Source organism: Blastomonas sp. AAP25 (assembly GCF_001295965.1).
GTDB lineage: Bacteria > Pseudomonadota > Alphaproteobacteria > Sphingomonadales > Sphingomonadaceae > Blastomonas > Blastomonas fulva.
Window position 1 is genome coordinate 1 of sequence record NZ_LJHP01000028.1, and the last position, 52679, is coordinate 52679.

A 52679-nucleotide genomic window follows, 5' to 3' on the forward strand; every position below is an offset into this window, starting at 1 on the left:
CCGACCTACGGTCGGCGGTCCCCCTCCCCGAGACAAGCTCGGGGAGGATTTGCGATACTTTCAACCCCGCCCCAGCGGGTCGAGCGCGCTGCCGCGGCGTGGCTGCGTGGGGGCAGGCGCACCCCCCATGTCGCGCGCGATCGCTTCCAGCGCGGCGATGCGGTCGCCGGTGTCGGGGTGGGTCGAGAACAGTGCCCGCACGCCCGAGGGCACGATATACAATTGTGCCGCAGCCGGATTGCGCTCGACCACCGGGTTGGGGATGCGCTGTGCCTGGCTCGATATCCGCGCCAGCGCCGAGGCGAGCGCCATAGGCTTGCCGCTGATCTCCGCGCCACCGCGGTCCGCACCGAATTCGCGCGTCCGGCTGATCGCCATCTGCACGATCATCGCCGCGAACGGCGCCACGATCACCGCGAGGATCGACGCCCAGGGGTTGCGGTTGTCGTCGCGGAAGAACAGCCCGAAATTGGCGAGCATCGAGATCGCGCCCGCAATCGTCGCGACCATGGTCATGATCAAAGTGTCGCGGTTTTTCACATGCGCCAGCTCATGCGCCATGACGCCCTCGATCTCGTCGCGGCTGAGCATATTGAGCAGACCGGTGGTGGCGGCGACGGCGGCATTCTCGGGGTTGCGGCCCGTGGCGAACGCATTGGGTGCGGCCTGATCAATGACATAGACGCGCGGCATCGGCAGCCCGCCGCGCTCGGCGAGCCGGGCGACCAGATTGTAGAAATCCGGATGGCTCTGCGCGTCGATCTCGACCGCGTTGTGCATCTTGAGCACGATCTTGTCGGCGTTCCAGAAGGTGAACAGGTTCATGCCCGCCGCAAACAGCAGCGCAATCACCGCACCACCCGATCCGCCCAGCGTATAGCCCAGCGCCATGAACAGCGCGGTCAGCGCTGCCAGCAGCATGGTGGTCTTCATCCCGTTCATCGTTCTTCTCTTCAATCCTTTTGCACCGGCGCAGCCAACCGCTTCACATTCGGGTGGTCTGCCCCATATTGCCTTCATCAGATGTAATATCGCGCGCGCCGCTTTCAATCGGGCCTGCGCCCAGACGCTCAACCTCGAGGATCCGCTTCCATGCCCGAAACTCCCCGCGCAACCCGTCGTCCCGATCACGTCAAGCCGCCTGCGCATTGGGCCAAGTCCGTCCCCGTTCCCGCGCCACAGCCGATTTCCGACGACCAGGCCGAAGAGGCCGCGCGCGGCCCGACCCGGTTCGGCGACTGGGAGCTCAAGGGCATCGCGATCGATTTCTGACGCCCCCAATCCTGACCTTTCCGGGTGAGGAATTCGTTTGCGCACCCCGCTGTGATCGGTCCATATCCGATCACAGGGGCAACGGGGGCAAGTCCATCATGGCCAGTTTAGCAGGATCGCCCGTCGGGCCGCGCACGCTCGCGCCCGATCGGTTCGAACAGGTGATGGCGCTTGCGGCAATGTTGCTGCTGGGGTGCGTGATCGTCGCGGTGACCAAGGGCGTGGACGGTCTGGCGAAAGTGCCGCCGTTCATCCTGCTGCATCTGGCAACCATCACCATCGCGCTGGCGCTCACCCCGGTGATGCTGCTGCGCCCGCGCGGCGACCGCAGCCACCGCCGGCTCGGCACCATCTGGGTGCTGGCGATGTTCTCCACCGCTGCGCTGTCGTTCGGCATCCGCACCAACCAATGGGGCGGGTTCAGCGTGATTCATATCCTGTCCGTCTGGACCGTGATCCAGGTGCCGATCATCTGGTGGACCGCGCGCAATCACAAGATCGCCCGTCACCGCAGCGCAGTGCGCGGCATGGTGTTAGGGGCGCTGCTGATCGCCGGGTTCTTCACCTTCCCCTTCGACCGGATGCTGGGCCGCTGGCTGTTCAGCTGAGTGCGAGCAAGCGGCTCCGCAGCGCGATCGCGTCATCCAGCGGGATGGCGTGGATGGTGACCGGTGATGACCGTCCGGCAACCCCGATTTCGATCTCGGCCAGGCCGATGAAGCGGCTCACCGCGCTCTGCGTGATGTCGACGCTTTGCACCCGGCGCAGCGGCAGCAGCGTCAGGCGCTGCGCCCAGAAGCCGTCGCGGACATAAAGCTGCGTGCCTTCCAGCGCATACCGGTGCGCGCGCCAGTGCAGCCTGCTGCACAGGGGCACGGCCGGCAGCAGCGCATAGAGCAGAAACAGCCACGGATTGGCGAAGGTCGCCGATACGCCGATGCCGATCATCGGCACAGGCAGCGCGAACACCAGCGGCACCCACCACATCGCCGGGTCGACGGGCTGCATCTCGGGATAATCGGTGTCCCAGCGGATACCGGTCTCGTTCAGTATCGCGCGCACCTCATCGGCATGCGCCAGCGGAGCGATGGCGTGGTCGCTTTCCTTCTCGCTGTCGCTGGCCAGGCTCTGGACCTTGAGTTCGAACCAGCCCAGCCGTCGCCGCAGCGGGCCAGTGGCGATGACCGCAGCCTGGATGCGGTGCAGCGGCATCACCACATCGGTGAGCGTGATCAGCCCGCGCCGCCTGCGAAACCCGGTTTCGGTGCGGTCGAGCCGGAAGCCGTGCTCGCGCAAGACCGTGCGGATCACGCCGCCTAGCAGCCCGATCACCAGCAGGCTGAACAGCGCAGCGATGATCGACATCACTCGGGCGGCGATGTCGAGCGCGGCAAACAGGTCCTCCAGCCCCAGCATATCGAGCAGTCGGCGCGGATCCCAGATATCGCCGGGCAGTAGAAAATCGAGATTGTTGACCAGTGCACCAACGAGCGCGAAGAACACCAGCGAGAAATTGAACACGCCGGCGGTCAGCACCCGGCGGGTGTCCATCGCGAACATCGGCCTGGTCTCGGCCGCGGCATGCGTGAATTCCGGCGCGGCTTCAGCTGCAGGCTCGGTGGTCTCCTGCGCCGCCTTGCGCAGCCTGATGACATCGCGCAACCGGCTCGCTTCGGCCAGATCGACCGAATCGAGCACGCCTTCATCGCCGCTGCCGCTGCTCCCGGTTTCCAGCCGCACCTTGGCCATGCCCAGCATCCGGGCGAGCAGGCCCTGTTCCAGATTGACGTCCTGGATGCGTTCGTAGGGGATCGAGCGGACATTGCGGCTGATGATGCCGCTGGCGATGCGCAGTTCCTCCTCGCCCAGCCGATAGGAAAAGCGCCACCATTTCCAGAATTCGGTGCCGAACATCGCGACGATCGCAAAGAAGGCGATCAGCGCGACCCAGCCGCGGATTTCGTCCGGCCCGCTCAGTCGCAGTGCGATCAGCCCGATGATCGCCTGGGGCAGTTGGCGCGACAGGTTGAGCAGCAAGGTCAGCGGGTGCAGCCGCCGTTCGATCGCCGTGTCGGCGATCGGGACGGGCTGCGGGGCGATCAGCGTTCCGTTCATTCTGCCTCGCGGCGGATGTGCAGCCGCATCGCGTCGCGCATCGCTTCGGCATCGGGGCGGGTCAGGCCGGGCAGGGTGACGATCGAATTGTGGGTGCCTGCGGTGTGCACCGTGAGGCTGGCGAGGCCGAACAATCGTTCGACCGGGCCTTGTGCCACATCAATATGCTGGATGCGCTTGAACGGCACGATGGTATCGGTGCGGAACAGCCAGCCGCGCGCCACCCGAAGCTGTTCGTCGGCGCCGCTATAGCCCCAGCGGCGCCATTTGCGCTGGGGGAGGAAGACAATCACGAACGCACCGAACGCGAGCACCGGTGCCAGCACCGCGCCCTGTTGCATGCCGCCTTTGACATGCATCACCACCTCGACCACGCCGGCCCCCACCACCACAGCCAGCACCACTAAAGCCGTCATGATGCGGATGACGTTGCGATAGGCAGGCTCGACCGGTTGCAGACCGGCGTCGAGCGCCGACACCGACGGGACCGGCTGATCGAATATCTCGGCCAAGGATGACGACATGCTCCAACCCACTCCCGAATAACGCCTGAGGCAAAGGCCGATAGCCTTCGCCCGCACCTTATATGGGCGAGGTGTGTTAGTCGCGCAAGTCGGTAGATTGCTGGGCGCGGACGCGCTTATTCGGGCGAGGGGGTTTCCGGCTCGGGCTTGCGCTCGGGTTCGAGGCCATCGGCTTGCGCCCGCATCGCGGCGGCAGCCGCTTCGCGCTCGGCCTTGCGCGAATCCAGCTCGGCGGCGATTTCATCTTCACGCGCTTCGACCGCGGCGGCATCAGCATCGATGTTGGACAGGCGGCGCTGGCGCTCTTCCTCGATCAGGCGGCCTGCAACGACTTCCTCGCTGGTCTTCTTCTCGAGCCGTGCGGCCAGGCCAAGCTGCTGGCTGCAGCCGGTGAACCCGCCCGCGCCGACCGGCGAGCAGCTGTCGGTGCCGAAGTTGCCGACCGTTTCCATCGAGCGGACCCGCTCGGTCCACGAGGTGTTGGCGATCGAATTGGGGTCGCTGCGCAGCTTCTCGGGAATGCGATAGCGCTCCTGCTCGTCCATCCGCATGCACACGACGATCTCATTGGGGTTGGTCGAAGGCTCGCAGGCATCGCTGCCATAAACGATCCTCTGCACCACCTTGTCGCCAGCAGCATCCTGAGCAGAGGCCGGCGCGGCGAAGGCCGTTCCAATAAGCAGCAGGGCTGCCAGGGTTCCGGTCTTCATCGTCAGTCTCCTCAAGATCAGATCAGCAGTGTCGGCCTGTATCCGCCCGTGCATGAACGAGGCGTGACGCTTTGGCCAGATCAGATACGCTTGGAAAGCGCGATTGCCGCGCGGCAGCCCATGCGGATCACCGCGCTCATCACGGGATAGCCCACCGCCTGTTCGGCGCCCTCGGCCAGCGCGCGCTCCTTGTGCTCAAGCTCTTCTTCGCGGAATTTCGCGATCGCCGCGCTGAGCTCGGGATCGCTGTCACCCAGTTCGTCCAGCTGCTCGGAATAATGCCGGTCGATTTCGGTCTCCACCGCGACGGTGCAGGCCATCGCCGCCTTGGGACCGATCAGAGCGGTTACCGCGCCGAGGCCGAAGCCTGCGACATTCCAGAACGGCTGCAATGCGGTGGGGCGGACCCCGCGCTCGGCCATCATCCGGTCGAAGAACGCGCGGTGCACCTCTTCCTGCTCCGCCATCCCGGCGATCGCGCGCGCCTCGGGCCCGGTATCGCCCATCACCGCGCGCTGGCCTGCATAGATGCGGGTCGCGCCATATTCCCCGGCCTGGTTGACCCGGATCATCTCGGAAAGATCGATCTCGCGCCTGGCGGGGTTGAGCGGCTCGTTCTGGTGGGTCATGCGACTATGGTTCCCGGCTGTTTGCGGCGTAGCAGCAGATAGATGGCGGCGGCTCCGGCCAGCGACAAGAGGAAATTATAGCCTGCGAGCGAGATGCCGAACATCGACCAGGGCGCCGCGTCGCAGCGTACCAGAGGCGCTGCCATGATCGAGTTGAGCACGTCGTCGGTGGTGGCCCCTGCGGGCACCGAGGTGGCGCAGCTGGTAAGGCCTTCCCACCAGCCATATTCGACTCCGGCGTGAAATCCGCCGATCAGCCCGCTGGTGGCGATGGCGATCGCGGCAAGCGCCGCCATGCCAACGGCCAGGCCCTGTACGCGCCGCACCGAGAGCACCGCAATGCCGCCCAGCGCCAGCGCAGCCCAATGCGGCCAGCGCTGCCAGTAGCACATCTCGCACGGGTACAGCCCGAAGACATATTGGCTGACCAGCGCCCCCCCGAGCAGGAATGCAGGGATCAGCAGTGCCAGCCAGGCAGCGATACGCGGCGCGCGCGAAGTCATGTCAGATCAGGCCCCCGAAACAAGCAAGGAAAACTGCAGCATCCTGAACGCTGATGCTCAGTTGCGGCGAGTCACCGGACGGGCCGCACCAGTGGAACGCGCAGGAAGGCCGCGGGTTGCAGCCAGCCGCGGGCTCGCCAGCGTGGTCCTCTGCAGCGTTGCCAGCGCGTAATAGAGCTGGAAGTCCTCGATGCCCTTTTCCTTGAGCTGCTCTGTGGTCATCGTGAAACGCGGATCGGCGAGCTTGTCGACCTCCAGATCCTTGTCGTCGAGCCCGATCTCATTGATCAGATGCCCGCGCAGATCGGATTCGCGCAGCTTCATCCGGGTCTTGTAATCCGGGTCGGACAGCTGCGGAACCGCGATATCCGGTTCGATCCCGCCTTCCTGCACCGAATTGCCCGAGGGCGTGAAATAGCGTGCGGTGGTGAGCTTGAGCGCGGTAGTGCGCGACAGCGGCAGCAGCGTCTGCACCGATCCCTTGCCGAAGCTGCGCTCGCCCATCACCAATGCGCGGCGATGGTCCTGCAGCGCGCCTGCGACGATTTCGGAAGCTGAGGCGGAGCCCGAATCGACCAGAACAATCAGCGGCGCGCCATTGATGACGTCGCCGGGACGCGCATAATAGCGTTCGATATCTCCCTTGTGGCGGCCGCGCTGCGAGACGATCTCGCCCTTCTGCAGGAACGCATCCGACACCGCGACGGCTTCGTCGAGCAGCCCGCCGGGGTTGGAACGCATGTCGAGCACATAGCCGGTGGGCTTGCGACCCAGCTTTGCCTCGATGCCCTGCACCGCCTCTTCGACATCTGCACCGACGCTGGCGGTGAAGCTGGCGATGGTTATGATGCCGATATCGTCCTTCACCTCCCAGGTGACAGGCTTCAGGTCGATGATCGCGCGGGTGACGCTGACGTCGAACGGCTTGTCACGGCCTTCGCGCACGATGGTGAGCTTGATCGAGGTGCCCGGTTCGCCGCGCATCTGGTCAACCGCATCGTCGAGCGTACCGCCATAGATCAGCTTGCCGTCGAGATGGGTGATATAGTCGCCCGCCTTGATCCCGGCCTTGTCGGCAGGAGTCTCGCGGGTGGGGGCGATCACTTTGACCGCGCCGTCCTGCATCGTCACCGACAGACCCAGGCCACCGTACATGCCTTCGGTCTGGGTGCGCAGATTGGCGAAATCGCGGGCATCGAGATAGCTGCTGTGCGGATCGAGACTGGCGAGCATGCCGTCGATCGCGCCGCGCACCAATTTGTCGTCGTCCACCGGCTCGACATAATCGGTCTTCACCCGCTCGAAGATATCGACGAAGCGCGAAATCTCCGCCTGGGTATCGGATTCGACTTGCGAAATGGCCGATGTCGCAACAGTCACCAGCGCGACGGCCAGGGCAATTGCGGAAACTCGGGCGAGGCGGGACTTCATCATCAAACGCAACCTTGTTGTTGAACCGGTCTGGACTTCGGCCCGAGTCGCGATGGCCCGGCCATCGCGGATGGCCAGAGCACTCCCCAGGCAATGATCGTCACGCATTCCCCAAAACGCGGTGGATATAGTCTAGGCGTCTGCGCAGCAAAATGCCAGATGCTTTGCCATCAAGAACCGATCCGCTTCGACCAGCGGTCTACGCTAACGTCGGCACCTTTCTGGCAGGTGAATGGCAGCGTCTCAGCTGATCAGCGCGGCAATGTCGATCGGGCGACCATTGCGGCGCAGCTCGACCGTGATCCGGGGACGGTTGTCGCCCGCGCGGCCGATCGGATCGCCCTGCGCGACGCGTTCACCCACCTTGAGCGCGGTACTGTCCATTCCGGTGATCAGGCTGGTCCAGCCGCCGACATGCTCGATGATGACGATGCGCCCGAACCCTCGATAGCGGCCGGCAAACCCGATCCGGCCATCGGCGGGCGCGATCAGCTGCGCCCCGGGGCGCGCGGCGATGGTGAGCCCGCGCGAACGAACCCCGGTGGTCGCGACCTCGCCAAAGCCAGAGACGATCGCTCCCATCACCGGCAGGCGATAGGCGGGGCGGGCGCTGCGGGTCGCGACGGGCGCGTTTTCGACGACCTGCGACTGTTGCGGTCGGGGCGGGCGCAGCACCGGGCCGTCCAGCGCCGCCAGCTGCGCGCGCAACGACCCGCTCGCCTCGATATCGCCGACGAGCGCATCGAGATCCCGTGCGCGTTCGCCGAGCCCCAGCGCCCGCTCTTCCTCCAGCGCCGATGTGCTGGCGAGCTGGCGCGACTGCGCGCGCGACCGGGCCTCGAGCCGCGCCAGCGCGGCGCGCCGGTTGGCCAGCTCCCTGCGGCCATCGCGCTGAAGCCGGGTGGCGCGCCTGGCCTGTGCGGCCAGATCGGCGGAGCGCGCGATGTCCTTGCGCAGCAGCGCGGTCTGCGCCTCGACCCGGGGCAGGGTGGTGGCCAGCACCGCACGCACGCGGACCATGTCGTCGATCGATCCGGGCTGGACCAGCGCGAGCATGGTGGGGCGGCGGGCCAGCGATTGCAGCGCCGCAGTGAGCCTTACCAGCGGCTGCTGGCGGCTGGCCAGCCGCGCCCTTTGCGCGCGTTGCAGCGTGGCGATGATCTTCACCCGCGCCTCGGCCGCAGCGATCTCGGCCTCGGCCTCCTGCACCCGCGATGCCAGCGCGCGCGCATCGCGCCGCGCCTTGTCGGCTGCTTCGGTGGCGGCCTCGGCCTGCTGTTCGAGCTGGCGGCTGCGGCGCGCGGCGGCCCTGGCGTCGGCGAGCGAGCGGGCGAGTGCGGCGCGTTCCTGCTCGAGCAGATCGACCCCGCGCTGGACGGGGGCAGCGCTTCCCGGCAGCGCAGCGACGATCAGCGCGCCTGCCACCAGCAACAGGGCAAGGGGGCGCCGCACGACCGCTCAGCCCTCGCGATGATAGGGATGGCCGGCCAGGATGCTTGTGGCGCGGTAGAGCTGCTCGGCAAGCATCGCGCGCGCCATCAGGTGCGGCCAGGTCGCCTTGCCGAACGCGATCAGCAGGTCGGCGCCTTCGCGCTCGGCATCGTCAAAGCCATCCGTCGCGCCGATCAGGAAGCGGGTTTCGCGCACGCCGTCATCACGCCAGTGTCCGAGCGCCTGAGCGATGTCGATCGACGTCATCTGCTTGCCCAGTTCATCGAGCATCACGGTGCGGCTGCCCTGCACCGGCGGCGGTACCGTGCCGCCACGGTCGGGCAGTTCGGTGATCGCCAGCGGCCACTGGATGCGCCTGACATAGCGCTGCACCAGCTCGGCCTCGGGCGACCGGCCGATCTTGCCGCGCGCGATGATGTGCAGGCGCATAGACGATCATCCTGCCTGGACGGGTCAGTGCTGGATCCGCGTGTACGGATCAGGCGTTGGGCGTTTCCGGCGCGTCGCCAAAGGCCCACATGCGTTCCAGATTGTAGAAGGTGCGCACTTCCGGGCGGAACAGATGGACGATGACATCGCCGGCATCGATCAGAACCCAATCGGCATTGGTCAGACCTTCGATCCGCGCGGTGCCGCCGGACTGCTTGATCTTCTCGGCGAGCTTCTGCGCCATCGACGCGACCTGGCGGGTCGAGCGACCCGAGGCGATGACCATGAAATCGGCGATGTTGCTTTTGCCGGCGAGCGGGATCGAGACCACTTCCTGCGCCTGATCGTCGTCGAGCGACTGCATCACCAGCGCATGCAGTTCGGTGGCTTCGGCCAGCTGCGTTTCCGCGGTCCGGTGGGACGGGCGAACCGCGCCGGTCTGGGCGGTACCGGGCTGGGCGGTGCCGGTCGGGGTGGGAGAAAGATTGGTCAATGGAACTCCTTGCGAAAATACGCTTGATCATGGGTCCGGCGCCGGAACGGCGACCGCGAGAAAGGCACAGGGTGAGGGGTTGAAAACATATCCCGGCAAGGGATGGATGAAGGTCCGGCTGGGGCCGTCACGCAAGGACCTGCCGGGTCACTGCATCGCGCACGATTGCATCGGCGTAATCCAGGGACCAGTCGGGATCACCCCTGCGCAAGGCAGTGGCAGATCGCGGATCAGGACGAAAGCGCAGCTGCACGAGCGCCGGCATACTCCATCGTGTCCAGTCACTTGCCTGGTCCCGGGGCCGGACACGATGCCCGAACCAGGCCATTGCGGGGGCCGTAATGGCACCTCCATCATATCCGGGCCGGGCGATGACTGCAATCGGCATTTGCCGCGCTATGTCGCGCCACCGGTGCCATCGGTGGAAATTGGCCAGATTGTCCGCGCCCATGATCCAGATGAACTCGCGCCTGGGATGCCGTTTGCGCAGTTTTGAAAGCGTATCGACGGTGTAGCGCGTGCCCAGCTGCGACTCGATCGCGGTGGCGCGGATGCGGCTGCGGCGGCTCATCTTGCGCGCAGACGCGAGCCGCGCCTTGAGGCTGGCCATGTCGGATGCGCCGGCCTTCAGCGGGTTGCCGGGGCTGACCATCCACCAGATCTCGTCGAGCCCCAAGGCTTCCATCGCGAACAGGCTGATCGCGCGGTGTCCGCGATGCGCCGGGTTGAACGATCCGCCGAGCAGGCCGGTGCGAACGGGACGGTTGTTCATTCAGGCAGACCCCAGTCCTGGCGCTCGTGATAGACGCGCAGGATGTGCAATCCATCGTCCTCGACAGCATAGATCATCAAAAACGGGGCCTTCTTCATTCGCCATTTGCGATGACCCGACGCTCCGACAGGAGATCCCAGCCGCGGGAATTCAAGCAATCGGGAAATCGCTGCCTCAAGCGCCTCGACGATATTGAGAGCGTAGGTCGGGTCTTGCTCAAGAGCGCTCTCGTAAAATTTGAGAAAGTCAGCCTGCGCTGGCAGCGACCACTTTACTTGCATCAGGCTGCTTCATTTCGCTCATGCTTCTGGGCAGCGATCTTCGCTCTGGCGCCCACCTTCATCTCGGTGATCCACTCCTCCATCTGCTCCTGGGTCAGATAGTCGCCGCGCGCGATCGCATCCTCGCCTTCCTTGACGAAATCCAGGAACGCGGTTTCGGCGCGGGCCATCTTTTCGATCGCGCGGGCGGCGAGCCAGCTACGGCTGCGGCCTTGCGCGGCGGCGAGGCGATCGACAAGCGCCATGACTTCGGGATCGATGCGGGCGGTGATGACCTGGGACTTGCTCATGGGCGCATGTATACAATGTATACGCGGTGGCGGCAACCGGCGATCAGGCGCGAACCTGACCCGTTCCTTCGACCAGCCATTTGTAGGTGGTCAGCCCCTCCAGCGCGACCGGTCCGCGTGCGTGCAGCCGCCCGGTGGCGATGCCGATCTCCGCGCCCAGCCCGAATTCTCCGCCATCGGCGAACTGACTCGAGGAGTTGACCATCACGATGGCGCTGTCGACTTCGGCCTGGAACCGCGCGGCGGCGGAAGCATCACTGGTGATGATCGCATCGGTGTGGCCCGAGCTGTGCCGCGCGATATGGGCGAGCGCGCCATCGAGCCCGTCGACGAACGCCGCAGAGACGATCGCGTCGAGATATTCGGTGTCCCAGTCCTCGTCGCTCGCCGAGACTGTGCGTGGTTCGAGCTCAAGCACCATATCGTCGCCGCGCACCTCGCAACCGCCATCGGCCAGCGCGGCGAGCAAGGACGCAGCATCGGGATAGTCACGGTCGATCAGCAGCGTTTCCATCGCCCCGCAAATTCCGGTGCGGCGCAGCTTGGCATTCACGACGATCGCCGTGGCCATATCAGGGTCGGCGGCCGCATGGACGAAGCTGTGGCAGATGCCGTCGAGATGCGCGAGCACGGGAACGCGCGCATCGGCCTGAACGCGCGCGACCAGCGACTTGCCGCCGCGCGGGATGATCAGGTCGATTCCGCCGCTGGCCGCGAGCATAGCCCCGACGGCATCGCGATCCTGGGTCGGCACCAGTTGCACCGCCGATGCGCCGATCCCTGCGCCGTTGAGCCCGCGCACAAAGCTGGCGTGCAGCGCGCGGTTGCTGTGCATCGCCTCGCTGCCGCCGCGCAGGATCACCGCATTGCCCGACCGCACGCACAAGGCAGCGGCGTCGATGGTGACGTTGGGGCGGCTTTCATAGATGATCCCGATCACCCCGATCGGCACGCGCACCCGGCGCAATGTCATGCCCGCCGGCGCGGTGCGCCGGTCGATTTCCTCACCCACCGGATCGGGCAGTGCAGCGACGGCATCGACGCTGTCGGCGATCGCGGCAAGCCGTGCCGGGTCCAGCCGCAGCCGGTCCAGCAGGGCAGGGGTAAGCCCGCGTGCAGCTCCGGCCTCGCAGTCGCGGGCATTGGCTGCAAGGATCTCCGCCGTGTCGGCGCGCAAGGCCTTGGCTGCGGCGCGCAGGGCTTCGGCCTTGGCCGTGTTGCTCATCCGCTTGAGGCTGGTCGATGCCTGGCGCGCGTCCTCACAGCAGCGATCGATGATCTGGACAGCAGTCAGTTCGGGCGTGGAGGGGGCGGCGGTCAACATGCCCCGCCTGTAACAGTGCAAGGCAGTGGTTCCAAGCCGCGACTCGGCAACCCCGCTGGATAGGAAAAAAACGACTCGCAACCGATTGCACGGAGGTTTTGACAGCTTGAATGTCGCTTCAATTGCGAAAAATTCACTTCGAAATGCGGTTCATCGCACGACTCGTCCGACTCGTGGCAATCACGAGGGAGTCGATTCGCCAACCCCGATTCGCTTTGCTAGCCGCGCTTCGGGGTTAATTTTAGGGTCGAACGGGTCGTGCGCATTTCAATGGTGCGCAAGCGTGTTACCGATACGCTTGCGCAATGGTTCCCTGATCGCGAATTTTTCATGCGGTCGCAGGGGCAGATCAAATTCGTGAAGGTTTCGGCGCGGCTGCAGATGGCGGTTGCGGGCGCGATTGCTGCTGCGCTGCTGCTGTGGCTGTTGGTCACGCTCGCCATGCTGGTCAGCCAGTACAGCATCAGCGCGGAGCGGCTGGCGCTGGTGGCCAAGCAGGCGCAGGTCGAAAGCTCCGCCAGCCGCGTTGCCGCCTATCGCTCCTCGGTCAACGACGTCGCCGCCGACCTGGAAAAGCGCCAGGCATTTCTCGAAGACATCGTCACCAGCTATATCGGCGAGCAGGCCGCCAGCGAGGATGCCACCACCGTGGTGGGTGATGCCGCCAAGGGCAGCAGCGACGAGGCGGCCAAGACGGCCAAGAAGATCAGCGCCATGGTTCCCGAGGCAGCAGGGCTTGCCCGCATGGAAGCCCGCCAGATCGCCTTTGTCGAGCAACTGACCAAGGCCGCGGCAGTGCGCGCCAGCGCCGCCGAACAGGCCATTCGCAAATTCGGCCTCAACCCGGACAGCGTCGCACGCGCCAGCGCGTCCGCCCAGGGTGGTCCGTTCATTCCGCTGAAGAGCTCGGGCGCGCTTCGGCTCGACCGTCGCTTCACGACATTGGGCCAGACGCTGGCGCGCATGGACGCGCTCGAGCGGGGCCTTGTCGCCATCCCTTCGGGCGCGCCGGCTCTGGCTCCGGCCATCACCAGCGGCTTCGGCTATCGCCGCGATCCGTTCACCGGCGCGGCAGCGCTCCATAGCGGCATTGATTTCAAGGGCGCGCACGGCTCGTCCATCCTCGCAGCGGCCCAGGGCAAGATCGTTTTCGCAGGCGTGAAGAACGGCTATGGCAATTGCGTCGAAGTGTCGCACGGCAACGGCCTCGTGACCCGCTATGCCCACCTGTCCTCGATCGGCGTCCGCATCGGGCAGAAGGTCGACAAGGGTGAACGCCTGGGCGGCATGGGAAGCACCGGCCGGTCCACCGGCACGCATCTGCACTTTGAAGTGCGCCACAACGACCGTGCCATGAACCCCCGCCCGTTTCTGGAGGCCAACCGAGATGTTCTCAAGATCCAAGCCGTCGCCGAACAGCGGACCGACGACGCCACCCGCTAACGCCCGCTCAGCCAGGTCAGGATCCAGCATGGTCGGTAATTCCACTTTCTCCGTGATCGGCTCCGATGTGGTGATCACCGGCAACATCTCGGCGAAGGTCGATCTGCACATTGATGGCCGGGTGGAAGGCGATATCAGCTGCGCCTCGCTGGTGCAGGGCGAATCGAGCAGCATCCACGGCGCGATCACTGCGGAGACCGCGCGACTCGCAGGCAATGTGACCGGATCGGTCGATGCCCGCGATCTGGTGATCACCGCCAGCGCGCAGGTGACTGGTGACGTCAGCTACGAGACGATCACCATCGAGCAGGGTGGTCATGTCGATGGGCAGTTCCGTCACAAGAGCAAGGTCGCCCATTCCGCAGCGTCCACGCTCGCCAACCCCGCTTCGGGCGAGGACCGCCCGGCGCTTTTGCTGTCGAACTGACGCCGCCAAAGCATCGCCGCTGCAAAATGCCGCTTTGCGTGAGCGCTGAGCCCGCTTAATCATGCGGGCATGACACAAACCCGCCCGATCCTCGCCGCGCTGCCCCTGCTGGCCGCGACCCTGCTTGCCGCTTGCCAGGCCGAGCCGGAGAAACGGGCCGAGGCTGCGCAGGATCCGCATCAGGGCATCGGCCTGCCACCGGGACATCCGGCGATCGCGCTTCCGGGCGAGGGCGGGGCAGAGAGCAATCCGGCAGCATCGGGTCACCCGCCGGTGATCAGCCTGGATGGCGAGGGGCTGCGGTTGGTCGATCCCAAAAGCGGCGCGACACGGCCACTGGCGTTCGGAGTCGATCAGGCGCAGCTGAGGCTGGTTGCAGAGAAGCTCAAGGGCCCGGCCAAGGCGGGTCGCAACGAAGAATGTGGTGCAGGCCCGCTGAGTTATTTGAGTTGGGATGACGGGCTGACGCTGTATTCGCTCGATGGGCTGTTCGCCGGCTGGGCGCTCGATGAGGCTGGCGCTGCGGTTCCCGCCAAGCCTGCCAAGCCCGCAACGGGCCAGCCTGCGCCCAAGCTCACCACGATGAGCGGAATCGGCATCGGGTCCAGCCGCACGCAGCTGCTCGATGTCTATGATGCGACGATCGAACAGACGACGCTGGGCACCGAGTTCAACGCCGCCGGGCTTTCGGGCATATTGGATGGCCCCGGACCCAAGGCCAAGGTGACCAACCTGTGGTCGGGCGTGAACTGCGTCTTTCGCTGATCAGGCCGCGTCGGCGATCGCCTTGGCTGCCAGGTCGGGTTCCGCGGCAATGACCTTGAGATAGGCGCGCACCGCGGGCGGCGGCATGTGCCGTCCGATCTCGTACTGGCGGATATTGGCAAGCGGAATGCCATAGGCGCGAGCAAACTCGTCCTGGCTCATGCCCAGCCGATTGCGCAGCATGCGGATCCGGCGACCCATCAGCTCCCGTTCCAGCCCCGCGACCGACACGTCGAAATCCTCGAGATCATTCGGATCCTTCAGATTCACGATCGTAGTTTTTTTGTTCACTTGAATTGCTCCTTCGTACCGACATCAAACGACACACATCTCCCCGCCAGACGTGGATTACCGTCCAGAGCCGGCCGTCCACCCTTCCGATCGCCTTGAAGCTGTCCTCCCCCTCGATCGGGCGAGGGGAAGCGACGACGATGTATCCGACATCGTCGAAAACCCGTTTGCCGAACGCGATGGGTACACCGTGCTTGAACCGGTTGACCTCGTCCCTGGCGGGTTCGAATGCGATGTCCATCAGTCGGCGATGCTATGTGAATCACACAGGGATGGCGAGGCAGGGCGTCACTGGCTAGAGCAGGGGCATGACATCGCACTTCACCCCCGTCGCGCCCGGCAAGCTTGCCACTATCGTCACGCATCTGGATATGCGCGCCCGCCCGCGCCCGCGGCCGCTCAAGCCGGTGCCGCTGCGGCTCAAGCGTTGGCAGGCGCCATCAGCGGACAAGTACCGCATGCTCTATCGCAGGGTGGGCGAACCGTGGCTGTGGTTCTCGCGGCTGCTGCTTTCGGACGACGCGCTGACCGCGATCGTTCATCACCCGGCAGTCGAGATCTTCGCGGTGCTCGACCCGCAGGGAATCGAGGTGGGGCTGCTCGAACTCGATTTTCGCCAATCCGGGGCCTGTGAGATCGCCTTTTTCGGGCTGATCGCGCAGCTGACCGGCCAGGGTTTCGGCGGCTGGCTGATGGCGCAGGCGCTGACGCTGGCCTGGCGATCTGGGGTCGAGCGGGTGTGGGTGCACACTTGCACGCTGGATGATCCGCGCGCACCGGGTTTCTACATCGCCCAAGGGTTTGTGCCGATCGCGCGCGAGATCGAGGTCATGGACGACCCGCGCCTCACCGGGCTGATCCCGCGCGAGGCTGCGCCGCACGTCCCTCTGATTTAGCTGAAGGTTTCGGCGACGTCCTCGGCCGCGGGTCCGGCCAACTGCCGATAGAGCGCTGCATAGACGCACACCATCAGCACGCTCAGGAACATGCTGAGCACCGCATCGACCAGCGTGGTCAGCGTTTCGGCCATGTCGCCCCCGACGCCCAGCCGGATGACGAGGCCGATCACGGTCACGGAGGTCAGATAGACGAAGAAGGCGGTGACCGCGACGACCAGCACGAACACCAGCACGCGGCCGCTGTTGCCCTTGGTCAGTGCCCAGGATCGGCGCAGCGCCGCGGTGATCTTATAGTTGCGCTCGGCCACCATTGCCGGGCCTGCGACCAGCAGCTTGATGAAGATGTAGATGCCCGGCAGCACGAAGGCCAGCGAGCCGAAGAACACCATGACCCCGCTCAAAATCCCCATCGCATAATAGGGCAGCAGGATGGACAGCCCGCGGCGCATGGCCTCACCTACCGAAGGCTGCCCGCGGTCGAGGATCAGCACCAGCATCACCACGCTGGCAAAGCCGTTGGCAAGGCCGATCAGAATGATCCAGAAGATATTGTCGGTGTAGAACTGCTGCATCCCCTGGTAGATCGTCTCGAGCGTCGCGTCGGGGGCGCTGACCGGCGGGGGCGAGAACATCGCGAAGGCGAGCCCCGGCAACAGGATAAACACCCCGGCCACGCTCAGCAGCAGTTCGCGATTGGCGCGAAACAGGTGCATCACGTCGTTCCAGCAGGCGGAAAGATCGAGCTTGCGGGTCATGGCGGGATTGGCCTCACTGCCTAAAGCGATTAAAGGCCTGCGCTAAACGGCACGGGCACAGCGCGCAAGGCATTTGGCGCCGGGCTCCGGGCTGGAAGGCAAGGGCAGTATGGCATCGACCAAAGCATCGGCACAGACAGGCGAGGCGGCGATCCCCGAATGGCGGATCGAATCGGGCCTGCTCCCCTATCCTCAGGCGCTGGCCGCAATGGAGGAGCGCAACCGCGCCATAGAGGCGGGCGAGGCGGAAGAGCTGATCTGGCTGGTCGAGCATCCGCCGCTCTACACTGGTGGCACCAGCGCCGATCCCGCCGAGCTGCTCAGCCAGCAGTTCCCGGTCTATGATACCGGGCGCGGCGGGCGTTATACTTATCATGGCCCCGGCCAGCGTGTGGGCTATGTGCTGCTCGATCTGCGCCAGCGGGGCAGGGATGTGCGCTGCTTTGTCCACGCGCTCGAAGACTGGGTGATCGCCTCGCTGGGCGATCTGGGCGTGTCTGCGCGCCGCGCCGAGGGACGGATCGGTATCTGGACCGACACGCTCAATGGGCAGGAAGCCAAGATCGGCGCGATCGGCGTGCGGGTGCGGCGCTGGGTGACGATGCACGGCTTTGCGGTCAACGTGAACCCGGACCTGACGCATTTCGGCGGCATCGTGCCGTGCGGCATTGCCGAATATCCGGTGACCAGCCTCGCGGATCTCGGCATCGCTGCCACCATGGCCGATCTCGACGCCGCGCTCGCAGCGCAGGCCCCGCGCTTTCTTGCAGGCCTGGGCGGGACGTGCCAAGCAGCTGCGGTACAGGAGACATGATGATGGTGAAGCCGATCTTTCTGGGACTGTCGCTGGCAGCAGCGGGGCTCGCGCTCGGCGGATGCCAGGACAAGGCTGCAGACAGCACAGCGGTCGCGCAAGGCAGCGCGCCCGAAGGCACGATCAGCGACGAGCTGCCCGATCTGGAGCTGCTGCCCAATGATGCGCCGCTCGCCGACCCCGCCGATCTGCCGCCGGTGCCGGGCGTGACCGGCAAGGCTGCGCCCACCGCACCCGAGCGCGCGCTGGCGAGCGATGCGCCGCAGGCCGCCCCCGCGCCCGCTCCAGCAGAGCCCGCGCTCGAAGGGTCGATCGCGGAGTAATTTCCACTTGAGCCGTCACCCCCGCGAACGCGGGAGTCCCACTTTTGCGCCGGTGTTTCGACAAGAGCGGGATTCCCGCGTTCGCGGGAATGACGAAACTGGGACTGGTTTGATCTAGGCCGCGTACACTGTCGGATCGACCAGCCTGGCATCGGCGAAGCCCTGCTTGCGCAGGCGGCAGCTGTCGCACAGGCCGCATGCCTTGCCCTCGGGCGTCGGGTCATAACATGACCAGCTCATACCCGGATCGAGCCCCAGCCGCGCGGCCTCGGCGGCGATCTCGGCCTTGCCGAGGAACTGCAGCGGCGCGTGGATGGTGAACGGCTCGCCCTGGTCGCCCGCCTTGGTGGCGAGGTCGGCCAGCCGCTCGAAGCCCTGGATGAATTCGGGGCGGCAATCGGGATAGCCCGAATAATCGAGCGCGTTGACCCCGATGAAGATGTCGCGCGCGCCCAGCGCCTCGGCCCAGCCCAGCGTGAGCGACAGGAAGATGAGGTTGCGCGCGGGCACATAGGTCACCGGAATGTCATCGCCGACCCCGGTCTTGGGCACGTCGATATCGTCAGTCAGCGCCGATCCACCGAACTGGCGCAGGTCGAGCGGCAGCACGATGTGCCGCACCGCGCCGATATGCGCGGCGATCTTGCGCGCCGCCTCGATCTCGACCCGGTGGCGCTGGTTGTAATCGATGGTCAGCGCGGCAACGGCAAAGCCCTGCTCGATCGCGCGCGCGGCAGAGACCATGGAATCAAGCCCGCCCGATAGCAGGACAACGGCGGTTTTCTGAGGCTGGGTCATGGCTTTGCGCATATTGCGCCGCGCCATCTCGGGCAAACCAAAAAATCGGGCCGCGCGGACGTGTCCGGCGGCCCAGTGAGGTCGTTAAGACCTGAATGGAGGAAAGCGTACCGAGTCCGGCACCCGGCTGCTCTACACCCGATGTGGTTAAGAAAACGTGCAGGCCTCAGACCGCGCCGGGTTCAGCCGCCGCAGGCGCCCGCGTAGCGGCCTTCCATCGTCATCGCGAAGGGCGAGTTCTGTGCGATGCCTTGCGAATCGATCTGGATCAGCCCGCGGCCTTCATATTTGATCGTGGTGCGACCCGACCCGCCGCTGGCACAGCGATAGGTGACGGTCACTTCGTCGGGCTCGTCCGAAACAACGAAGCGACTGCACTGGACGTCCTTGTGGCGCAGCTGGAGCAGCTTGCGAGGGTCGCGTATGCAGATCTTGTCGGCGCTCTGGGCGCTGCCGCGTTCCTTCAAATTCCACAATCCCGGCTGGACCTTGTTGAGCATGGCGAGTTCGGGGCCCTGAGCGGGGGCAGGAACGCAGGCGAGCCCCGCCGCAGCAGCGGCAACGGCCATCCATTTCCAGCGAAGGTGAAGCATCGTCATCTGGTGTAACCCTATCGTTGGTCCCCGCACGCGTTGGCGGCAGGAACAGTCAAGTGAGTGCGACCCGATACAGGTTTCTTGCCCCAGGCAATCTGGAGGGCTTACAGGCGAATGATGGCCAAATCAGCCGGCAATTATGGCAGGTTTGCGGCCCCGTCTTGGATGAAAACGCGCTTTCAGCCCGGCCTGGCGGCCGGAGGATCGATATGGAACGCGCGCGAACAGAAGGCGCAGTCGACCACGATTGTGCCGGTATCGCCGACCATTTCGGCCTGTTCCTCGGGCGGAAAGCGGCCGATGACATCGCGGATATGGTCGAGATTGCAGCGGCAACCCTTGACCAGCGCGACGCCATCCTCGGCGCGGACCTCGTCCTCCTCGTGGAACAGCCGCCACAGCAGGTCGCGCCCATCGACGGCAGGATCGAGCAGTTCCGAATGCGTCAGCGTGCTCGACAGGATCGAGACATGCTCCCATTCGGGATGATCGAGCCGCACGTGCAGCCGTTCGCGGCCTTCCTCGCCCTCGGGCAGGTGCTGCACCAGATAGCCCGCGCTGCGGCAGCCGGTGGCGTCGCTCTCGATCGCGATGCGGATCATCGTCGGCACCTGTTCGGACTGGGTGAAATAGCTCTCGCACGCCTGCGACAGCGAATCCCCGTCCAAGGGCACGATGCCCTGATAGCGGCCCTTGCCAAAGCTCTGGTCGAAGGTCATCGCCAGATAGCCCTTGCCGAACAGCGCGAACAGCGAGGGGTTGGCCCCCAGCCGCGCCAACCGCTCGGCATCGAACCGCACATGCCCACGCAACTCGCCGCCGCGATAGTCGACCACCAGCAGCTCGACGATGCCGCCCTCGGTCTGCGCCTGGATGGTCACCTGGCCACCATCCTGCTTCATCAGCGACCCGATCAGCGCGGCCAGCGTGATCGCCTCGGCCAGCACCAATTTGATGCAGGTCGGGTAATCATGCGCCGCAAGGATCTCGCGCAGCACGCTGTCCAGCCGCACGAAACGGCCCCGCGCATCGCGGGCAGGGAGGGTGAAATGGACGGGCAGGGCTTCGAAGGGGGATGTCATGGGGGGCTATATGGTGTGGCGAGGGGCTGGCGTCAAACCTGCGTTCCGATTGCCCAATGCCGTCATTCCCGCGAACGCGGGAATCCCGCTTGGTGGCTGACGTTCGCGCAGAAGCGGGACCCCCGCCTTCGCGGGGGTGACGAAAGCGTTGTGGTGCTGCACAGTCCGAAGGAGGCCAGGTGTCTGTTCTCGCTGCGATTGCGCCCGGATGTCATATTCCCCTGACGGACGGCCGGTTGGCCATTACAGGATCAAGGCATGGATTTGCCGACTGAATTCCACTGGAGGACACTATGAAACGCCTATGGTCGACGGTCTTTTTGCTGGGTTTCGGTTTGGGCGCTATGCCGGTAGCCGCAGCACAGGATCCTGCGCAGGACCCGGTGGCGGCGAGTTTTGCGGAGCTGAAAAGCCTGGTCGGCATTTGGCGTCAGGTCGACAAGCCGCAATCGCCATTGCGCATCCGGTTCTCGCTGACTGCGGGTGGAAGCGTTCTGGTAGAGGAGTGGCTGCGGGGTGATCAGCCGCATTCGATGACGCTTTACCATCGCGACGGGCCTGATCTGCTCGCGACGCATTATTGTCCGCAGGGAAATCAGCCACGCCTGGTGGCTTCGGTGCCAGCGGGCGGAAAGAGCCTCGAATGGACCTTTCGCGATGCAACGGACCTCGATCCCTTGCACGAATCCCATCTGATCGCGCTGGGTTTCGACCTTTCCAATCCGGGCCGGATTGCGCGGACGGAAACCTATCGCCAAGGGGATGCGGACGAACACTCCGCGCTGCAACTGGTCCGCGATGTGCCCCCCGGAGTGGACCCGGGCTAACGCCAGCGTCTGACGATCTTTTTTCCGTTCGGGCCTAACCCGTATACCGCCCTGCCGTCTCGCGGATCAGCGCAATCATGTTGGGGATGCCCTGCGTGCGGTTCGACGAAAGCTGGTTCTTCAGATCGAACGGGGCGAGCGCGCCCTCGATATCGGCAGCGGCCACCTCTGCCGGCGCCCTGTCCTGCACGCTCAGCAGCACCAGGGCGATGATGCCCTTGGTGATCGCGGCGTTGCTGTCGGCGAGGAAATGCAAGGACCCATCGTCGGTGCGGGTGGGGTAGACCCAGACCGAGGCGGAACAGCCGCGGACCAATGTCGCGTCGGTCTTGAGCGCCTCGGGCATCGCGTCGAGCGTGCGGCCCAGATCGATGATCAGCCGATAGCGATCATCGGCGTCGAGGAATTCATATTCTTCGGCCAGATCGGCCAGTGTGGGCGAGGGAGTTGTCATGGGGGGGCAGATAGCTATGCGGCGGGGCAAAGTCACCCCGCAGCGACCGGCAATTCTTACAGTTCCACCCCGGCGGCGATCGCTTCCAGCTTGCGGATGCGTTCCTTCAGGTCGGCGATCTCGATCCGCGAATGGGTCGAGGGCGATCCGCCGTCACCCAGCGACGGGCTGTGCGCCTCCATTTCGTGGCGCTTGAACGCCAGCCAGTCGCGCCAGCCGCGCAGCGCGGTGGACGAGACCAGTGCAATGGCCAGCAAGGCCGATGTGGCTATCGTCAGATAGAGATAGGCGCTTTCCATGATATTACCCTTTACGGCCCCCGCCGCCCGGTTGGTGGTTCATGCGCCGCATCAGCGGTCGCGCAGTTTCTCGATTTCAAGGCTGAGGTCGCTGGTCTGGCGCTGATCGGTGATCACGCGTTCCAGCACCTGTACCCGCTCCTTCAGCGATCGCACTTCCTCGCGCAGCCGCGATGCTTCGCCGGTGTCGGCAGGCCTGGCGAGTTGCTCATTGCCGTGCTCGTCTTCCAGGATGCCGTGCTTGGCCTTGTACCGGGCCTTCATGACATTCGCGACCATCACGATCAGAACGATGCCGATCACCATTTCAAACGGATTCATGATGCCTTTTCCCTCAAACAGTCTTCAGTGGTTCAGCTCAGCTGCTTCTCGCGAAGATCCTCGATCTGCTGGGCGAGGTCGTCGCGGCCGCGGCCATCGGTGATGATGCGTTCCAGCGTGCGGACCCGCTGTTCGAGCTTGTCGCTCACCTGCGGCCGCTCCATCGCGCGCGCCTTGGTCAGCTCGACTTCCAGCTCCAGCGTCTTGCGCTTGTGGTGGGTCCAGATGGCGAGCCCGCCAATGGCAAATGGTGCAAGCGGGATGGCGGCCCATATAAAATCGAACATCGTTTCATGCCCCCTTATGGCAGTCCGGTTCAGTTCGCGCGCTTGTCGCGCAGTGCCTCGATCTCGTGGGTCAGGCGGTGCGCATCATCGGTGACGATCCGCTCGACGTTGCCCAGACGGTCCTTGATCGATCCCAGCTCGGCGCGCAGCTGTGCATTTTCCTGGCTCAGCAACTTGATCCGCTCGACCGATTCCTGGTCGGTCTTGGGATAGATCGCCTTGCCCCAGCTGTTTTCGAGCGGATAGCCGTTCTTGATGCGCAGCCAGGTTGTGGCAACCCAGCCGAAGGTGATCATCATGCAGCCAGCAACCAGAACCGGTGCAAGAGCTTCAATGAGTGCCAGCTTTTCCATTACGCGCTGTCCTTCTGTACTCTCAGCCGTTCGATTTCATCGGCAAGGCGGTTGCTCGAACTGTTGGCGTCGGTGGCGATGCGTTCCAGCACTGCGATCCGTTCTTCCAACCGTCCGATCTTTCCCGTCAGTTGCTCGTTTTCGTTTGTGAGCAGCGATATTTTTCGATCAGCGTCGGGATCGCTTCGTTCAATGACTTTGCCGGTCCACTGATCTTCGAGCGGATAACCATGCTTGGCGCGGATCCAGGTGGTGATCACCCAGGCCCCCATGGACAGCATGATGATCGCGAGGACAAAACCCGGTCCACCCCAGCTCATGATAGTCTCCTGAAACCTTGTTGTTGATGATGGCTGCCCGATCCTGCTGCTCAGCGCAGGCTTTCGATCTCGTCTGCCAGCCGCGTGTTCTTGGCGGTGTAGAACAGCTCGACATCGGCCAGGCGGCGGTCGATCTCGCGGAAGCGGGCCTTGACGTCGCGGGCGGTGCGGCCCGGTGACTGGCGCACACCCTGCCAGAACTTCTGGTCCTGATCATCGGTGTAAAGGTGCGCCGGCTTCTTCTCGGCGAGGAAGCCCATGGCCAGATATCCCATCAGCACCCAGCCGGTCATCAGCGTTAGCAGCACCGCGGCCACGCGGATCCACACGACATCGATCCCGGTGTAGTCGGCGATGCCTGCGCAGACGCCCATCAGCTTGCCGTTCTGCTTGTTGCGATAGAACTTCGTCTTGCGCGGTGCGGGGGCGTCGTAGCTGTATTTGTCCAACCGGCTCATTTCCTTACCCTTTCCTTCAGCAGGCGCTCAACTTGTTCCAGGCCGTAGTCGTCCTGGTCATCCGCGCTGGTCAGCCGCGCCGGGCGCCAGTCGGGGTTGTCGGCGGAAATGATCCGTTCGACGGTGTCCATGCGATCGTCGAGACGACGCGCCATGGCGTGGAGTTCTTCCAGCAGATTCTCGTCCGAGCTGGTAAGCGTCGCTGCGGTCTTCCACTTGGTGATGTAGTGGAAGATCAGCCACGGCAGTCCGATGAACAGCATGCCGACGACGAAGATGGGGACCAGGATGTCTTCCATCGGATCAGCCCTCCTTCTTCAGGGCGCGCTTCATCGCCTCGAGCTCTTCGTCGACCTTGTCCGATCCGGCGAGGGCGGCGAATTCGTCGTCCAGGCTGCGCTGGCCCAGTGCCTTGCGCTCGCCGCGCTCATCCTCGGCCATGCCCAGTGCATCGGCGCGGCCCTCGGCCATGTCGACGCGGCGCTCGAGCAGGTCGAAGCGGCTGAATGCTTCGCGGACCTTGTCGCCATTGTACATGGTGCGCAGCTTGACGCGGTTCTCGGCGCTTTCCAGGCGGCTCATGATGTTGTTCTGGCGCATCCGGGCTTCGCGCAGCTTTGCCTGCAGCTTGGCGATGTCCTGTTCCGAAGCGCGCAGCGCATCGTCGAGCACGTTGATTTCGACATTGAGCTGATCAGCCATATCGGCGGCCTTCTTCTTTTCCAGCAGCGCAGCGCGGGCAAGGTCTTCGCGGTCCTTGGACAGCGCCAGCTCGGCCTTGTCGGTCCAGTCGGCCTGCAGCTGTTCCAGCTTGCCGACATGGCGCTTCATTTCCTTCTGGTCGGCAATGGTGCGCGCGGCAGATGCGCGGACTTCGACCAGGGTTTCTTCCATCTCGAGGATGATCATCCGGATCATCTTCGCCGGGTCTTCGGCCTTGTCGAGCAGCTCGGTAACATTGGCGGCAATGATGTCGCGGGTTCGAGAGAAAATTCCCATGGCGAAAACTCCGTTCGTTAAGGTCGGGTGGACCGGATCCTGATCCACCTTACCCCCATTTGCATTTCAGTTGGAAGAGGCTGGCCGGGACGGGGCAAGGGGGGGTAAGCGTCCCGGCCAGATCCGTCAGGCAAGATACCGGACGGAAACCATTTTGCCGGCATCGACCGCCGGGCGGGCGGGTGAGGCGGCTGCCTCGATGCTGGCGAATGCGGTGACAAACAGCGTGGTGACCAGCATCAGCGCCGCGACCGTGGTAACCAGGGTGGACTTGAAGACGCTGTCTTCCTGTGCCGGCTGGTCGTTGGACTGGTTCGCGTAACGCACTTGCTTTCTCCCTTGTACCGCTGTGTGTCGGTGTTGCCTGCTACATTGCAGGGTGCGTGCCAGTTTGAAAAACACTGGAAAAACAAGAGTTTGGAAAATTCCAATGCGCCGCGTGTTGGTTGGGATTGCCATGTGTTGGGATTCTGCACTATTCCTTGGTTCATGGAACGGGGCAATCAGTTCATTGGCGAGTCAGGCGCCTTTCTGGATGCGGTCGAACGCGCAAGCCGGGCCGCCATGCTCAACCGCCCGGTGCTGGTCATCGGCGAGCGCGGCACCGGAAAGGAGCTGATCGCCGAGCGCCTCCACCGCCTGTCCTCGCGCTGGGATGGCCCGCTGATCACATTGAACTGCGCCGCGCTTCCCGAGACGCTGATCGAAGCCGAACTTTTCGGGCACGAGGCAGGCGCCTTCACCGGTGCCACCCGCGCGAGACAAGGGCGGTTCGAGGAGGCCGATGGCGGCACATTGTTCCTCGACGAACTCGCGACATTGAGCTCCGCTGCGCAGGAGCGGCTGCTGCGCGCGGTCGAATATGGCGAGATCACCCGCATCGGCTCTTCGCGCGCGATCAAGGTCGATGTCCGCATCGTCGCGGCTACCAACGAGCATCTGCCCGAACTGGTCGACCAGGGCCGCTTCCGCGCCGACCTTCTCGATCGCCTCTCGTTCGAGGTGGTGACCTTGCCGCCGCTTCGGGTGCGCGAGGGCGATGTCATGGTGCTCGCTGATTTCTTCGGGCGGCGGATGGCGGCAGAGCTCGACTGGCCCGACTGGCCGGGCTTTGGCGCGATGGCGACCGAGGCGATGAAGCGCCACAGCTGGCCGGGCAATGTCCGCGAGCTGCGCAACGTCGTCGAGCGTGCGGTGTATCGCTGGGACGATCCCGACCGCAAGGTGGACCATATCGTCTTCGATCCGTTCGAATCCCCTTGGAAGCCGCAGCCCTCAAGGCGCCCGGCTGCAGCGGATTCGCCCTGCGACGAGGTAATCGACGCCGCTCTGTCGGACTCGGGCGTCCGCGCAACGCTCGACCAGACGATGAACTTCGACGCGGTGGACGATCTGCGCGGTGCGGTCGACGCGCATGAAAAGCGCATCCTGCAGGCCGCGCTCGCCCGTCACCGCTACAACCAGCGCCAGACAGCCAAGGCGCTGGGGCTGAGCTACGACCAGTTGCGCCACTGCCTCAAGAAGCACGACCTGCTGGGGTGAAAACGCTGGACGCGGCTGCGGTCGGCTGAAAAGGGGGGTGGATGAAGCTTGCCCATTTTGATCCCGCCCAGTTCCTCGCCACCCATTGGCAGCGTGCGCCGTTGCTGATCCGCAATCCGTGGGATGAATGGCAGTGCCCGGTCGAGGCCGATGAGCTGGCAGGGCTGGCGTGCGAGCCGCAGGTGGAGGCTCGGCTGATCGAGCAGGCCGGCGCCGATTGGGCCGTCGAGCATGGGCCATTGGCAGAAGAGCGCTTTGCGTCGCTGGGATCGAACCCGTGGACCTTGCTGGTGCAGGCGGTCGACCATCATGTACCAGAGGTCGCCGCGCTGCTGGCTTCGTTTCGCTTTATCCCCAACTGGCGCGTCGATGACGTGATGGTGAGCTTTGCCAGCGACGGCGGTGGGGTGGGGCCGCATTTCGATCAATATGACGTGTTCCTGATCCAGGGGCAGGGGCGCAGGCGCTGGCAGATCGGCGCGATGTGCGACGAGAACAGCCCGTTGCTGCCGCATGGCGATCTCAAGCTGCTGCGCGACTTTGCAGCGACCGAGGAGTTTGTGCTCGATCCCGGCGACATGCTCTATGTCCCCCCCGGGGTGTCGCACAACGGCATCGCTTTGGGCGACGATTGCATGACGCTGTCGATCGGCTTTCGTGCGCCCTCGCGCGCCGAACTGATCGGCGACTGGAGCGATCATCTGCTCGAGGACCTGAGCGAGGACGACCGCTATACCGACCCCGGCCTCGCGCTTCAGGCCAACCCCGGCGAGATCGGCGCCGATGCGCTCGATCGGCTGCAGGCGATGGTGCTCGAGGCGCTGGGCGACAAGCAGCGGTTCGCACGCTGGTTCGGCGCCGCCAGCAGCACGCGCAAGTATCCCGATATCGATTGGCGCCCCGAAGAGCCGCTGAGCCTTGACGATATCCGAGAGGCTATCGAGCAGCAGATGGAGCTTCAGCGCAATCCCGCCAGCCGGTTTGCCTTCGTGCGCGAAGGTCGCGATGCGCTGATGCTGTTCGTTGACGGCGAAACGTTCGAATGCGGAGCGGAGACTTACGCGCTCGCCGAGGCGATCTGCGCCAACGACAGCCTCACGCTCGACACCGTGAGCGATGCTGCGTGCGAACTGCTGCTGACGCTGGGCAACATGGGTAGCGTCGCGTTTGTTGACGACGACGAAGATGGGGACGACGCGGACGGCTGATCAGCCCGCATCCACCTCGCGCCACTGGCCGAGCGGCAATGCATCGAGCGACCACGGCCCCACTGCCCAGCGCACCAGCCTGAGGGTGGGAAAGCCCACCGCCGCGGTCATCCGCCGCACCTGCCGGTTGCGGCCCTCGCGGATGGTGAGACTGATCCAGCCATCGGTGACAGTCTTGCGGAAGCGCACGGGCGGATCGCGCGGCCACAGATCGGGGTCGGCAATCGCGCTCGCCTCGGCGGGGCGGGTCATGCCGTCCTTCAATTGCACGCCATTGCGCAGGGCTGCGAGCGCGTCCTCGGTAATCGTACCTTCGACCTGCACCAGATAGGTCTTCGCCATCTTGAATTTGGGATCGGCGATTCTGGCCTGCAGGCGACCGTCGGCGGTGAGCAGCACCAGCCCTTCGCTGTCATGATCGAGCCGCCCGGCGGGGTAAACGCCCGGAACGTCGACGAAATCCGCCAGAGTCGGGCGGTCGCCATCCCGGCTGAACTGGCAGATCACGCCATGGGGTTTGTTGAACAGGATGAGCCGGGACAAGGAGATGCGACTTTCTGCGCTGCAAGGGTGGCGTAATCGCCCAAGGCTTGGCACATGGGTGCATCGCACAACAACCATAATCGAGAGAGGCACTTTCATGACCCTTCCCCAAAGTTACCTGCAAATGATCTCCACCGTCAGCGCCGAAGGCGAACTGACCATGGAATTGGTCGAAAAGCCCATGCCCGAGCTTGGCGACGACGAGGTCCTGATCCGCGTCGAGGCCACCCCGATCAATCCGTCGGATCAGGGCGTGATGTTCGGCTGGGCCAGCATGGCCAAGGCGGCCTCTTCGGGCACCGGAGCACACACCCGGCTCACCGCTCCCGTGTCGCCGCAGGGCATGGGCGTGATGAAGGCGCGCGTCGGACAGCAGCTGCCCGTGGGCAATGAGGGCGCAGGCACGGTCGTGGCTGCAGGCTCTGGCGACTATGCGCAGAGCCTGATGGGCAAGGTCGTCGCGGTGATGGGCGGCGGCATGTATGCGCAATATCGCAAGGCACCCGCGATGATGTGCCTGCCGCTCAAGGATGGCCACAGCGCGCGCGACGGAGCCTCGTGCTTCGTCAACCCGCTGACCGCGCTGTCGATGGTCGAGACGATGCGGATGGAAGGCCACACCGCCTTGGTCCATACCGCTGCCGCCTCGAACCTCGGCCAGATGCTCAACCGAATCTGCGCAGCCGATGGCGTCGAGCTGGTCAACATCGTGCGCAAGCCCGAACAGGCGCAGCTGCTGCGCGATATGGGCGCAAAGCATATCGTCGATTCGAGCAGCGAGAGCTTCAAGGCCGATCTGGTCGATGCCATCCACGCCACCGGCGCAACGCTGGCGTTCGATGCGACGGGCGGCGGCGAGCTCGCGTCCAACATCCTGGCTGCGATGGAAGCTGCCGCGGCACGCACCCCGGGCGCCTACAGCATCTATGGTTCGGTCAAGCACAAGCAGGTCTATCTCTATGGCGGGCTGGACACCTCGCCCACCGTGCTCAACCGAGCCTATGGCATGGCCTGGGGCGTGGGCGGCTGGCTGCTGCCCAACTTCCTTGCCAAGGCGGGCGGCGATGTCGCCATGCGTTTGCGCGCACGGGTGGCAGACGAGCTCAAGACCACCTTTGCCAGCCATTATACCGACGAACTTTCGCTCGAGCAGGCGCTGCAGGCGGATGTGGTCGCGCGCTATTATGCCAAGACCACGGGCGAAAAGTTCCTGATCTGCCCGCAGAAGTAATCCGTCCCGGCGCAGGCGGGCAGGGGACATCTCTTGCCCGCCTGCCGCCGGGTCAACATATACAGATGATCAGTACGTCGGGGCATTTTCTCCCCATCGTCATTCCCGCGTACGCGGGAATCCCGTTTTCTCGAAAACCTTGGCGCAGAAGCGGGACCCCCGCTTTCGCGTGGGTGACGAAATCTTTGGCGCAGAGCGCGCTGCATGCCGCTAGAGGCAGTGGCTCGTTCAAAAAACCCTGCTGCAACATGAACGGCCTTTCCACATTCCGTTCACCTTCGCTCCCTTAAACATGAACACAACGGATGGCGAATCGGCGCTGTCCCGGTCTCTAGGGAGACAGACTATGAAGAAGTTTCTTTTTGCTGCTGCCGCTGCCGGTGCAGTCACCCTTTCCGCAGCGCCCGCCATGGCGGCTCCGCTCACCCACTCGGCGCCCAGCGCCGCCTCGGCTCACGGCGTGACCCATCAGGCGCCCATCGCGCATCAGTGGCGCGGTTATGACAATGACTGGCAGCGCCGCGGTTACGACAACGACCGCTATTACGGTCGCGAAGGTCGCTGGGACGATCGCAACGATCGTCGCTTCGACCGCAGGTTCGACCGTCGGGCGGTGCGCGGCTGGAACGGGCAGTCCTGGCGCGGAAACGACGGCCGGTATTACTGCCGCCGTGACAACGGCACCACCGGTCTGCTGATCGGCGGCGCGGCAGGGGCCCTTGCCGGCAGCGAGATCGCAGGACGCGGTGACCGCACCGTCGGCGCGATAATCGGCGGCATCGGCGGCGCTTTGCTCGGCCGCACGATCGATCGCAACAGCGGCAACGGCTACAGCTGCCGCTAACCAGCTTTCGCCCATGCTCTTGTCATGAGAGCAAGGTGAACGGGGAGACCCCTCTCCGCCGCAAGGCGGGGAGGGGTTTCGCGTTTGTGGGCCACGGCTTGCCAACCGGCGTGGCGCTGCCTATCCCCGCAGCCTCAGACACAGCCGGGAGGATGCGCGATGATCAACGGACCGATACTGGTGACCCAGCGCCTGATCCTGCGCCCGCCGGGCCCCGAGGACTTTGAAGCCTGGGCCGAATTTTCCGCCGATGAAGAGACGATGCGCTATCTGGGCGGGGTGCAGCCGCGCGCGGTGGCATGGCGCGGGCTGTGCTCGATGGCGGGCGCCTGGCACATTCGCGGCTTTGCGATGTTCTCGCTGATCACCCGCGACACCGGCCAGTGGATCGGCCGCATCGGTCCGTGGCAGCCCGATGGCTGGCCGGGCACCGAAGTCGGCTGGGGGGTCATGCGCAGCCATGCAGGCAAGGGGTATGCGCTCGAAGCCGCGGTCGCGACGATCGATTATGCGTTCGATCTGCTGGGCTGGGACACCGTGATCCACACCATCGATCCCGACAACGCGGCCTCGATTGCGCTGGCAGAAAGGCTGGGTTCGACTAACCAGGGCCCGACCCGGCTGCCCGAGCCGTATCAGGAATTTCCGGTCGACAGCTATGGCCAGTCCAAGGCCCAGTGGCAGGAAAACCGCAAGAAATTTGTCCGATACTGAAACGGCTTGCGGCCGAATCCCGGTTTGGGACAGGCTGGGGCGTCAAAGCAGAGGGGTTAACCCTCTTTTGCCGGGACAGCCTTGCGCCAAGCCGGGCATGGCTAACAGAATGCTAAGAGCCTTGTCCTAAAGCGACGGGCTTCCGTTTGATGATGAGGACTTCTGCCATGGCACACCGTTCCTTCGCGATGTCGCGCAATCTGCTGGCTTTGGGCGCCGCCACCCTGGTGCTCGCCGCCTGCCAGAATGCCGACGACACCGCCGCGCAGAACGAGGATGCAGCATTGCTCGCCGATGCCGCCGATCCTGCGATGAAGGGTGCGCTCGAGGACCAGATCCTCGTCGATCCCGATCTGGTCGACAAATCCAACCGCAACGCCGTGCTCGCCGAGGGCAGCGATGGCTCGGTGCCGTCGGCCGGCATCCCCAAGGGCCAGCTTGCTGCGGTCGAGAAGGCCGCCGCCGCCGCGATCGGCCCGCGCGGCCTGATGAAGGCGCCGGAGCCCAAGAAGGTCGCGGACGAAGAGTGCAAGGATTGCAACCAGGGCAGCACGCTGGGCGCCAAGGCCGCGCAGCAGAGCGGCGCATGCACCGGCAAACTCGATTACGCGATGACCTGGGCCAACCGCATGCCGTCCGACTTCGCGATCTATCCGCGCGCCAACGTCAAAGAGGCCGCCGGCATCGACAAGGGCCAGTGCAACATCCGCGTGGTCAACTTCACCACGCCCGCCGCGCTCAAGAACGTGGTCGATTTCTATTACACCAAGGCACGGCGCGGCGGCTATTCGGCCGAGTACCAGCTGCGCGGCGCCGACCATGTGCTGGGCGGCACCAAGGGCGAGGCGGCCTATGTGCTGTTCCTCAAGCCGATGGCCAATGGCGGCACCGAAGTGGATATCGTCGCGAATGGCGGGCGGTGATTTCAAACGTCAGGAATAGCATTTAAGTCGTCATTCCCGCGAACGCGGGAATCCCGCTTCTGACTGATCGTTGGCAAAAGCGGGACCCCCGCGTGCGCGGGGGTCCCGCTAGAGCAGAGTTGTTTCAACCGGCCTCGCCAGGATGCGGAACGGCGGTTGGCGTCCCACCCATTCCCGGCATTTCCTTGATATACAGATCCCGCTGCGGGAACGGGATCTCGATGGCGTGTTCCTGGAACAGGTTCCACACCCGCATCAGCACGTCGCCGCGGATGTTGCCCATGCCGCCTTCGGGGTCGGAAATCCACGCGCGGATTTCCCAGTTGACCGAATTGTCGCCGAAATCGGTCATCCAGATACGGGGCACGGGGTCCTTGAGCACGCGCGGCGATTCATCGACCGCGCGGTAGAGCAGTTCCTGCACCAGCTGCATGTCGCTGGTATAGGCGACCCCCACGGGGATGCGCATGCGCACGTTGCGGTCCGAATAGGACCAGTTCTCGACCGCAGTGGTCATCAGGTCCTCGTTCGGGATAAGGTGCTCCTTGCCGTCCCGGGTGATCACCGAGACCGCGCGCACGCCGATCTTGTTCACCCAGCCGAAGCTGTCGCCCACCGCGATGACATCGCCCGGCTTGATCGACCGGTCGAGCAGCAGGATGATGCCTGCAAACAGGTTGCCGATGGTCTTCTGCAGCCCGAAACCGATCGCGAGGCCAAACGCCCCGGAGAAGAAGCTGAGCGCGGTCAGATCGATCCCCAGCGCATCGATGCCGATGAAGAAGGCGATGACGATGACCACGACGCCCGCGATCTTCTGCCCGAGCAGCTTCTGCGTCGGGTCGAGCCCGTCGCTGCTGCCGATGATGTGCCCGGCGATGCGGTTGACGACGCGGGCGGCGGTATAGAGTACCAGCACCGTGACCGCGATGGTGACTACCCAGAGCAGCGAGAACCGCTTCTGCCCGAGGTTGAAGCCCACCCGGTCCATCGCGATGGTGATCGGATCGAGCCCGCCGAACATGCTGGCGAGGATCGAGACCAAGGTCGCCAGCCCCAGGAACGTGCCCAGCCAGTCGGGCATCCGCACGCCGCGCACGAGGTCGTTGACGAACAGCGCCAGCGAGATCGCCAGCGTCAGCCCGAAGACGACCGAGGCGATCAGGCTCCAGTCGTTGAGATTGAGCGCCATGCCGATCAGCATCGCGGTGGTGAAGCGGCGCACCATGTCGCGGATGCGGCGCCGTGCGAGCGGGCTTTCGTAGCCTGCGCGCCGTTCCCAGATCGCGGCAAGCCGCAGATAGACGAGGCGGCTGAGCCCCCAGCCGACGATCAGCGCGGTGGTCGCGATCAGCGCGGCAAGCACGCCTTCGACATATTGCAGGTCATCGGGGCGGCGGATCCATCCCCAACGCAGAAAAGCTGTCGTGATCGCCTCGTTCATGCCGTCATGGTAAACGCTGCCAGCCCCTTGGCAAGGTCGGCGATCAGGTCGTCGGGGTCTTCCAGACCGATGTGCAGGCGCACGACCAGTGCGTTGGGCTCGCCTGCGGGCGGCCAGGATGTCGCGCTGCGGCAGCGCGCCGGATCGACCGGGATCGCCAGGCTTTCGAACCCGCCCCAGCTGTAGCCGATGCCGAACAATGTCAGCGTGTCGATCAGCGCTGCACGCGCCGCATCGCTGCCGCCATTCAGGACGAACGAGAACAGCCCGGACGAGCCGGTAAAATCGCGCTGCCATACTTCGTGGCCGGGGCAGGAGGGGAGTGCGGGGTGGAGCACACGCGCGATCTGGGGCTGCGCGTACAGCCAGCGCGCGATCTTGAGCGCCGAGGCCTGATGCTGGCGCAGCCGCACGTCGAGCGTCCGCAATCCGCGCAGCGCCAGCCAGGCATCGTCGGGCGAGACGACCGTGCCCAGCGCCTGCGCAGTCTGGCGCAGCCGGGGATAGAACCGCTCGGTGGTGGTGACCGATCCCAGCATCACGTCCGAATGGCCGACGATGTACTTGGTGCAGGCCAGAATGCTCATGTCTGCGCCCAGCGCCAGCGCGGGCATGAAATGCCCGGTCGCCCAGGTGTTGTCGATCAGCAGCGCGATATCGGGGTTGGCTGCGCGCGCTGCCTGGCAGATCGCGGGGACATCCTGCACCTCGAAGGTCAGGCTGCCCGGGCTTTCCATCAGGATTGCGCGGGTCCGCTCGCAGATCAGCGCTGAAACCCCCGCACCGATGGTGGGGTCGTAATAGCGGGTTTCGATCCCGAAGCGCCTGAGAAATCCGTCGGCAAAATTGCGCGACGGATCATAGGCGCTGTCGGTCATCAGCAGCACGTCGCCGGGCGACAGCACGCTGAGCAGCGCGCCGGTGATCGCCGCAACGCCCGAAGGGTAGAGCATCGTGCCATGCCCGCCGGGCTCGAGCGCGGTCAGCGCTTCGGCCAGCGCCCATTGGGTGGGAGAGCCGCGGCGGCCGTAGAAAAATCGGCCGTCTTCGTTGGTCTTGGGGCCGGACTTGAGCGCGGCAGTATCGGGATAGAGATGCGTGCTGGCGCGCCACACCGGCGGACTGACGACCGCGCCCGGCTGGTCCGCCGTGCCCGTCCACTCCGCGCGCCGGCCGCCGGTAACGAGGCGCGTGGCGGGCGATTGCGGATCGGTGGGCTTGGGCATGTGCTACCTCCGCCCTCTCCCCTTGCGGGAGAGGGCAACGAGACTTGGTCCGCCTGGGCGGGCCTAATCGCAGTGGGAGAGGGGGCGGGCCCTCTCCAACGTCGCCCAGGCAGCAATCTGCCAAGGCGTTGGTATCCTCTCCCGTAAAGGGAGAGGATAAATCCGTGTCACCCCAGCGCCTTGGGGGTATCGTTATCGGCACCCCATTCGCTCCAGCTGCCGTCGTACAGCGCAACATCGGTCTTGCCGAGCAGGTGCGCGCCGAAGGCGACCACGCTGGCGGTCATGCCCGAGCCGCAGGTGGTGACCACCGGCTTGTCGAGATCGACACCGGCAGCCTCGAACGCAGCCTTGAGGTCGTCGCCCGTCTTCCAAGTGCCATTGGGGTTGAACAGGGAGCTGTGCGGCAAATTGACCGCACCGGGAATGTGGCCTGCGGCGATCCCGGGCCGCGGATCGGGCTCGGCACCGGTGAAGCGGGCGGCAGGGCGTGCATCGACGACCTGTTCGCCCTTGCTGTGCAGATTGCCCAGCATGTCGGCCTTGGTGCGGACGTTCTTCTTGTCTTCCCACACGGTGAAGTGGCGGTGACGCAGCGTTTCCTTGCCGGTCTTGATCGGGCGGCTTTCGGCCTTCCACTTGGCGATGCCGCCATCGAGGATCGCGACCGCGTGCGCGCCGAACATGGTGAGCATGAACCAGGCGCGGGCAGAGGACTTCAGCGGACTGTCGTCATAGAGCACGATGCGGCTGCCATCGCCCAGGCCGAGCGACTGCATGCGGCTGGCGAATTTCTCGGCAGGTGGCAGGGTGTTGTCGATGGGCGAGTTGCTGTCGACCAGCTCCTCGAGGTCCATGAACACCGCGCCCGGAATGTGACCGGCTTCATATTCGGCAAGCGCGCTGCGACCGGTGTCGGGCAGGAACTTGGACGCATCGACGATGCGAAGATCAGAGGCGCCCATTTCGTTGGCGAGCCATTCGGTTGAAACCAGCGAATCCATGTTTGTGTCTCCCTCTGCGAGTCTGCGCCCTTATTGGCTTTTTCCCGCCTTTTTAGACGGGAAACCCGGCTGGTTGCTCAGCCGGGATGCCGTGTTTTTGTTGCGCTGCACCATCAACATTATCGTGTCGGGCAGGGCGCGTCGAGTCGCAACGGGAACGAGGCGCCAGTTTTTTTGCATATGTTGCAATCATGTGCATCGATGGTGGCGGTGCCGCGCGCAGGGCGATAGGGGTGGCATCGCATTCATCAGGAGCCAGGTGCCACCATGCGTATTTTGTTGACCAACGATGATGGCGTGAACGCGCCGGGGCTTGAGGTGCTGATCCGGATCGCCGCAGCGCTATCCGACGATGTCTGGATCGTGGCGCCGGCAGAGGAACAATCGGGTGCGGGCCATTCGCTTACGCTGACCCGCCCGCTGCGCGTGCACACTCATGGCCCGAAGCACTTTTCTGTCACCGGAACGCCGACCGATGCGGTGATGATGGCGGTCGCCCGGCTGATGCAGGACACCCCGCCCGATCTCATTCTGTCCGGGGTCAACCGCGGCGCCAATCTGGGCGAGGACGTGACCTATTCGGGGACCGTCTCTGCCGCGATGGAAGGCGCGCTGGCAGGCATCCCGTCGATCGCGCTCAGCCAGGTCTATGCCCGCGAAGGCGCCGGGCTCGACGTCTCGTTCGACGCTGCCGCCGCCTGGGGCGAGAAGGTGTTGCGTCCGATCATTGCCCAGCCGATGCCTGCGCGCACGCTGATCAACATCAACTTCCCCGCGATCCCGGCCGATCAGGTGCGCGGCGTGCGCGTGGTCGCCCAGGGTTTTCGTGATTACGGACGGCTCAAGATCGTCACCAACACTGATCCGCGCGGGTTCGAATATCACTGGTTCGCGCTGGGTGCGGTCGAGCAGACCCCCGCGCACAGCACCGATCTGGAGGCGGTGCGCGACGGCTATGTCGCGGTGACGCCGCTGCACCTGGACCTGACGCATTATGAATCCATGGGCGCGCTGGGTTCGGCGCTGTCCGCAACATTTGACATGAATTGAAGCCGCAACCGGCGGTTTGCGCCGCGTAAGCAGTGGTAAAGCGTAAAGTTCATGCTAGAAGTTGACGTCATGGCGAGGGGTGAAACGCGCAGTCTTGTCAGGTCCGCAGCGGCCTGGTCCGCAGCTCTGGGCGCAATCGCGCTTTCCGGCTGCATCCCCGGCGGGGTCAGCCAACAGGGCATGCAGCCCGAGATCACCGAGGCCGGGACCCAGGCGAGGCCGCCGTCCGAGCCAGAGGTCGTCGGCAGCGACGCCCCGGTGTGGACAAGCCGCAGCGTCAGCCCCAGCGCATCGGATGTCATCGGCACGGTCTATGTCGTGCAGCCGGGAGATACGCTGCGCGGCATCGGCAACCGCACCGGCGCTGGATCGGAAGCGATCGCCGCCGCCAACGGCCTCAGCGCGCCTTATATGCTGCGTCCCGGGCAGCAACTGACCATACCCGGCGGACGCTATCATGCGGTCGCGCAGGGCGAGACCGGCATCGCCATCGCGCACGCTTATGGTGTCGCGTGGAGCGATATCGTCGCGCTTAATGGCCTCACCGAACCGTATATCCTGCGCATCGGCCAGCGGCTCAAGCTGCCCGCAGGTGCCACCGCGATCGCGGCTGCGCCCGCCGGCTCCGGCCCGAGCGCCGCGGCCTCCTCGAAGCCGAGCCGGATCGGAGCGCTGGTGGTGAACATCGACGACGTGGTCACCGGCAGCCAGCCCGCGATTGCCGAAGGAACGCCCGTGCCTGCAGCGAAGGCAGCGCGCGCGCCTGTCTCTGCCGCGGTCCCGGTCTCGGTGCCAAAAGCCTTTGCGGGCAAGTTCAACTGGCCGATCACCGGCCCGCTGCTCACCCGCTACGGCCCGGTCGGCAAGGGTCAGATCAGCAACGGCATCGACATCACCACCACGCGCGGCGCTCCATTCCGTGCAGCCGCCGATGGTGTGGTCAGCTATGCCGGAAGCGAGGTCGCGATCTATGGCGGACTGATCCTGATCAGCCATGGCGATGGCTGGGTCAGCGCCTATGGCCATGCCGAGCGGATCGATGTCACGCGCGGACAGGCGGTCAAGGCCGGGCAGGTGCTGGGCGCTGCGGGGCAGAGCGGCTTTGCCGACACTCCCAAGCTGCATTTCGAGCTGCGCAAGGACCGCAAGCCTGTCGATCCGCTGCTGTACCTGCCCAGGAGCTGATTGCAGGCATGGCCGACAGCGACATCAAGCCAAGGGCGCTGCTGAAACGCGCCGCGCGTCTGCCGGTGCTGGCGGATGTCGCCCTGCGGCTGGGCTTTGCGTTCTTCCTGATCGCGCTGGTCATCATGATCCATTGGCTCGACCGCGCGGGGCTCAAGGACAATTTCGACAACGAGATCAGCTTTCTCGATGTCGTCTATTTCACGATGATCTCGGTCACCACCACCGGCTTTGGCGATATCGCGCCGGTGTCCGACCGCTCGCGCCTGATCGAATCGGTGGTGGTGACGCCGGTGCGGGTCGCGGTGATCTTCATCTTCGTGGGCACCGCCTATAGTTTCGTCCTCAAGCGCACATGGGAAAAATGGCAGATGAGCAGGATCCAGCAGCGCCTGACCGGGCATATTGTCGTGCTGGGCTTTGGCACCAGCGGCTCGGAAGCAGTGCGCGAACTGATCGCGCGCGGCACCGAACCCGGCTGCATCGTGGTGATCGACCAGCACGAGCCCTCGCTCGCCCGGGCCGAAGCCATGGGGTGCAACGTGCTCAACGCCGATGCGGCGCGCGACGAAACCTTGCGGGATGTGCACATCGACCGGGCCTGCTCGGCGATCGTCTCGGCCGGGCGTGACGATACCTCGATCCTGATCGTGCTGACCATCCGCCATCTGGCCCCCGACGTGCCGATCAGCGTGGTGGTGCGCGCGGCCGACAACGAGCTGCTGGCGCGGCAGGCCGGGGCCAACACCGTGATCAATCCGGTCAGCTTCGCCGGATTGCTGCTCGCGGGCTCGTGCCAGGGCCCGCATATCAGCAGCTACCTGGCGGACCTTGCCTCGTCGAGCGGACGGGTGGTGCTGATCGAGCGGATGGTGCGCCCCGAGGAGGTCGGCCTGCCGCTCAAGGACATCAAGGATGGCGTGGGCGTGCGCATCTATCGCGATGGCAAGCCCTACGGCTTCTGGGACGATGAAAGCGCCAGCCTGTCCGCCGGAGACCTGGTGGTCGTGATCACCCAGGGCGATGGCCGCCCGCCGGTGACGATGGCGAACGATTGAGGGGCCGAATTCGGTGCTGAATTTCAGCCTTACCGCTTGCTGGCGGGGAGAGGAGTAACGCGGCACGCCTGCGTTTCGGGTGTCAGTCGCCGCCGCAGCCTCCGCCGCAGCCGCTGCACCCGCTGTCTCCGCCCGAGTCGCTCCCGCTGTCGCTGTCTGCGCCGCTGTCCCAGTCGCCATCCGCGCCGCTGCCGCCGAAATCGCCTCCGCCAGCCATGAACGCCGCGCCGCCTGCTGCGGCTGCGCCAGGGCCCGCGCCTCCGCCCGACCAGCTGTCGAAGATCGCGCCCGATCCGTCCGAGCTGTCAGTCGAGCCGCGCCGGGCATTGCGTCTGCGCAAGGCATCCTGTTGCGGCGCGCCGCGTCGTGCGCGCAACCGGCGGATGATGCTGGCCATGACGGCGATCCCGATGAAAATCAGCAGCACCAGCCCGAAAAAGCCGAGATCGGAGCGTTGAACGCCGTTGAAGAACGACCGGAACACCGGCGATCCTTGCACGACGGCGGTGTCTGCTGCCAGCGCAGTGCAGGCCGCAAGCAGCGCCGCGCCTCCTGCCAGCGCCGCAACCGAGACCGATCGCCGCGGCAGCACGAAGTTTCGTGACCGGTCGACCCATTGATACCGCGTCCCGAAGCGCAGTTCGGCAGCTGGCCAGATCTCTGCCGGGGGCTCGGCACCGAAGGTGTCGCGATAGCGCGCCAGGGTCTGCGCATAATGGCTGCGATACTTGCGCCCCTCGGCGCCCCCGCCTGCGGTGGGGCCATGGTGCAGCGGGCGCCCGATGATCCGCGCGCACAGCTCGCCCCAGTAATGGCGGGTATAGGCCAGATGCAGGTGCCAGGCCTGATCGACTTGGTCCGACGGGGTGACCGGCGATGTGCCTGTCGCGGCGAGATACAGGAAGCGCTTGTATTCCTCGACCACAGCGGCGGCATGCCGGCGCGACCAGCCGTTTTCCCGCGCGAGCCTTTTGGTAAAGGTCAGCGAGGCACCCGCAGGCTCGATGCGCATTGCATCCAGCGCCCGCCAGATCGAATCGTCGATGGTGCCCATAACCGCCCTCCCGCTGTCGTGGAGGAAGCAGGCTATACCGGAAGCGGGCGACCGGCAATCCAGGATGTAAAATGGAGCGGAACGCAAAACGGGGCCACCCGCGCATGTGCGGATGGCCCCGTTCTTACGGATTCAGCTCCGGGCCGGGATCAGCGGCGGACGCGGGCGCGGTTTTCCAGATCGGTCAGACGACGCTCGACATAGGCGCGCTCGTCCGCGGTGGCGTTCATGCGGGCATAGGCCGCTTCCAGCCGCGAGATATCCTCATGCTCGACCCTAAGCTGTGCTTGTGCGCTGGCCGACAGGCCGCTCGAGGGCAGGGCGCGGGCGATCGCATCGAGGCGTGCACGCGGGGTCTGCGTGGTGTTGCCGCCGCCGCTGTTGACCATGTCGCCAACCCGCGCATCGAGCGCTTCGAGCCTGGTGTACAGGTCGTCGCGCTCCTGCTCGGTCACCCGGCCATCGCGCAGATAGTTCGCTTCGGTGCGGACAAGCGATGCATAATCGGTCTTGAGCCGGGCACCTGCCACGCGCGTGATGCGGCGCGAGGACACCTGCGCATCGACGCGCTGGTAGAATTCGTTCTGGCCTTCGGCGATCGAGATGCCGATGTCGTTGCCCGGGTCATTGGCATAGCCGCCATCGGTGATCACCTGGGTCAGCTCGGTATAGCGTTCCGCAAGCTCGGCCTGCTCCTGCCGCGTGAAGCGGCGATCGGCGCCGTAGCGCGCTTCGAGCTGCACCAGATCGTAGTAGTCGGACTTGAGCTGCGCGCCGGTGCGCTGGTCGATGGTGCGCGCGCGCACCTCGGAATCGATCCGGCTTTCGAACTGTCCGCGCTGCGTCGCCAGCGGGGTGCGGCCCAGCGACCATTGTGCCTCGATCGAGCCTGTCGATCCGGTGCGATCACCGAACAGCGCGCCGAAGATCGAGTTCAGACGCTCCTGCTGGCGCGAAGGCTGCTGATCGTTGGTGGTGTTGGTCTGCGCATAGGCCGCGCTGCTGCTCAGCATCAGGGCAGCGGCGGCGGTAGCGGTATAGAATGACTTCATTGGGGCGATCCTTATCGGTTGGTCCACCCTGTACGTGCGACCAATGGAAGGGTTGCCTTGATGTTAACTCCGCCAGGCGGCGCTGATTCAGCTGGCGAGGCCGGACTTCAACATGGTGATCACGCTGTCCTGCGAGTCGACGAGGGCCAGCACATGGCTGCGGGTCTGTTCGACCTGCGCGGCACCGCCCGCTTTGATCTCGCCCGCCGCTTCCTTTTCTAGCCGCGCAACATACAGGACTTCCAGATCCCCCAGCAGCTGGGTGAGCTCGCGCCGCGGGGCATCCAGCGCGCTGATCCGGGTCTGTGCCACCGACCAAGCTTCGCTGCCGACGCTGGCGTTCTTGGCGGCTGCTACCGCCTGCTGCGCGGCGGAGCGCGCCATAGCGAAATCCGCTTCGGCCTTGTCGGCGCGGGCCAGCAGCGCGGTCAGATCGCGCGCCAGTGCGGGGTCGGTGACGGATTCGATCGGCGGGGGCGGGGCCTTGGCCTCGGCCTGCCGGTCGCGCAGCTCGACATCGCGCCGCGCCAGCGAGGGGCGATCGGCCATCGGTTCGAGGCAGCCGCCCAGCAGGGCAGTGAGGCTGAGCGAGAGCGACAGCAGCGAGGAGGAGGCAACATGTTTCATGGCCAATCCATCTACGGGAGGCGAGGGCGTGTCGCAATGCTTATGGGCTTGTCATCCTGGCGGACTCAGGGCTAAGAGAGCGTCGATTGTCAGGTGGGCAACGGCCAAAAAAGCCGCTGCCATGGTTGACAGCCCCGGCAGTTTCACCTAACGGGCATGGCTTTCCGGCGCGGGACATCCCGTCGCAGGGCAGCGGTTTTCACTCTGCTGATTCGGTTCTGGCAACAGTCGGGTCAAAGGTTTGGATATCGCAAATTGCGTGCCCGGAACCGATTTGAAGCAAACAGAAACGAGACAACCCATGTTCGCTATCGTGCGCACAGGCGGCAAGCAGTATCGCGTTGCAGCCGGAGATAAAATCGCAGTGGAAAAGCTGGCCGGAGAGGCTGGCGACGTCATCGCATTGAGTGACATTCTGCTCGCCGGTGACGGTGGCGAATCCAAGGATCTGGCCGGTGTGGTCGTCTCTGCCGAGATCATCGCGCAGGCGAAGGCCGACAAGGTCGTGATCTTCAAGAAGAAGCGTCGCCACAACTATCGTCGCAAGCTTGGCCATCGCCAGCAGCACACGATCCTGCGCATTCTGGGCGTTGGCGAAGCAGTGAAGGCAGCGCCTAAGAAGGCCGCCGCCAAGACCGAAGCACCGGTGGAAGCCGCTGCAGACGCACCCGCCGCTGAGGCTGCTCCCAAAAAGGCTCCGGCCAAGAAGGCAGCACCGAAGAAGGCCGCCGCCAAGCCCGAAGCCGATTCGTCGGCCGACAACGCCTGATAGCGCGCGCACAAGGAGTTTTGAAAAATGGCACATAAGAAAGCTGGCGGTTCGTCGCGCAACGGTCGTGATTCCGCAGGTCGTCGTCTTGGCGTGAAGAAGTTCGGCGGCGAGCCGGTGATTGGTGGCAACATCATTATCCGCCAGCGCGGAACCAAGGTCTATGCCGGCGCCAATGTCGGCATGGGCAAGGACCATACCCTGTTTGCGCTCACCGAAGGCCGCGTGAAGTTTCACGAAGGCCGCCTTGGCCGCAAATATGTATCGGTCGTGGCCGAAGCCATGGCGATGGCCGCCGAATAACGGACGATCGATGACGGGTCGTCCTTCACAGGGATGACCCCGGCCGGTGCCGAGCACCGGACCAGATGACAGGGAGATGGGGTCCGTCCCATCTCCCTTTCTTTTTGTCTCCCTGTCACGGCTTTGACTCGAGCCTGTCACCTTCGGGTGGCATGGGCGCGGGTGACACAGGAGAGACATAATGTTTGCAAGAACGCAAAGATTGTTGCTGCGGCCAGTCTGGCCCGAAGATGCCGAAGGCCTGTTCGCGGCGCTGAACGATCAGGGAATCGTGTGCAATCTCGCCCGCGCGCCCTGGCCCTATTCGCGCGAAGACGCGCAGGCCTTCGCCGCGCGCACCCAGGATCCCCGCTATCCGCATTTTCTGCTCACTTTGCCGGGCGATGCCGGGCAGACGCTGGTCGGCAGCTGCGGCCTTGGCGAACGCGATGGCGAGGCAGAGCTCGGCTACTGGATCGCGCGGGAGCATTGGGGGCAGGGTTATGCCACCGAGGCGGCGCGCGCGGTGATCGCCAACGCCTGGATGCTGGGCCACCGGCGTCTGGCCGCCAGCCATTATATCGACAATCCGGCCTCTGGCGCGGTGCTGCGGCGGCTTGGCTTCCGTCCCACCGGCATCACCCGCCCGCGCTTCAGCGCAGGCCGGGGCTATGACGCGATGGCGAGCGAATATGCGCTGGAAAGCGACATGGCGGAGGTGGAACGACCGCTGGCGGCGTGAAGGTTAATTCTCCCCTCCCGCAAGAGGGAGGGGAGAGGGATTGGGGTAACCCCCTATTTCTTCACTGCAAAGCAGGCCTGGCCGGATTTCGCTACGCTGTCGCAAGCCTTTTTCGCGGCGGCCTGGGTGGCGAAGGGGCCTGCCTGCAGCCGGGTGACTGCGCCGGCCTTGACCAGATAGGGCTGCAATCCGCTGAGCGCGGCGTTCTGGCGTTCGAGGCCAGACCAAAGGCCACGTGCGCGGCCTTCGTCGCTGAACGCGCCAAGCTGGATGCGCCAGTCACCGCTCGCGGCGACGGCAGGCGCGGCGCTTGCGGCAGCAACCGGAGCGGCAACCGGTGCGCTGGCGGGCGCCTGGGCTGGCATCGAGGCCGGTGCGGTGGCCCGCGGCGCCGGCGCCGAGGTCGAGCCCGAAGGCGCGCCCATGGTTGCGAAGTCCACGCCCGCGCTGGCAGCCGTGCCGGTCGGGCTGGAGGGGATGGCAGGGATCACCGAGCCGTTGACATTGGAGGGCGGCAGGCTGGTGGTCTGGATGGTCGAGCTCGATCCGGGCTTGCGCCGGTTTGGCGCGGCGGTCGGGCCCGCTGCTGCCATCACCGGTTTTGCGCTCGAGGTGGCTCCAGTGGCGGGATCGATGCCGAGCCCGGCAGCGGCGCCCGCGAGCTTCTGACGCTCGGCTGTGGCTTCGCGCTCAAGCTGGGCTGCAAGCTGCGTGCCCTTGGTGCGATCGGCAAGCGGGATGTACTTGTCCATCGTTGCCAGGCTGCGCGAGGCCTGGGGCAGGCCCTGCGCCGAAGCGCGGGTCATCAGCGCATAGGCGCGCACCCAGTCCTTCTCGGCGATATCGCCATTGAACATCGCGGTACCCAGAACATATTGCGCTCGAGGCTCACCCCTGGCGGATGAGGCGCGGATATAGGGCATCGCCTCGTCGCGGCGGTTATCCTGAAACAGCACCAGGCCGTAATTGTCCGCTGCCTGGATATGACCGCGATCGGCGGCCTTCTTGTACCAGCTTTCGGCGAGCTTCAGGTCCATCGGCACGCCGCGGCCCAATTTGTACGCCTGGCCCAGGTTGAACTGGGCATCGGGGTCGCCCTTGGCTGCGGGATCGCGCCATTCGGTGACGGCCTTGTCGAATTCGCCGCGCTCCCACGCATCGACCCCGGCCTTGACGTCGGCGAGCGCGGGAGTCGCCGTCCCCATCGCCAGCAGGGCGGTCGCCAGCATCAGGCGGGTGCGCGAAAATTTTGTGGAATGTGCCATGCGGGTCTTGCTCCATCGCATATGGTAAAGCCTCGGTTCGACCATATCAGGCCGGTTTTGCGCGGCAAGCGGGGCTTACCGGTCGTTACATGCGTAAATCGCTATACCTAACGACATATTAGCAAAGCGTTGATGACGCGATCAACCCGCACAAATGCGGCAGTATCCGGCAACTGCCCTATTCCGGCACAGCGCAGCGTTAACCCAAAATTAGGTGCCCCAGGCGCATTTTCACCCCTGACCGATTGGACCGAATAGGGGGTTTGAGTGCGCGTACTCGCTTTGGCATCTCAAAAAGGAGGATCCGGCAAGACGACCCTGTCGGGTCATCTCGCCGTGCAGGCGCAGCTGGCAGGCGATGGCCCGGTGGTGCTGATCGATATCGATCCGCAAGGTTCGCTGGCCGACTGGTGGAACGAGCGCGAGCCCGAATATCCGGCATTCGCGCAGACCACCGTGGCGCGGCTTCCCGCTGACCTCTCGATCCTGCGCCAGCAGGGGTTCAAGCTCGCGGTCATCGATACTCCGCCTGCGATCACCATGGCGATCCAGTCGGTGATCTCGGTCGCCGAGCTGATCGTGGTGCCGACCCGGCCCAGCCCGCACGATTTGCGCGCCGTGGGCGCCACGGTCGATCTTTGCGAGCGCGCGGGCAAGCCGCTGATCTTCGTCGTCAACGCCGCCACCCCCAAGGCCCGGATCACCTCAGAGGCCGCCGTCGCGCTGTCGCAGCACGGCACCGTCGCGCCGACGACGCTGCACCACCGCACCGATTTTGCCGCCTCGATGATCGACGGCCGCACCGTGATGGAGGTCGATCCCAACGGCAAGTCCGCCGCCGAGGTGCGCGCGCTGTGGACCTATATCTCCGACCGGCTCGAGAAGAACTTCCGCCGCACGGTTTTTGCCGTGCCCAATGCACCCGTGATCCCCGGTGCCATCCGCCCGATGGGTGGCTTCGGTCGCCGCGTGGCGGGATCGTAAGCGAGCACGGGGGCAAGGATGAGCTTTATGGCCGAACCCAAACCGATCGCGTCGCTTTCGTCCGGTCTGCTGGCGCGCAAGGGCGCCGCGCGCCCTGCCATGCGCCGCCAGGGGCTGGAAGGACTGGGCCAGATGGGCGGCATGCTGTCGCAGTCGCGCCCGGATGACGACTATACCGGACAGGACGATCTGGGCTGGAACGACATGGGCTATGATGTCGATCCGGCGCATGACGAGCATGCTCCCGATTATGGCAATCTGCTGGCAGGCGCGATCCCTGATGCGCCGGCTGCGAATGCCGCCGATCATGCCGCGGCAGTTGCGGCTGCCGATGCGATGGCCCAGCCTTTGGTGCCCATCGTGCCTGATGTGGTGCGCCAACAGGCAGAGATTGCCGAGCGCATGACAGAGCCGGTCGCCGCAATGCCGGTCGAGCCCGAAGCCCAGGCTGAAGCCCAGACTGAAGCCGTGATCGAACAGCCCGAAGCTCCGGCCCAGGTGCTGTCGGTGCGCAAGCGCAAGGTGGCGGTCCCGGTGGATGCGGTCATCGCTGCGGTTCCGGCGGGTCGCCGCGCGGCCTTCACCCTGCGGCTCGACACCGACCGCCATCTCAAGCTTCGGCTTGCCAGCGCGGTGACCGGCCAGTCGGCGCAGCAGCTGCTGACCGCGGCACTTGACGAATTGTTAACCAAAATACCCGAGATAGAGGACCTGGCTGGTCGCGTTCCGCGATCGGCAGGGCGTTGAAACTGATGAGCGGGTCGGGCCTGGCAAAGAGGGAAATGGCTATGACGAGCGGAACGAAGATGAACAGGGCACTGATGCTGAAACTGGCCGCATCGACCATTCTGGTCGGCAGCGTGCTGGTAAGCTGCTCGGCAAGCTCTGGCGGCGGCCGTCCGCAAAGCCTGTCCAGCAACGCCCAGAAGGCGCTCGACGCCGGCAAGCCCGAAAAGGCGCTGGCCAAGGCGGAAGCTGCCGTCGCGCTCGATCCCCGCAACGCCGATCTGCGCACGACACTGGCGCAGGCCTATCTTGCCAATGGCCGGTTCTCCTCGGCGCGCCAGAGCCTTGACGATGCACTCGCGCTGGGCGACCAGAGCGCGCGCACGGTGATCAGCCTGGCGCTGATGCATGTAGCCGAAGGTCGCGGCCAGGCGGCGCAGGCGTTGCTGCGCGAACATCGTGATAGCATTCCCGCCAGCAATTATGGCCTGGCGATGGCGCTGGCCGGAGATACCGCGCTCGGCGTCGACGTGCTCTCCGACCAGATCCGCAGCGGCGATAGCTCTTCCAAGGTCCGCCAGAACCTCGCTTTTGCCTATGCCCTTAATGGCCGCTGGCGCGAGGCGCAGCTGATGGTCGGACAGGATCTCGACCCCAAGGTCGCGCAGGAGCGCATCACCGAATGGGCGCGCATGGCGCACCCGCAGGCGCATGTTCAGCGCGTCGCATCGGTGCTGGGCGTTAGCCCGGTCGAATTTGACCCCGGTCAGCCGGTGCAGCTGGCGCTCTCCGCCACGCCGTCGATGGCGCAGGCCGCAACCGAGATCGGCCAGCAGGCCATGGCGCAGGCTGCGCCCGCTGCCGGTCCGATCGAACTTCCCCCGGTTCAGGACAGCACAATGGGGCTGGCTGGCGTCGAGGCCGCACCCGCGTCCGTCTATGCCGATGCCGCGCCTGTCGTTGTGGCCGCTGCCGAACCTGCAGAACAGCCGCGCGCCATGCTGGCACCGCTGATGGTGGTGCGCGAGATCGTGCAGCCGCTCCCGGGCAATTACCGCACCAAAGCGATCCGCAAGACGCGCGACGGAAGGGTCGTTCAAGTCGCCGCGCGCACACCGATCGTCGAGCAGGAGAGCCCCGTTCGCGCGGCTGCGCCAACGGTAGTCGCTGCCAAGGTTGTGGCTCCCAAAGCCGCCCAATCGCCTGCAGTCTTCCAGAAGGCCAGCTTCGCTCCGGTGAGCGACGGCGCGTTTGCGGTGCAGCTCGGCGTGTTCTCGAATCCGGCCAACGCCAATCGTGCCTGGGCTGGCTACAGCGCCAAGCACAAGGATCTGGCCTCGTTCTCCAAGGCTGCCGTGCCCGCCAATATCGGCGGTCGCACCCTGCACCGTCTGACGGCAAACGGCTTTGCCGACGAAAAGAGTGCGCGTGCCATGTGCGCGCAGGTCCGCTCTGCAGGGGGCGAGTGCATCATCGCCCGCGCGGTTCCGGCCAAGCCCGGCGGCACGCAGATTGCTGCACGCCGCTGAGAGGCGGTACGTCCATTCTTGCTGCTATTCCCGCGCAGGCGGGAATTTCGCCTGTTTTCTGACCTCGCGCCACAAGCGGGACCCCCGCTTTGGCGGGAGTAACGAATCTGTGGTCTATTGGCGTTAAGCCCTCAGGCCTTCACCAGCCCGATTTCCACCAGCCGCTGGTGCAGATAGTCGTCCGCCAGGATCGGCTCGGGATAACGGTTGGGCGTTTCTGCGCTGATGCAGCCTTCGAGCGTGCGGATCGGAAAGTCCGAGCGCAGGTGGAGGAAGAACGGCATCGAATAGCGGCTGTACTTCGCCCGGTCGCCCGCAGGGTTGCGCACGCGGTGCGTGGTCGAGGGCAGGGCGTGGTTGGTCAGCCGCTGCAGCATGTCGCCGACATTGACCACCAGCGCGCCTTCGGGCGGACGCATGTCGATCCATGATCCATCGCGTGCCAGCACTTCCAGGCCGCCTTCTTCAGCCCCCAGCAGCAGCGTGATCAGGTTGATGTCTTCGTGCGCGCCCGCGCGAATCGCGCCTTCTTCGCCCTGCGCAGCGTCCATCGGTGGATAATGCAGCAGCCGCAGGATCGAATTGCCCTCGTGCACCGCGGGCAGGAACCAGTCCTTGTCGAGCCCCAGATACACCGCGATTCGCGACAGGATGATGTTACCCACCCGGTCGAACTCGGCAAACAGCGGTTCGAAGGTCTCGCGAAAACCCTCGGGACGCTCTGGCCAGACATTGCTGGGCATGGTGTGCGCGATCGGGCTGGCGGGGTCGATCTCGCGCCCGACATGCCAGAATTCCTTGAGATCGTGCGCCTTGGCGTCCTTTGCGATTTCGGTACCGAACGGTGTATAGCCGCGCTGGCCGCCGGCCTCGGCGTCATAATAGCGGCGCTTTTCCTCGGTCGGCAGCGCAAAGAACTGCTCGGTCTTCTCCCAGCCCTGCTTGACCAGCGCCGGATCCAGCCCGTGATCCTTGATCATCGCAAAGCCATAGGTCGAAAAGCTGTCGCCCAGCTTGCGCGCCAGTTCGGCGGGTTCATCGGTGAGCGAGAGAATGGGCAGTTGTATCATGATGCGGTCCGCAATAGCTGAGGGGATGACGATATTTGCCCCATGTAGGCGTGCTGACGGGAAAAATCATGACCCAATATTGGCTGATGAAATCGGAACCCGACGAATATGGCTGGGCCGATCTGGTAAAGGCGGGCGAGGGCACCTGGGACGGGGTGCGCAACGCACAGGCCTCCAACAATCTCAAGGCCATGCGGGCAGGAGACCTGGTGCTGTTCTATCACTCGCGCACCGGGCTCGAGGCGGTCGGGGTGATGGAGGTGAGCGCCGAGGCGTTTCCCGATCCCAAGGACGACACCGGACGCTGGGTGGCAGTGAAGGTAAAGCCGGTGCACCCGCGCAAAAGACCAGTGTCGCTCAAGGTGATGAAAGCGCGGCCCGCGCTCGCCGACATGGCGATGCTGCGCCAGTCGCGGCTGTCGGTGGCAGCGATCACGCCGGACGAGTGGGCGGAAATCATGCGCATGGCAGGGAACGCCCCTTCCACCACCGCGTAAATGTTCCTGAAGCGAGGCACGCGGCCTCGCGCTTTGACGAAGGAGCATTTTATGGGTGAATTCAAAGACAAAGCCGCAGGCGTTGGCAATGATCTGGCCGGCAAGGCCAAGGAAGGCGTTGGCCGCGCAACCGACAACCCCGAACTGGTCGCCGAAGGCGAGGCTCAGCAGCTCAAGGGCGATGCCCAGAAGCTCAAGGGCGACGTCAAGGGCGCGTTCGGCGACAAGATCTGATCCTTCCGATCTGATCTAGCGTAACAAAAAACCGGCCCCCTAAGCTAGCGGGGGGCCGGTTTTTTTGTGTGCGTCGCGAGCGGCCCGCTCTTGGTCAGGGGGGAGCCGGTAGTGCGCTCAGCCTTATCGGTTCCGCAACCCGCTCACCGTCGCACCGCTCGCGGCGATTGCCTCGATGTCGGTCTTCAGGTGCAGCAACTTCAACCCCGGTTGCGCCAGCGCCTCGGCCAGCGCAGGCGCGAACTCTTCTGTGCGCTCCACCGTCGCCGCCCAGCCGCCATAAGCGCGGGCGAGCGCAGCGAAGTCAGGGTTTTTGAGCGTCGTTGCCGACAGCCGCGCGGGATATTCGCGCTCCTGATGCATGCGGATGGTGCCATAGGCGCCATTGTCGACCACGATCACCAGCAGATCGGCGTCGTATTGGACCGCGGTTGCCAGCTCCTGCCCGTTCATGAGGAAATCGCCATCGCCGGCGATCGCGACGACCTTGCGGTCACGGAGGCGCAGCGCGGCGGCGACGGCGGCGGGCACGCCATAGCCCATCGCCCCCGCGGTCGGTGCCAATTGCGAGGGCTTTTCGCCATAATGCCAATAGCGGTGCCACCAGCCCGAAAAATTTCCCGCGCCGTTGCAGATCACCGTGTCGGCGGGCATCGCATCGCGCATCGCGCGCACGCACTGGCCAAGGTCCAGCCGCACGCCGGTCGGTTGCGGATCCGACCAGGCGAGCCACTCGGCATGCGCCTGCTCGCCGGTATCGAAGCGCACCGCGTCCCCATCCCACGCTTCTGAATCCCACAAAGCCGCCGCCTCGGCGAACTCGTCCATGTCGGCGCACAGCGGCAAATCGGTACGGTAGACTCGGCCCAGCTCGTTGGGGTCGGGATGGACGTGGACCAGCAGCTGGCCGGGATGTTCAGGAGTGATCAGCGTATAGCCATCGGTGGTCGCCTCGCCCAGCCGCGCACCGACCGCGAGGATCAGGTCGGCGGCCTTAACCCGCGCCACCAGCTTCGGGTTAGGCCCATAGCCCAGATTGCCCGCCCAGACGGGCGAGGCGTTGTCGAACGCGTCCTGCTGGCGGAAGGCGCAGGCCACCGGCAGACCGATCCGCTCGGCGAACTCCTGGAAGTTCGCGCGCGCCGAGGGGCTCCAGTCCGCGCCGCCGATGATCGCGATCGGCGCCTTTGCGCCGCCAAGCATCTCCATCAGCACCGCAAAGCCGTTGGGGCATACCGGCTGCGCGGGGCGGGTGACGTGCGGACGGTCGGCGACTTCGGCCACGTCCTTGAGCATGTCCTCGGGCAGCGCGAGCACCACAGGGCCCGGGCGTCCCGAAATCGCGACCGAAAAGGCGCGGGCGACGTATTCGGGGATGCGCGCCGCATCGTCGATTCGCGCTGCCCATTTGCAAAGCGGCGCGAACATCGCCTGGAAATCGACCTCCTGAAAGCCCTCGCGGTCGCGCATTCCCCGATCGACATCGCCGATGAATAGCACCATCGGCTTGCTGTCCTGCATGGCCACATGCACGCCGATGCTGGCATTGGTCGCGCCGGGCCCGCGCGTGACAAAGGCGACTCCGGGCCGCCCGGTCATCGCGCCATCCGCGCACGCCATGAAGGTGACGCCGCCCTCCTGGCGGCACACGATCGTTTCGATCGCGGGCACATCGTGGAGCGCATCGAGCACCGCGAGAAAGCTCTCGCCGGGCACGGTGAAGATGCGGTCGCACCCTTGCGCGACCAGTTGATCGACGAGAATCCGGCCACCGGTGCGGGAGATGCTGGTCATGGGGTGCGGGTCCTCTGCCTGTGCGGTCGGAGCGGGTGGCATCCCGCCTTGATTGGCCATGGGGCTAAAGCGGGCGGGCACGGCGTGTCAACATGGTGCGCCGTCCGAGCGGGGATGGATGCGGATCGGGGCTAGAAACCGTAGACCAGCGTCAACCGGCTGGTGGTGTCGGTCGGGGCACGGCCCAGCGCGGGGGTCGATTCATACTGCACGGTATAGGACAGGCGCGCCTTCAGCTTGCCGATCAGCTGGCTGTCGAGCGCGGCGACCGAAAACAGCGTGCTGCGCTGCTCGTCGACATAGGCGCTGGCGGCTTCCGAAAGACTGATCGTCGGGGTCAGCTTGAGCTTGATATCGACCGACGCGAGACCCGCGACGACCGATTCGTCCATCCCCGTGGTAAGCTGCGTAAACCGCCAGGCGGGCCCCGCCTTGACGCTGAGCTTGGCATTGTCGCCGGTGAGGAAGCTGTAACCCACTCCGCCCGAAATCGAGTAGCGCGCGTGAAAGCCCTGGAAACGGTCCTGCTCGTATTGGCCGAGGCCATAGACATAGCCGCGCTCGTTGAACTTGTAGTTGGGCTCGACACTGAAGCGATATTGTTCGCGCACCACGACATCGCTGGTTTCCTGGTAATCCGCCCGCCCGAGCAGGCCGACGCGCCAGTCCTCGCCCTCGGCAGTGAGCTTGAGCCCCGCAGCAAGCCCCATGCCCGGAGCATTGCCGGTGGTGGTGAACGCGCCCAGCTCGCCTTCACCCGACCATTTGATCTGCGCGTGCGCCGTTTCCTCGGCTGGCTGGGCAGATGCCGTAGAGACAGGAGCCACCGGGACGGCAGCCTCGGCCACCACCACCGTCGCGGCGGGAGGGGGCGGGGCCGTTTGCGTCGAGGAATCGGTGCGGAACGCGGCGACCTGTGCGTCGATCGCTTCTGCTGCTTGTGGATGCGCCTGCTTGGCATAGCGCAGCACCACATCGAGCCCGGCCTTGTCGCCCGAACGCAGGGCGGTGTCGATCAGCTTGGTAATTCCATCGGGCGCCTGCGCGGCGAGCGGCTGGGCAGCTGCAAGAATCACGGCGAGCACGCTCAGCGCGGCGCGGGTGGTGGTCATGTCAGGCATCCCGGGGTTGCGAACAGGAATGCGCAGCCTAGATCAGCGGGCGGAACTCTTCCACCACCGCGCGGTACAACCGTCGCTTGAAAGGCACGATCAGTCCCTCCAGCGTCTCCGCCGAGGTCCATTTCCAGCTGCGGAATTCCTGGTGGTCGGTTTCAATGTTGATGTCGGCATCGGTGCCCATGAAGCGCATCAGGAACCAGAACTGGCGCTGGCCGCGATATTTGC

At 65.1% G+C, this 52679-nt stretch carries 68 protein-coding genes (1 of these 68 running past the window's edge); 26 read left to right on the forward strand and 42 right to left on the reverse strand.

Translation table 11 applies throughout. The features are described from left to right. Window positions 1–60: 60 nt before the first annotated feature. Complete coding sequence (gene htpX, locus IP68_RS16215; protein WP_197275833.1) at window positions 61–942, reverse strand: zinc metalloprotease HtpX; 882 nt, start codon at window positions 940–942, stop codon at window positions 61–63. Window positions 943–1092: 150 nt separating this feature from the next. On the opposite strand from htpX, the gene IP68_RS16220 reads away from it, so the two are divergent. Both IP68_RS16220 and IP68_RS16225 read left to right on the forward strand, forming a co-directional pair. Beyond that, on the forward strand, window positions 1093–1272 hold the full coding sequence (locus IP68_RS16220; RefSeq protein ID WP_054136061.1) for a DUF1674 domain-containing protein: 180 nt from the start codon (window positions 1093–1095) through the stop codon (window positions 1270–1272). Between the two features lie 98 nt (window positions 1273–1370). Beyond that, complete coding sequence (locus IP68_RS16225; protein ID WP_054136062.1) at window positions 1371–1880, forward strand: DUF2306 domain-containing protein; 510 nt, start codon at window positions 1371–1373, stop codon at window positions 1878–1880. Here the strand turns inward: IP68_RS16225 and IP68_RS16230 are convergent. The 13 genes from IP68_RS16230 to IP68_RS16290 all read right to left on the reverse strand — a co-directional run bounded on the left by IP68_RS16230 (window position 1873) and on the right by IP68_RS16290 (window position 12222). Further along, complete coding sequence (locus IP68_RS16230) at window positions 1873–3387, reverse strand: PH domain-containing protein (protein WP_054136063.1); 1515 nt, start codon at window positions 3385–3387, stop codon at window positions 1873–1875. The genes IP68_RS16225 and IP68_RS16230 overlap by 8 nt on opposite strands. After that, entirely contained in the window at window positions 3384–3911 is a 528-nt protein-coding gene (locus tag IP68_RS16235; RefSeq protein ID WP_054136064.1) for a PH domain-containing protein, read from the reverse strand. Before IP68_RS16235 ends, IP68_RS16230 begins: the two co-directional genes overlap by 4 nt. Before the next feature lie 116 nt (window positions 3912–4027). Next, a complete protein-coding gene (locus tag IP68_RS16240) occupies window positions 4028–4621 on the reverse strand; it encodes a hypothetical protein (RefSeq protein ID WP_054136065.1) in 594 nt (197 codons plus the stop codon). A gap of 80 nt (window positions 4622–4701) precedes the next feature. Next, window positions 4702–5250, reverse strand: coding sequence for a demethoxyubiquinone hydroxylase family protein (locus IP68_RS16245; RefSeq protein WP_054136066.1), 549 nt, complete (start codon window positions 5248–5250; stop codon window positions 4702–4704). Beyond that, a complete protein-coding gene (locus tag IP68_RS16250; protein ID WP_054136067.1) occupies window positions 5247–5753 on the reverse strand; it encodes a disulfide bond formation protein B in 507 nt (168 codons plus the stop codon). The genes IP68_RS16245 and IP68_RS16250 overlap by 4 nt, the downstream gene beginning before the upstream one ends. 57 nt (window positions 5754–5810) lie before the next feature. Beyond that, a complete protein-coding gene (locus IP68_RS16255; protein WP_054136068.1) occupies window positions 5811–7184 on the reverse strand; it encodes a S41 family peptidase in 1374 nt (457 codons plus the stop codon). A gap of 243 nt (window positions 7185–7427) precedes the next feature. After that, entirely contained in the window at window positions 7428–8636 is a 1209-nt protein-coding gene (locus IP68_RS16260; RefSeq protein ID WP_054136069.1) for a murein hydrolase activator EnvC, read from the reverse strand. A gap of 6 nt (window positions 8637–8642) precedes the next feature. Beyond that, complete coding sequence (locus tag IP68_RS16265) at window positions 8643–9065, reverse strand: 23S rRNA (pseudouridine(1915)-N(3))-methyltransferase RlmH (protein ID WP_054136070.1); 423 nt, start codon at window positions 9063–9065, stop codon at window positions 8643–8645. Between the two features lie 49 nt (window positions 9066–9114). Continuing rightward, window positions 9115–9429, reverse strand: coding sequence for a ribosome silencing factor (rsfS, locus tag IP68_RS16270; RefSeq protein ID WP_150126357.1), 315 nt, complete (start codon window positions 9427–9429; stop codon window positions 9115–9117). Between the two features lie 256 nt (window positions 9430–9685). Continuing rightward, window positions 9686–10330 (reverse strand): nicotinate-nucleotide adenylyltransferase, encoded by a 645-nt coding sequence (locus IP68_RS16275; protein ID WP_054136071.1) that lies wholly within the window; start codon window positions 10328–10330, stop codon window positions 9686–9688. Then, a complete protein-coding gene (locus IP68_RS16280) occupies window positions 10327–10611 on the reverse strand; it encodes a type II toxin-antitoxin system RelE/ParE family toxin (RefSeq protein ID WP_054136072.1) in 285 nt (94 codons plus the stop codon). Before IP68_RS16280 ends, IP68_RS16275 begins: the two co-directional genes overlap by 4 nt. Continuing rightward, window positions 10611–10901, reverse strand: a complete 291-nt coding sequence (locus IP68_RS16285) for a CopG family ribbon-helix-helix protein (protein WP_082382437.1) — start codon at window positions 10899–10901, stop codon at window positions 10611–10613. The genes IP68_RS16280 and IP68_RS16285 overlap by 1 nt, the downstream gene beginning before the upstream one ends. 43 nt (window positions 10902–10944) lie before the next feature. Continuing rightward, the gene (locus tag IP68_RS16290) at window positions 10945–12222 is read right to left on the reverse strand and encodes a glutamate-5-semialdehyde dehydrogenase (protein WP_369814870.1); all 1278 of its coding nucleotides are present in this window, start codon (window positions 12220–12222) and stop codon (window positions 10945–10947) included. A 261-nt stretch (window positions 12223–12483) separates the two neighbouring features. Here IP68_RS16290 and IP68_RS16295 point away from each other — a divergent pair, with 261 nt between their 5' ends. The 3 genes from IP68_RS16295 to IP68_RS16305 all read left to right on the forward strand — a co-directional run bounded on the left by IP68_RS16295 (window position 12484) and on the right by IP68_RS16305 (window position 14860). Next, a complete protein-coding gene (locus IP68_RS16295; RefSeq protein WP_348638117.1) occupies window positions 12484–13668 on the forward strand; it encodes a M23 family metallopeptidase in 1185 nt (394 codons plus the stop codon). A 28-nt stretch (window positions 13669–13696) separates the two neighbouring features. Then, window positions 13697–14095 (forward strand): polymer-forming cytoskeletal protein, encoded by a 399-nt coding sequence (locus IP68_RS16300; protein ID WP_054136075.1) that lies wholly within the window; start codon window positions 13697–13699, stop codon window positions 14093–14095. 69 nt (window positions 14096–14164) lie between these two features. Further along, a complete protein-coding gene (locus IP68_RS16305) occupies window positions 14165–14860 on the forward strand; it encodes a hypothetical protein (protein ID WP_054136076.1) in 696 nt (231 codons plus the stop codon). Here the strand turns inward: IP68_RS16305 and IP68_RS16310 are convergent, their stop codons facing one another. After that, entirely contained in the window at window positions 14861–15151 is a 291-nt protein-coding gene (locus IP68_RS16310; RefSeq protein ID WP_197275834.1) for a DNA-binding transcriptional regulator, read from the reverse strand. Continuing rightward, window positions 15108–15392, reverse strand: a complete 285-nt coding sequence (locus IP68_RS16315; RefSeq protein ID WP_054136078.1) for a BrnT family toxin — start codon at window positions 15390–15392, stop codon at window positions 15108–15110. Before IP68_RS16315 ends, IP68_RS16310 begins: the two co-directional genes overlap by 44 nt. A 67-nt stretch (window positions 15393–15459) precedes the next feature. On the opposite strand from IP68_RS16315, the gene IP68_RS16320 reads away from it, so the two are divergent. Next, window positions 15460–16047, forward strand: coding sequence for a GNAT family N-acetyltransferase (locus IP68_RS16320; RefSeq protein WP_054136079.1), 588 nt, complete (start codon window positions 15460–15462; stop codon window positions 16045–16047). Here the strand turns inward: IP68_RS16320 and IP68_RS16325 are convergent. Beyond that, the gene (locus IP68_RS16325) at window positions 16044–16805 is read right to left on the reverse strand and encodes a glycerophosphoryl diester phosphodiesterase membrane domain-containing protein (protein ID WP_054136080.1); all 762 of its coding nucleotides are present in this window, start codon (window positions 16803–16805) and stop codon (window positions 16044–16046) included. The two genes, IP68_RS16320 and IP68_RS16325, sit on opposite strands and share 4 nt — an antisense overlap. Before the next feature lie 109 nt (window positions 16806–16914). On the opposite strand from IP68_RS16325, the gene lipB reads away from it, so the two are divergent. Next, a complete protein-coding gene (gene lipB, locus IP68_RS16330) occupies window positions 16915–17619 on the forward strand; it encodes a lipoyl(octanoyl) transferase LipB (protein ID WP_054136081.1) in 705 nt (234 codons plus the stop codon). 2 nt (window positions 17620–17621) lie between these two features. Next, a complete protein-coding gene (locus tag IP68_RS16335; protein WP_054136082.1) occupies window positions 17622–17942 on the forward strand; it encodes a hypothetical protein in 321 nt (106 codons plus the stop codon). Window positions 17943–18056: 114 nt separating this feature from the next. Here IP68_RS16335 and queC read toward each other — a convergent pair whose 3' ends face one another. The 3 genes from queC to IP68_RS16350 form a co-directional block, all read right to left on the reverse strand. Continuing rightward, a complete protein-coding gene (gene queC / locus IP68_RS16340; protein WP_369814871.1) occupies window positions 18057–18740 on the reverse strand; it encodes a 7-cyano-7-deazaguanine synthase QueC in 684 nt (227 codons plus the stop codon). A gap of 182 nt (window positions 18741–18922) precedes the next feature. Further along, the gene (locus tag IP68_RS16345) at window positions 18923–19339 is read right to left on the reverse strand and encodes a DUF3617 family protein (protein ID WP_069049608.1); all 417 of its coding nucleotides are present in this window, start codon (window positions 19337–19339) and stop codon (window positions 18923–18925) included. A 176-nt stretch (window positions 19340–19515) separates the two neighbouring features. After that, entirely contained in the window at window positions 19516–20418 is a 903-nt protein-coding gene (locus tag IP68_RS16350; RefSeq protein WP_054136084.1) for an Hsp33 family molecular chaperone HslO, read from the reverse strand. Between the two features lie 293 nt (window positions 20419–20711). Here IP68_RS16350 and IP68_RS16355 point away from each other — a divergent pair, with 293 nt between their 5' ends. Then, window positions 20712–21245: a hypothetical protein gene (locus IP68_RS16355; RefSeq protein WP_156318204.1), complete on the forward strand. Its 534-nt coding sequence runs from the start codon at window positions 20712–20714 to the stop codon at window positions 21243–21245. A 34-nt stretch (window positions 21246–21279) separates the two neighbouring features. On the opposite strand, the gene IP68_RS16360 is transcribed toward IP68_RS16355, so the two are convergent. The 10 genes from IP68_RS16360 to IP68_RS16405 form a co-directional block, all read right to left on the reverse strand. Continuing rightward, window positions 21280–21699, reverse strand: a complete 420-nt coding sequence (locus tag IP68_RS16360; protein ID WP_054136086.1) for a SufE family protein — start codon at window positions 21697–21699, stop codon at window positions 21280–21282. Window positions 21700–21755: 56 nt separating this feature from the next. Beyond that, a complete protein-coding gene (locus tag IP68_RS16365; RefSeq protein WP_054136087.1) occupies window positions 21756–21998 on the reverse strand; it encodes a hypothetical protein in 243 nt (80 codons plus the stop codon). Window positions 21999–22049: 51 nt separating this feature from the next. After that, window positions 22050–22319, reverse strand: coding sequence for a hypothetical protein (locus IP68_RS16370; RefSeq protein ID WP_054136088.1), 270 nt, complete (start codon window positions 22317–22319; stop codon window positions 22050–22052). A gap of 32 nt (window positions 22320–22351) precedes the next feature. Then, a complete protein-coding gene (locus tag IP68_RS16375; protein ID WP_054136089.1) occupies window positions 22352–22606 on the reverse strand; it encodes a hypothetical protein in 255 nt (84 codons plus the stop codon). A gap of 29 nt (window positions 22607–22635) precedes the next feature. Continuing rightward, complete coding sequence (locus tag IP68_RS16380) at window positions 22636–22959, reverse strand: hypothetical protein (protein ID WP_054136090.1); 324 nt, start codon at window positions 22957–22959, stop codon at window positions 22636–22638. Continuing rightward, window positions 22959–23279 carry a hypothetical protein gene (locus IP68_RS16385; protein WP_054136091.1) on the reverse strand — a complete coding sequence of 107 codons (321 nt, stop codon included), beginning with the start codon at window positions 23277–23279 and terminating at the stop codon, window positions 22959–22961. Before IP68_RS16385 ends, IP68_RS16380 begins: the two co-directional genes overlap by 1 nt. A 50-nt stretch (window positions 23280–23329) precedes the next feature. Further along, a complete protein-coding gene (gene pspC / locus IP68_RS16390; RefSeq protein WP_054136092.1) occupies window positions 23330–23737 on the reverse strand; it encodes an envelope stress response membrane protein PspC in 408 nt (135 codons plus the stop codon). Then, the gene (gene pspB, locus IP68_RS16395; protein WP_054136093.1) at window positions 23734–24036 is read right to left on the reverse strand and encodes an envelope stress response membrane protein PspB; all 303 of its coding nucleotides are present in this window, start codon (window positions 24034–24036) and stop codon (window positions 23734–23736) included. Before pspB ends, pspC begins: the two co-directional genes overlap by 4 nt. 4 nt (window positions 24037–24040) lie before the next feature. Beyond that, complete coding sequence (gene pspA / locus IP68_RS16400; RefSeq protein ID WP_054136094.1) at window positions 24041–24736, reverse strand: phage shock protein PspA; 696 nt, start codon at window positions 24734–24736, stop codon at window positions 24041–24043. Window positions 24737–24862: 126 nt separating this feature from the next. Beyond that, window positions 24863–25063 carry a hypothetical protein gene (locus IP68_RS16405; protein WP_054136095.1) on the reverse strand — a complete coding sequence of 67 codons (201 nt, stop codon included), beginning with the start codon at window positions 25061–25063 and terminating at the stop codon, window positions 24863–24865. Between the two features lie 162 nt (window positions 25064–25225). Between IP68_RS16405 and pspF the strand changes: the two genes are divergently transcribed. Both pspF and IP68_RS16415 read left to right on the forward strand, forming a co-directional pair. Then, window positions 25226–26278 (forward strand): phage shock protein operon transcriptional activator, encoded by a 1053-nt coding sequence (pspF, locus tag IP68_RS16410; protein ID WP_054136096.1) that lies wholly within the window; start codon window positions 25226–25228, stop codon window positions 26276–26278. A 41-nt stretch (window positions 26279–26319) separates the two neighbouring features. After that, entirely contained in the window at window positions 26320–27486 is a 1167-nt protein-coding gene (locus IP68_RS16415) for a cupin domain-containing protein (protein ID WP_054136097.1), read from the forward strand. Here the strand turns inward: IP68_RS16415 and IP68_RS16420 are convergent, their stop codons facing one another. Then, a complete protein-coding gene (locus tag IP68_RS16420) occupies window positions 27487–28029 on the reverse strand; it encodes a pseudouridine synthase (protein WP_054136098.1) in 543 nt (180 codons plus the stop codon). It lies immediately after the preceding gene. 97 nt (window positions 28030–28126) lie between these two features. Between IP68_RS16420 and IP68_RS16425 the strand changes: the two genes are divergently transcribed. From IP68_RS16425 to IP68_RS16440, 4 genes are all read left to right on the forward strand, one after another. Further along, window positions 28127–29260, forward strand: coding sequence for a zinc-binding dehydrogenase (locus tag IP68_RS16425; RefSeq protein WP_054136099.1), 1134 nt, complete (start codon window positions 28127–28129; stop codon window positions 29258–29260). 346 nt (window positions 29261–29606) lie between these two features. Next, the gene (locus tag IP68_RS16430; RefSeq protein WP_054136100.1) at window positions 29607–30104 is read left to right on the forward strand and encodes a glycine zipper 2TM domain-containing protein; all 498 of its coding nucleotides are present in this window, start codon (window positions 29607–29609) and stop codon (window positions 30102–30104) included. Between the two features lie 159 nt (window positions 30105–30263). Beyond that, window positions 30264–30818, forward strand: a complete 555-nt coding sequence (locus IP68_RS16435; protein ID WP_054136101.1) for a GNAT family N-acetyltransferase — start codon at window positions 30264–30266, stop codon at window positions 30816–30818. 167 nt (window positions 30819–30985) lie between these two features. Beyond that, window positions 30986–31741 (forward strand): hypothetical protein, encoded by a 756-nt coding sequence (locus tag IP68_RS16440; protein ID WP_054136102.1) that lies wholly within the window; start codon window positions 30986–30988, stop codon window positions 31739–31741. Between the two features lie 124 nt (window positions 31742–31865). On the opposite strand, the gene IP68_RS16445 is transcribed toward IP68_RS16440, so the two are convergent. The 3 genes from IP68_RS16445 to sseA form a co-directional block, all read right to left on the reverse strand. Further along, entirely contained in the window at window positions 31866–33185 is a 1320-nt protein-coding gene (locus tag IP68_RS16445) for a mechanosensitive ion channel family protein (RefSeq protein WP_054136103.1), read from the reverse strand. Beyond that, window positions 33182–34411, reverse strand: a complete 1230-nt coding sequence (metC, locus tag IP68_RS16450; RefSeq protein WP_054136104.1) for a cystathionine beta-lyase — start codon at window positions 34409–34411, stop codon at window positions 33182–33184. Before metC ends, IP68_RS16445 begins: the two co-directional genes overlap by 4 nt. A gap of 167 nt (window positions 34412–34578) precedes the next feature. After that, window positions 34579–35415 carry a 3-mercaptopyruvate sulfurtransferase gene (gene sseA / locus IP68_RS16455; RefSeq protein ID WP_054136105.1) on the reverse strand — a complete coding sequence of 279 codons (837 nt, stop codon included), beginning with the start codon at window positions 35413–35415 and terminating at the stop codon, window positions 34579–34581. 267 nt (window positions 35416–35682) lie between these two features. On the opposite strand from sseA, the gene surE reads away from it, so the two are divergent. From surE to IP68_RS16470, 3 genes are read left to right on the forward strand one after another with little or no spacing between them, the layout of a single operon-like run. Beyond that, on the forward strand, window positions 35683–36465 hold the full coding sequence (gene surE / locus IP68_RS16460) for a 5'/3'-nucleotidase SurE (RefSeq protein WP_054136106.1): 783 nt from the start codon (window positions 35683–35685) through the stop codon (window positions 36463–36465). A 51-nt stretch (window positions 36466–36516) separates the two neighbouring features. Next, window positions 36517–37650, forward strand: coding sequence for a M23 family metallopeptidase (locus IP68_RS16465; RefSeq protein ID WP_054136107.1), 1134 nt, complete (start codon window positions 36517–36519; stop codon window positions 37648–37650). An 8-nt stretch (window positions 37651–37658) separates the two neighbouring features. Continuing rightward, the gene (locus tag IP68_RS16470) at window positions 37659–38708 is read left to right on the forward strand and encodes a TrkA family potassium uptake protein (RefSeq protein WP_054136108.1); all 1050 of its coding nucleotides are present in this window, start codon (window positions 37659–37661) and stop codon (window positions 38706–38708) included. A gap of 82 nt (window positions 38709–38790) precedes the next feature. Here IP68_RS16470 and IP68_RS20505 read toward each other — a convergent pair whose 3' ends face one another. The 3 genes from IP68_RS20505 to IP68_RS16485 all read right to left on the reverse strand — a co-directional run bounded on the left by IP68_RS20505 (window position 38791) and on the right by IP68_RS16485 (window position 41441). Continuing rightward, window positions 38791–39762: a hypothetical protein gene (locus tag IP68_RS20505; protein WP_197275836.1), complete on the reverse strand. Its 972-nt coding sequence runs from the start codon at window positions 39760–39762 to the stop codon at window positions 38791–38793. A 149-nt stretch (window positions 39763–39911) separates the two neighbouring features. Next, a complete protein-coding gene (locus IP68_RS16480; protein ID WP_054136109.1) occupies window positions 39912–40814 on the reverse strand; it encodes a hypothetical protein in 903 nt (300 codons plus the stop codon). A gap of 87 nt (window positions 40815–40901) precedes the next feature. Beyond that, window positions 40902–41441, reverse strand: a complete 540-nt coding sequence (locus IP68_RS16485) for a hypothetical protein (protein ID WP_054136110.1) — start codon at window positions 41439–41441, stop codon at window positions 40902–40904. Window positions 41442–41742: 301 nt separating this feature from the next. Here IP68_RS16485 and rplU point away from each other — a divergent pair, with 301 nt between their 5' ends. The 3 genes from rplU (at window position 41743) to IP68_RS16500 (ending at window position 43234) form a co-directional block, all read left to right on the forward strand. Beyond that, window positions 41743–42210, forward strand: a complete 468-nt coding sequence (gene rplU / locus IP68_RS16490) for a 50S ribosomal protein L21 (protein ID WP_054136111.1) — start codon at window positions 41743–41745, stop codon at window positions 42208–42210. 27 nt (window positions 42211–42237) lie between these two features. Next, a complete protein-coding gene (gene rpmA, locus IP68_RS16495) occupies window positions 42238–42513 on the forward strand; it encodes a 50S ribosomal protein L27 (RefSeq protein ID WP_026091630.1) in 276 nt (91 codons plus the stop codon). A 181-nt stretch (window positions 42514–42694) separates the two neighbouring features. Continuing rightward, on the forward strand, window positions 42695–43234 hold the full coding sequence (locus IP68_RS16500) for a GNAT family N-acetyltransferase (protein WP_054136112.1): 540 nt from the start codon (window positions 42695–42697) through the stop codon (window positions 43232–43234). Between the two features lie 53 nt (window positions 43235–43287). Here IP68_RS16500 and IP68_RS16505 read toward each other — a convergent pair whose 3' ends face one another. Continuing rightward, window positions 43288–44499, reverse strand: a complete 1212-nt coding sequence (locus IP68_RS16505) for an SPOR domain-containing protein (protein ID WP_231684092.1) — start codon at window positions 44497–44499, stop codon at window positions 43288–43290. Window positions 44500–44766: 267 nt separating this feature from the next. On the opposite strand from IP68_RS16505, the gene IP68_RS16510 reads away from it, so the two are divergent. Genes IP68_RS16510 through IP68_RS16520 form a run of 3 tightly spaced genes read left to right on the forward strand, consistent with a single transcriptional unit; the run spans window position 44767 to window position 47738 of the window. After that, window positions 44767–45483 carry a ParA family protein gene (locus tag IP68_RS16510; RefSeq protein WP_054136113.1) on the forward strand — a complete coding sequence of 239 codons (717 nt, stop codon included), beginning with the start codon at window positions 44767–44769 and terminating at the stop codon, window positions 45481–45483. 27 nt (window positions 45484–45510) lie between these two features. After that, window positions 45511–46230: a hypothetical protein gene (locus tag IP68_RS16515; protein ID WP_054136114.1), complete on the forward strand. Its 720-nt coding sequence runs from the start codon at window positions 45511–45513 to the stop codon at window positions 46228–46230. A gap of 41 nt (window positions 46231–46271) precedes the next feature. Beyond that, the gene (locus IP68_RS16520) at window positions 46272–47738 is read left to right on the forward strand and encodes an SPOR domain-containing protein (RefSeq protein WP_054136115.1); all 1467 of its coding nucleotides are present in this window, start codon (window positions 46272–46274) and stop codon (window positions 47736–47738) included. Between the two features lie 131 nt (window positions 47739–47869). Here IP68_RS16520 and IP68_RS16525 read toward each other — a convergent pair whose 3' ends face one another. Further along, entirely contained in the window at window positions 47870–48808 is a 939-nt protein-coding gene (locus IP68_RS16525; RefSeq protein ID WP_054136116.1) for an isopenicillin N synthase family oxygenase, read from the reverse strand. A gap of 68 nt (window positions 48809–48876) precedes the next feature. Here IP68_RS16525 and IP68_RS16530 point away from each other — a divergent pair, with 68 nt between their 5' ends. Both IP68_RS16530 and IP68_RS16535 read left to right on the forward strand, forming a co-directional pair. Next, a complete protein-coding gene (locus IP68_RS16530) occupies window positions 48877–49305 on the forward strand; it encodes an EVE domain-containing protein (RefSeq protein ID WP_054136117.1) in 429 nt (142 codons plus the stop codon). A 51-nt stretch (window positions 49306–49356) separates the two neighbouring features. Then, window positions 49357–49539 carry a CsbD family protein gene (locus tag IP68_RS16535; RefSeq protein ID WP_054136118.1) on the forward strand — a complete coding sequence of 61 codons (183 nt, stop codon included), beginning with the start codon at window positions 49357–49359 and terminating at the stop codon, window positions 49537–49539. Window positions 49540–49662: 123 nt separating this feature from the next. Here the strand turns inward: IP68_RS16535 and IP68_RS16540 are convergent, their stop codons facing one another. The 3 genes from IP68_RS16540 to IP68_RS16550 all read right to left on the reverse strand — a co-directional run. Continuing rightward, window positions 49663–51333, reverse strand: a complete 1671-nt coding sequence (locus IP68_RS16540; RefSeq protein ID WP_054136154.1) for a thiamine pyrophosphate-binding protein — start codon at window positions 51331–51333, stop codon at window positions 49663–49665. A gap of 131 nt (window positions 51334–51464) precedes the next feature. Next, on the reverse strand, window positions 51465–52445 hold the full coding sequence (locus IP68_RS16545; protein ID WP_054136119.1) for a YdiY family protein: 981 nt from the start codon (window positions 52443–52445) through the stop codon (window positions 51465–51467). Window positions 52446–52482: 37 nt separating this feature from the next. Beyond that, on the reverse strand, window positions 52483–52679 hold the end of the coding sequence (locus tag IP68_RS16550; protein WP_054136120.1) for an RNA pyrophosphohydrolase. Its footprint extends 280 nt past the window's final position; the window shows 197 of its 477 coding nt (coding positions 281–477); the start codon falls outside the window, past its right edge; it ends in the stop codon at window positions 52483–52485.

What these genes read in the sequence shown, in the direction of transcription:
- htpX (WP_197275833.1), bottom strand. Translation starts at nt 942, where the DNA reads ATGAACGGGATGAAGACCACCATGCTGCTGGCAGCGCTGACCGCGCTG.
- IP68_RS16220 (WP_054136061.1), top strand. Translation starts at nt 1,093, where the DNA reads ATGCCCGAAACTCCCCGCGCAACCCGTCGTCCCGATCACGTCAAGCCG.
- IP68_RS16225 (WP_054136062.1), top strand. Translation starts at nt 1,371, where the DNA reads ATGGCCAGTTTAGCAGGATCGCCCGTCGGGCCGCGCACGCTCGCGCCC.
- IP68_RS16230 (WP_054136063.1), bottom strand. Translation starts at nt 3,387, where the DNA reads ATGAACGGAACGCTGATCGCCCCGCAGCCCGTCCCGATCGCCGACACG.
- IP68_RS16235 (WP_054136064.1), bottom strand. Translation starts at nt 3,911, where the DNA reads ATGTCGTCATCCTTGGCCGAGATATTCGATCAGCCGGTCCCGTCGGTG.
- IP68_RS16240 (WP_054136065.1), bottom strand. Translation starts at nt 4,621, where the DNA reads ATGAAGACCGGAACCCTGGCAGCCCTGCTGCTTATTGGAACGGCCTTC.
- IP68_RS16245 (WP_054136066.1), bottom strand. Translation starts at nt 5,250, where the DNA reads ATGACCCACCAGAACGAGCCGCTCAACCCCGCCAGGCGCGAGATCGAT.
- IP68_RS16250 (WP_054136067.1), bottom strand. Translation starts at nt 5,753, where the DNA reads ATGACTTCGCGCGCGCCGCGTATCGCTGCCTGGCTGGCACTGCTGATC.
- IP68_RS16255 (WP_054136068.1), bottom strand. Translation starts at nt 7,184, where the DNA reads ATGAAGTCCCGCCTCGCCCGAGTTTCCGCAATTGCCCTGGCCGTCGCG.
- IP68_RS16265 (WP_054136070.1), bottom strand. Translation starts at nt 9,065, where the DNA reads ATGCGCCTGCACATCATCGCGCGCGGCAAGATCGGCCGGTCGCCCGAG.
- rsfS (WP_150126357.1), bottom strand. Translation starts at nt 9,429, where the DNA reads ATGCAGTCGCTCGACGACGATCAGGCGCAGGAAGTGGTCTCGATCCCG.
- IP68_RS16275 (WP_054136071.1), bottom strand. Translation starts at nt 10,330, where the DNA reads ATGAACAACCGTCCCGTTCGCACCGGCCTGCTCGGCGGATCGTTCAAC.
- IP68_RS16280 (WP_054136072.1), bottom strand. Translation starts at nt 10,611, where the DNA reads ATGCAAGTAAAGTGGTCGCTGCCAGCGCAGGCTGACTTTCTCAAATTT.
- IP68_RS16285 (WP_082382437.1), bottom strand. Translation starts at nt 10,901, where the DNA reads ATGAGCAAGTCCCAGGTCATCACCGCCCGCATCGATCCCGAAGTCATG.
- IP68_RS16300 (WP_054136075.1), top strand. Translation starts at nt 13,697, where the DNA reads ATGGTCGGTAATTCCACTTTCTCCGTGATCGGCTCCGATGTGGTGATC.
- IP68_RS16305 (WP_054136076.1), top strand. Translation starts at nt 14,165, where the DNA reads ATGACACAAACCCGCCCGATCCTCGCCGCGCTGCCCCTGCTGGCCGCG.
- IP68_RS16315 (WP_054136078.1), bottom strand. Translation starts at nt 15,392, where the DNA reads ATGGACATCGCATTCGAACCCGCCAGGGACGAGGTCAACCGGTTCAAG.
- IP68_RS16320 (WP_054136079.1), top strand. Translation starts at nt 15,460, where the DNA reads ATGACATCGCACTTCACCCCCGTCGCGCCCGGCAAGCTTGCCACTATC.
- IP68_RS16325 (WP_054136080.1), bottom strand. Translation starts at nt 16,805, where the DNA reads ATGACCCGCAAGCTCGATCTTTCCGCCTGCTGGAACGACGTGATGCAC.
- lipB (WP_054136081.1), top strand. Translation starts at nt 16,915, where the DNA reads ATGGCATCGACCAAAGCATCGGCACAGACAGGCGAGGCGGCGATCCCC.
- IP68_RS16335 (WP_054136082.1), top strand. Translation starts at nt 17,622, where the DNA reads ATGGTGAAGCCGATCTTTCTGGGACTGTCGCTGGCAGCAGCGGGGCTC.
- queC (WP_369814871.1), bottom strand. Translation starts at nt 18,740, where the DNA reads ATGACCCAGCCTCAGAAAACCGCCGTTGTCCTGCTATCGGGCGGGCTT.
- IP68_RS16345 (WP_069049608.1), bottom strand. Translation starts at nt 19,339, where the DNA reads ATGACGATGCTTCACCTTCGCTGGAAATGGATGGCCGTTGCCGCTGCT.
- IP68_RS16350 (WP_054136084.1), bottom strand. Translation starts at nt 20,418, where the DNA reads ATGACATCCCCCTTCGAAGCCCTGCCCGTCCATTTCACCCTCCCTGCC.
- IP68_RS16355 (WP_156318204.1), top strand. Translation starts at nt 20,712, where the DNA reads ATGAAACGCCTATGGTCGACGGTCTTTTTGCTGGGTTTCGGTTTGGGC.
- IP68_RS16360 (WP_054136086.1), bottom strand. Translation starts at nt 21,699, where the DNA reads ATGACAACTCCCTCGCCCACACTGGCCGATCTGGCCGAAGAATATGAA.
- IP68_RS16365 (WP_054136087.1), bottom strand. Translation starts at nt 21,998, where the DNA reads ATGGAAAGCGCCTATCTCTATCTGACGATAGCCACATCGGCCTTGCTG.
- IP68_RS16370 (WP_054136088.1), bottom strand. Translation starts at nt 22,319, where the DNA reads ATGAATCCGTTTGAAATGGTGATCGGCATCGTTCTGATCGTGATGGTC.
- IP68_RS16375 (WP_054136089.1), bottom strand. Translation starts at nt 22,606, where the DNA reads ATGTTCGATTTTATATGGGCCGCCATCCCGCTTGCACCATTTGCCATT.
- IP68_RS16380 (WP_054136090.1), bottom strand. Translation starts at nt 22,959, where the DNA reads ATGGAAAAGCTGGCACTCATTGAAGCTCTTGCACCGGTTCTGGTTGCT.
- IP68_RS16385 (WP_054136091.1), bottom strand. Translation starts at nt 23,279, where the DNA reads ATGAGCTGGGGTGGACCGGGTTTTGTCCTCGCGATCATCATGCTGTCC.
- pspC (WP_054136092.1), bottom strand. Translation starts at nt 23,737, where the DNA reads ATGAGCCGGTTGGACAAATACAGCTACGACGCCCCCGCACCGCGCAAG.
- pspB (WP_054136093.1), bottom strand. Translation starts at nt 24,036, where the DNA reads ATGGAAGACATCCTGGTCCCCATCTTCGTCGTCGGCATGCTGTTCATC.
- pspA (WP_054136094.1), bottom strand. Translation starts at nt 24,736, where the DNA reads ATGGGAATTTTCTCTCGAACCCGCGACATCATTGCCGCCAATGTTACC.
- pspF (WP_054136096.1), top strand. Translation starts at nt 25,226, where the DNA reads ATGGAACGGGGCAATCAGTTCATTGGCGAGTCAGGCGCCTTTCTGGAT.
- IP68_RS16415 (WP_054136097.1), top strand. Translation starts at nt 26,320, where the DNA reads ATGAAGCTTGCCCATTTTGATCCCGCCCAGTTCCTCGCCACCCATTGG.
- IP68_RS16425 (WP_054136099.1), top strand. Translation starts at nt 28,127, where the DNA reads ATGACCCTTCCCCAAAGTTACCTGCAAATGATCTCCACCGTCAGCGCC.
- IP68_RS16430 (WP_054136100.1), top strand. Translation starts at nt 29,607, where the DNA reads ATGAAGAAGTTTCTTTTTGCTGCTGCCGCTGCCGGTGCAGTCACCCTT.
- IP68_RS16435 (WP_054136101.1), top strand. Translation starts at nt 30,264, where the DNA reads ATGATCAACGGACCGATACTGGTGACCCAGCGCCTGATCCTGCGCCCG.
- IP68_RS16440 (WP_054136102.1), top strand. Translation starts at nt 30,986, where the DNA reads ATGGCACACCGTTCCTTCGCGATGTCGCGCAATCTGCTGGCTTTGGGC.
- IP68_RS16445 (WP_054136103.1), bottom strand. Translation starts at nt 33,185, where the DNA reads ATGAACGAGGCGATCACGACAGCTTTTCTGCGTTGGGGATGGATCCGC.
- metC (WP_054136104.1), bottom strand. Translation starts at nt 34,411, where the DNA reads ATGCCCAAGCCCACCGATCCGCAATCGCCCGCCACGCGCCTCGTTACC.
- sseA (WP_054136105.1), bottom strand. Translation starts at nt 35,415, where the DNA reads ATGGATTCGCTGGTTTCAACCGAATGGCTCGCCAACGAAATGGGCGCC.
- surE (WP_054136106.1), top strand. Translation starts at nt 35,683, where the DNA reads ATGCGTATTTTGTTGACCAACGATGATGGCGTGAACGCGCCGGGGCTT.
- IP68_RS16465 (WP_054136107.1), top strand. Translation starts at nt 36,517, where the DNA reads ATGCTAGAAGTTGACGTCATGGCGAGGGGTGAAACGCGCAGTCTTGTC.
- IP68_RS16470 (WP_054136108.1), top strand. Translation starts at nt 37,659, where the DNA reads ATGGCCGACAGCGACATCAAGCCAAGGGCGCTGCTGAAACGCGCCGCG.
- IP68_RS20505 (WP_197275836.1), bottom strand. Translation starts at nt 39,762, where the DNA reads ATGGGCACCATCGACGATTCGATCTGGCGGGCGCTGGATGCAATGCGC.
- IP68_RS16480 (WP_054136109.1), bottom strand. Translation starts at nt 40,814, where the DNA reads ATGAAGTCATTCTATACCGCTACCGCCGCCGCTGCCCTGATGCTGAGC.
- IP68_RS16485 (WP_054136110.1), bottom strand. Translation starts at nt 41,441, where the DNA reads ATGAAACATGTTGCCTCCTCCTCGCTGCTGTCGCTCTCGCTCAGCCTC.
- rplU (WP_054136111.1), top strand. Translation starts at nt 41,743, where the DNA reads ATGTTCGCTATCGTGCGCACAGGCGGCAAGCAGTATCGCGTTGCAGCC.
- rpmA (WP_026091630.1), top strand. Translation starts at nt 42,238, where the DNA reads ATGGCACATAAGAAAGCTGGCGGTTCGTCGCGCAACGGTCGTGATTCC.
- IP68_RS16500 (WP_054136112.1), top strand. Translation starts at nt 42,695, where the DNA reads ATGTTTGCAAGAACGCAAAGATTGTTGCTGCGGCCAGTCTGGCCCGAA.
- IP68_RS16505 (WP_231684092.1), bottom strand. Translation starts at nt 44,499, where the DNA reads ATGGCACATTCCACAAAATTTTCGCGCACCCGCCTGATGCTGGCGACC.
- IP68_RS16515 (WP_054136114.1), top strand. Translation starts at nt 45,511, where the DNA reads ATGGCCGAACCCAAACCGATCGCGTCGCTTTCGTCCGGTCTGCTGGCG.
- IP68_RS16520 (WP_054136115.1), top strand. Translation starts at nt 46,272, where the DNA reads ATGACGAGCGGAACGAAGATGAACAGGGCACTGATGCTGAAACTGGCC.
- IP68_RS16525 (WP_054136116.1), bottom strand. Translation starts at nt 48,808, where the DNA reads ATGATACAACTGCCCATTCTCTCGCTCACCGATGAACCCGCCGAACTG.
- IP68_RS16530 (WP_054136117.1), top strand. Translation starts at nt 48,877, where the DNA reads ATGACCCAATATTGGCTGATGAAATCGGAACCCGACGAATATGGCTGG.
- IP68_RS16535 (WP_054136118.1), top strand. Translation starts at nt 49,357, where the DNA reads ATGGGTGAATTCAAAGACAAAGCCGCAGGCGTTGGCAATGATCTGGCC.
- IP68_RS16540 (WP_054136154.1), bottom strand. Translation starts at nt 51,333, where the DNA reads ATGACCAGCATCTCCCGCACCGGTGGCCGGATTCTCGTCGATCAACTG.
- IP68_RS16545 (WP_054136119.1), bottom strand. Translation starts at nt 52,445, where the DNA reads ATGACCACCACCCGCGCCGCGCTGAGCGTGCTCGCCGTGATTCTTGCA.